General features: G+C 36.8%; 60 protein-coding genes (1 of these 60 running past the window's edge). 58 read left to right on the top strand and 2 right to left on the bottom strand.

Annotated features, from left to right (window positions below):
• From B5G32_RS02165 to B5G32_RS01910, 52 genes are all read left to right on the top strand, one after another.
• A protein-coding gene (locus B5G32_RS02165; RefSeq protein WP_087935707.1) for an ABC transporter ATP-binding protein crosses the window boundary here: on the top strand, positions 1 to 1,059 show its 3' portion. The gene continues 744 nt to the left of window position 1, outside the view; the window shows 1,059 of its 1,803 coding nt (coding positions 745–1,803); the start codon falls outside the window, past its left edge; it ends in the stop codon at positions 1,057 to 1,059.
• Positions 1,060 to 2,808, top strand: a complete 1,749-nt coding sequence (locus B5G32_RS02160) for an ABC transporter ATP-binding protein (protein WP_087935706.1) — start codon at positions 1,060 to 1,062, stop codon at positions 2,806 to 2,808.
• 660 nt (positions 2,809 to 3,468) lie between these two features.
• Positions 3,469 to 3,822, top strand: coding sequence for a sigma-70 RNA polymerase sigma factor region 4 domain-containing protein (locus tag B5G32_RS02155; RefSeq protein WP_087935705.1), 354 nt, complete (start codon positions 3,469 to 3,471; stop codon positions 3,820 to 3,822).
• A gap of 3 nt (positions 3,823 to 3,825) precedes the next feature.
• Entirely contained in the window at positions 3,826 to 4,320 is a 495-nt protein-coding gene (locus B5G32_RS02150) for a hypothetical protein (protein WP_141682740.1), read from the top strand.
• On the top strand, positions 4,301 to 4,930 hold the full coding sequence (locus B5G32_RS13655) for a hypothetical protein (protein WP_143746569.1): 630 nt from the start codon (positions 4,301 to 4,303) through the stop codon (positions 4,928 to 4,930). The genes B5G32_RS02150 and B5G32_RS13655 overlap by 20 nt, the downstream gene beginning before the upstream one ends.
• A complete protein-coding gene (locus B5G32_RS02140) occupies positions 4,920 to 5,282 on the top strand; it encodes a hypothetical protein (RefSeq protein ID WP_087935702.1) in 363 nt (120 codons plus the stop codon). The genes B5G32_RS13655 and B5G32_RS02140 overlap by 11 nt, the downstream gene beginning before the upstream one ends.
• A gap of 14 nt (positions 5,283 to 5,296) precedes the next feature.
• Entirely contained in the window at positions 5,297 to 6,568 is a 1,272-nt protein-coding gene (gene dcm / locus B5G32_RS02135) for a DNA (cytosine-5-)-methyltransferase (RefSeq protein ID WP_143746567.1), read from the top strand.
• Between the two features lie 14 nt (positions 6,569 to 6,582).
• A complete protein-coding gene (dnaG, locus tag B5G32_RS02130; RefSeq protein WP_087935700.1) occupies positions 6,583 to 7,971 on the top strand; it encodes a DNA primase in 1,389 nt (462 codons plus the stop codon).
• Positions 7,961 to 8,632, top strand: a complete 672-nt coding sequence (locus tag B5G32_RS02125; RefSeq protein WP_087935699.1) for a helix-turn-helix domain-containing protein — start codon at positions 7,961 to 7,963, stop codon at positions 8,630 to 8,632. Before dnaG ends, B5G32_RS02125 begins: the two co-directional genes overlap by 11 nt.
• On the top strand, positions 8,625 to 9,407 hold the full coding sequence (locus tag B5G32_RS02120) for a hypothetical protein (protein ID WP_087935698.1): 783 nt from the start codon (positions 8,625 to 8,627) through the stop codon (positions 9,405 to 9,407). The genes B5G32_RS02125 and B5G32_RS02120 overlap by 8 nt, the downstream gene beginning before the upstream one ends.
• 70 nt (positions 9,408 to 9,477) lie before the next feature.
• Positions 9,478 to 10,869: a hypothetical protein gene (locus tag B5G32_RS02115; protein ID WP_158093951.1), complete on the top strand. Its 1,392-nt coding sequence runs from the start codon at positions 9,478 to 9,480 to the stop codon at positions 10,867 to 10,869.
• The gene (locus tag B5G32_RS02110; protein WP_087935696.1) at positions 10,866 to 11,534 is read left to right on the top strand and encodes a hypothetical protein; all 669 of its coding nucleotides are present in this window, start codon (positions 10,866 to 10,868) and stop codon (positions 11,532 to 11,534) included. Before B5G32_RS02115 ends, B5G32_RS02110 begins: the two co-directional genes overlap by 4 nt.
• Before the next feature lie 34 nt (positions 11,535 to 11,568).
• Positions 11,569 to 12,240 (top strand): hypothetical protein, encoded by a 672-nt coding sequence (locus tag B5G32_RS02105; RefSeq protein ID WP_087935695.1) that lies wholly within the window; start codon positions 11,569 to 11,571, stop codon positions 12,238 to 12,240.
• Positions 12,241 to 12,313: 73 nt separating this feature from the next.
• Positions 12,314 to 13,150, top strand: coding sequence for a CAP domain-containing protein (locus B5G32_RS02100; protein WP_087935694.1), 837 nt, complete (start codon positions 12,314 to 12,316; stop codon positions 13,148 to 13,150).
• A 20-nt stretch (positions 13,151 to 13,170) separates the two neighbouring features.
• Positions 13,171 to 13,296 carry a hypothetical protein gene (locus B5G32_RS14265; RefSeq protein ID WP_255374734.1) on the top strand — a complete coding sequence of 42 codons (126 nt, stop codon included), beginning with the start codon at positions 13,171 to 13,173 and terminating at the stop codon, positions 13,294 to 13,296.
• 49 nt (positions 13,297 to 13,345) lie between these two features.
• Positions 13,346 to 13,693: a DUF3848 domain-containing protein gene (locus B5G32_RS02095; RefSeq protein WP_158093950.1), complete on the top strand. Its 348-nt coding sequence runs from the start codon at positions 13,346 to 13,348 to the stop codon at positions 13,691 to 13,693.
• Positions 13,694 to 13,697: 4 nt separating this feature from the next.
• Entirely contained in the window at positions 13,698 to 14,000 is a 303-nt protein-coding gene (locus B5G32_RS02090) for a hypothetical protein (RefSeq protein ID WP_087935692.1), read from the top strand.
• A 108-nt stretch (positions 14,001 to 14,108) separates the two neighbouring features.
• Positions 14,109 to 18,593, top strand: coding sequence for a SpaA isopeptide-forming pilin-related protein (locus tag B5G32_RS02085; RefSeq protein WP_158093949.1), 4,485 nt, complete (start codon positions 14,109 to 14,111; stop codon positions 18,591 to 18,593).
• Entirely contained in the window at positions 18,577 to 19,449 is an 873-nt protein-coding gene (locus tag B5G32_RS02080; RefSeq protein ID WP_087935690.1) for a hypothetical protein, read from the top strand. Before B5G32_RS02085 ends, B5G32_RS02080 begins: the two co-directional genes overlap by 17 nt.
• A gap of 14 nt (positions 19,450 to 19,463) precedes the next feature.
• The gene (locus B5G32_RS02075; RefSeq protein WP_087935689.1) at positions 19,464 to 19,856 is read left to right on the top strand and encodes a hypothetical protein; all 393 of its coding nucleotides are present in this window, start codon (positions 19,464 to 19,466) and stop codon (positions 19,854 to 19,856) included.
• A complete protein-coding gene (locus B5G32_RS02070) occupies positions 19,853 to 20,473 on the top strand; it encodes a hypothetical protein (protein WP_087935688.1) in 621 nt (206 codons plus the stop codon). Before B5G32_RS02075 ends, B5G32_RS02070 begins: the two co-directional genes overlap by 4 nt.
• Before the next feature lie 21 nt (positions 20,474 to 20,494).
• Positions 20,495 to 20,728, top strand: a complete 234-nt coding sequence (locus B5G32_RS02065) for a hypothetical protein (RefSeq protein ID WP_087935687.1) — start codon at positions 20,495 to 20,497, stop codon at positions 20,726 to 20,728.
• Positions 20,729 to 20,735: 7 nt separating this feature from the next.
• On the top strand, positions 20,736 to 22,289 hold the full coding sequence (locus tag B5G32_RS02060; protein WP_087935686.1) for a conjugal transfer protein TrbL family protein: 1,554 nt from the start codon (positions 20,736 to 20,738) through the stop codon (positions 22,287 to 22,289).
• An 86-nt stretch (positions 22,290 to 22,375) separates the two neighbouring features.
• Entirely contained in the window at positions 22,376 to 22,606 is a 231-nt protein-coding gene (locus B5G32_RS02055; RefSeq protein ID WP_087935685.1) for a hypothetical protein, read from the top strand.
• Complete coding sequence (locus B5G32_RS02050; RefSeq protein WP_087935684.1) at positions 22,606 to 23,019, top strand: hypothetical protein; 414 nt, start codon at positions 22,606 to 22,608, stop codon at positions 23,017 to 23,019. Before B5G32_RS02055 ends, B5G32_RS02050 begins: the two co-directional genes overlap by 1 nt.
• A 79-nt stretch (positions 23,020 to 23,098) precedes the next feature.
• Positions 23,099 to 25,462, top strand: a complete 2,364-nt coding sequence (locus tag B5G32_RS02045) for a VirB4 family type IV secretion system protein (RefSeq protein WP_087935683.1) — start codon at positions 23,099 to 23,101, stop codon at positions 25,460 to 25,462.
• 3 nt (positions 25,463 to 25,465) lie between these two features.
• The gene (locus B5G32_RS02040; RefSeq protein WP_087935682.1) at positions 25,466 to 26,404 is read left to right on the top strand and encodes a M23 family metallopeptidase; all 939 of its coding nucleotides are present in this window, start codon (positions 25,466 to 25,468) and stop codon (positions 26,402 to 26,404) included.
• Positions 26,405 to 26,453: 49 nt separating this feature from the next.
• Positions 26,454 to 26,780 (top strand): hypothetical protein, encoded by a 327-nt coding sequence (locus tag B5G32_RS02035; RefSeq protein ID WP_087935681.1) that lies wholly within the window; start codon positions 26,454 to 26,456, stop codon positions 26,778 to 26,780.
• On the top strand, positions 26,777 to 27,034 hold the full coding sequence (locus tag B5G32_RS02030; RefSeq protein WP_087935680.1) for a hypothetical protein: 258 nt from the start codon (positions 26,777 to 26,779) through the stop codon (positions 27,032 to 27,034). Before B5G32_RS02035 ends, B5G32_RS02030 begins: the two co-directional genes overlap by 4 nt.
• A 502-nt stretch (positions 27,035 to 27,536) precedes the next feature.
• Positions 27,537 to 29,186, top strand: a complete 1,650-nt coding sequence (locus B5G32_RS02025) for an AAA family ATPase (protein WP_087935679.1) — start codon at positions 27,537 to 27,539, stop codon at positions 29,184 to 29,186.
• 166 nt (positions 29,187 to 29,352) lie between these two features.
• Complete coding sequence (locus tag B5G32_RS02020; protein WP_087935678.1) at positions 29,353 to 31,002, top strand: AAA family ATPase; 1,650 nt, start codon at positions 29,353 to 29,355, stop codon at positions 31,000 to 31,002.
• Positions 31,003 to 31,105: 103 nt separating this feature from the next.
• A complete protein-coding gene (locus B5G32_RS02015) occupies positions 31,106 to 31,711 on the top strand; it encodes a helix-turn-helix domain-containing protein (protein ID WP_087935677.1) in 606 nt (201 codons plus the stop codon).
• 46 nt (positions 31,712 to 31,757) lie between these two features.
• Positions 31,758 to 32,708: a DUF3846 domain-containing protein gene (locus tag B5G32_RS02010; protein ID WP_087935676.1), complete on the top strand. Its 951-nt coding sequence runs from the start codon at positions 31,758 to 31,760 to the stop codon at positions 32,706 to 32,708.
• Between the two features lie 12 nt (positions 32,709 to 32,720).
• Positions 32,721 to 33,980, top strand: coding sequence for a MobP3 family relaxase (gene mobP3, locus B5G32_RS02005; protein WP_087935675.1), 1,260 nt, complete (start codon positions 32,721 to 32,723; stop codon positions 33,978 to 33,980).
• Complete coding sequence (locus B5G32_RS02000; RefSeq protein WP_087935674.1) at positions 33,955 to 34,365, top strand: hypothetical protein; 411 nt, start codon at positions 33,955 to 33,957, stop codon at positions 34,363 to 34,365. The genes mobP3 and B5G32_RS02000 overlap by 26 nt, the downstream gene beginning before the upstream one ends.
• A complete protein-coding gene (locus B5G32_RS01995; RefSeq protein ID WP_087935673.1) occupies positions 34,366 to 35,787 on the top strand; it encodes a hypothetical protein in 1,422 nt (473 codons plus the stop codon). It begins immediately after the preceding gene.
• Positions 35,784 to 37,931: a VirD4-like conjugal transfer protein, CD1115 family gene (locus tag B5G32_RS01990; RefSeq protein WP_087935672.1), complete on the top strand. Its 2,148-nt coding sequence runs from the start codon at positions 35,784 to 35,786 to the stop codon at positions 37,929 to 37,931. The genes B5G32_RS01995 and B5G32_RS01990 overlap by 4 nt, the downstream gene beginning before the upstream one ends.
• Positions 37,932 to 37,944: 13 nt before the next feature.
• Entirely contained in the window at positions 37,945 to 38,508 is a 564-nt protein-coding gene (locus B5G32_RS01985) for a hypothetical protein (RefSeq protein ID WP_087935671.1), read from the top strand.
• A complete protein-coding gene (locus B5G32_RS01980) occupies positions 38,492 to 39,238 on the top strand; it encodes a hypothetical protein (RefSeq protein ID WP_087935670.1) in 747 nt (248 codons plus the stop codon). Before B5G32_RS01985 ends, B5G32_RS01980 begins: the two co-directional genes overlap by 17 nt.
• A gap of 1 nt (position 39,239) precedes the next feature.
• Complete coding sequence (locus tag B5G32_RS01975) at positions 39,240 to 39,746, top strand: hypothetical protein (RefSeq protein WP_087935669.1); 507 nt, start codon at positions 39,240 to 39,242, stop codon at positions 39,744 to 39,746.
• A gap of 9 nt (positions 39,747 to 39,755) precedes the next feature.
• Complete coding sequence (locus tag B5G32_RS01970) at positions 39,756 to 40,733, top strand: hypothetical protein (protein WP_087935668.1); 978 nt, start codon at positions 39,756 to 39,758, stop codon at positions 40,731 to 40,733.
• A 16-nt stretch (positions 40,734 to 40,749) separates the two neighbouring features.
• On the top strand, positions 40,750 to 41,853 hold the full coding sequence (dnaN, locus tag B5G32_RS01965; protein WP_087935667.1) for a DNA polymerase III subunit beta: 1,104 nt from the start codon (positions 40,750 to 40,752) through the stop codon (positions 41,851 to 41,853).
• Positions 41,854 to 41,865: 12 nt separating this feature from the next.
• On the top strand, positions 41,866 to 42,960 hold the full coding sequence (locus tag B5G32_RS01960) for a hypothetical protein (RefSeq protein WP_143746559.1): 1,095 nt from the start codon (positions 41,866 to 41,868) through the stop codon (positions 42,958 to 42,960).
• Between the two features lie 35 nt (positions 42,961 to 42,995).
• Positions 42,996 to 43,667 carry a hypothetical protein gene (locus B5G32_RS01955; RefSeq protein ID WP_087935665.1) on the top strand — a complete coding sequence of 224 codons (672 nt, stop codon included), beginning with the start codon at positions 42,996 to 42,998 and terminating at the stop codon, positions 43,665 to 43,667.
• Positions 43,664 to 43,945 (top strand): hypothetical protein, encoded by a 282-nt coding sequence (locus B5G32_RS01950; RefSeq protein ID WP_087935664.1) that lies wholly within the window; start codon positions 43,664 to 43,666, stop codon positions 43,943 to 43,945. Before B5G32_RS01955 ends, B5G32_RS01950 begins: the two co-directional genes overlap by 4 nt.
• Before the next feature lie 2 nt (positions 43,946 to 43,947).
• The gene (locus B5G32_RS01945) at positions 43,948 to 44,406 is read left to right on the top strand and encodes an N-6 DNA methylase (protein ID WP_087935663.1); all 459 of its coding nucleotides are present in this window, start codon (positions 43,948 to 43,950) and stop codon (positions 44,404 to 44,406) included.
• Positions 44,407 to 44,411: 5 nt separating this feature from the next.
• Complete coding sequence (locus tag B5G32_RS01940; RefSeq protein WP_087935662.1) at positions 44,412 to 44,807, top strand: hypothetical protein; 396 nt, start codon at positions 44,412 to 44,414, stop codon at positions 44,805 to 44,807.
• 71 nt (positions 44,808 to 44,878) lie between these two features.
• The gene (locus tag B5G32_RS01935; RefSeq protein WP_087935661.1) at positions 44,879 to 45,163 is read left to right on the top strand and encodes an HU family DNA-binding protein; all 285 of its coding nucleotides are present in this window, start codon (positions 44,879 to 44,881) and stop codon (positions 45,161 to 45,163) included.
• Between the two features lie 50 nt (positions 45,164 to 45,213).
• The gene (locus tag B5G32_RS01930; RefSeq protein WP_204209583.1) at positions 45,214 to 45,969 is read left to right on the top strand and encodes a DNA methyltransferase; all 756 of its coding nucleotides are present in this window, start codon (positions 45,214 to 45,216) and stop codon (positions 45,967 to 45,969) included.
• A 178-nt stretch (positions 45,970 to 46,147) separates the two neighbouring features.
• On the top strand, positions 46,148 to 46,582 hold the full coding sequence (locus tag B5G32_RS01925) for a hypothetical protein (RefSeq protein WP_087935660.1): 435 nt from the start codon (positions 46,148 to 46,150) through the stop codon (positions 46,580 to 46,582).
• Positions 46,583 to 46,642: 60 nt separating this feature from the next.
• On the top strand, positions 46,643 to 47,815 hold the full coding sequence (locus B5G32_RS01920; protein ID WP_087935659.1) for a tyrosine-type recombinase/integrase: 1,173 nt from the start codon (positions 46,643 to 46,645) through the stop codon (positions 47,813 to 47,815).
• A gap of 197 nt (positions 47,816 to 48,012) precedes the next feature.
• The gene (locus B5G32_RS01910) at positions 48,013 to 49,071 is read left to right on the top strand and encodes a tyrosine-type recombinase/integrase (RefSeq protein ID WP_087935657.1); all 1,059 of its coding nucleotides are present in this window, start codon (positions 48,013 to 48,015) and stop codon (positions 49,069 to 49,071) included.
• Between the two features lie 175 nt (positions 49,072 to 49,246).
• Here the strand turns inward: B5G32_RS01910 and B5G32_RS01905 are convergent, their stop codons facing one another.
• Positions 49,247 to 49,561, bottom strand: coding sequence for a YolD-like family protein (locus B5G32_RS01905; protein WP_087935656.1), 315 nt, complete (start codon positions 49,559 to 49,561; stop codon positions 49,247 to 49,249).
• Entirely contained in the window at positions 49,554 to 50,810 is a 1,257-nt protein-coding gene (locus B5G32_RS01900) for a Y-family DNA polymerase (RefSeq protein WP_087935655.1), read from the bottom strand. The genes B5G32_RS01905 and B5G32_RS01900 overlap by 8 nt, the downstream gene beginning before the upstream one ends.
• Before the next feature lie 128 nt (positions 50,811 to 50,938).
• Here B5G32_RS01900 and B5G32_RS01895 point away from each other — a divergent pair, with 128 nt between their 5' ends.
• From B5G32_RS01895 to B5G32_RS14305, 6 genes are all read left to right on the top strand, one after another.
• Positions 50,939 to 51,529, top strand: a complete 591-nt coding sequence (locus B5G32_RS01895) for a LexA family protein (RefSeq protein WP_087935654.1) — start codon at positions 50,939 to 50,941, stop codon at positions 51,527 to 51,529.
• A 468-nt stretch (positions 51,530 to 51,997) separates the two neighbouring features.
• Positions 51,998 to 52,855 carry a DUF3990 domain-containing protein gene (locus B5G32_RS01890; RefSeq protein WP_087245418.1) on the top strand — a complete coding sequence of 286 codons (858 nt, stop codon included), beginning with the start codon at positions 51,998 to 52,000 and terminating at the stop codon, positions 52,853 to 52,855.
• A complete protein-coding gene (locus B5G32_RS01885) occupies positions 52,852 to 53,349 on the top strand; it encodes an antitoxin (protein ID WP_087245420.1) in 498 nt (165 codons plus the stop codon). The genes B5G32_RS01890 and B5G32_RS01885 overlap by 4 nt, the downstream gene beginning before the upstream one ends.
• Positions 53,350 to 54,238: 889 nt before the next feature.
• Positions 54,239 to 54,487, top strand: a complete 249-nt coding sequence (locus tag B5G32_RS01880) for a DapH/DapD/GlmU-related protein (protein ID WP_239386172.1) — start codon at positions 54,239 to 54,241, stop codon at positions 54,485 to 54,487.
• A gap of 321 nt (positions 54,488 to 54,808) precedes the next feature.
• Positions 54,809 to 55,381: a TetR/AcrR family transcriptional regulator gene (locus B5G32_RS01875; RefSeq protein WP_204209581.1), complete on the top strand. Its 573-nt coding sequence runs from the start codon at positions 54,809 to 54,811 to the stop codon at positions 55,379 to 55,381.
• Positions 55,378 to 57,671 (top strand): Ig-like domain-containing protein (locus B5G32_RS14305; RefSeq protein ID WP_143746557.1); only part of this gene is annotated, 2,294 nt, incomplete at its 3' end. The genes B5G32_RS01875 and B5G32_RS14305, both read left to right, overlap by 4 nt.

The following is a 57,671-nucleotide window of genomic DNA, read 5'->3' as shown; positions in this document are numbered from 1 at the left end:
GTCTGCCAAGTTCCTCAAACTGTCAACTTGACTTTTACAGAAGGTGCATTTATTTTTCTGGTACCCGTTGCCCTGTTTTTAGCACCTAGTGCTTTAGCAAACGGACAGTTTGCAGAGTTTGTCACTGATTTTGTTTTCTATGCTGTTTTTTCAGCTATCATTTCTACGGCTCTTGCGAAAATCATGTTTGCTTCTTCAGGAATGATGTTGGCGGGTACAGCATTGGATCGTATTCGTCAGGTCATAGAAGCACCAACTCTCAAGAAACCAGATCATCCACAAATGCCTCAAAATAATAAAGTGGAATTTAAGGATGTCAGTTTTACTTATAGTGGAGCCACAAAACCAGCACTTTCACATGTATCCTTTATAGCAGAATCAGGACAGACAATAGCGTTGGTTGGACCTTCTGGTGGAGGTAAAACAACAGCGGCGAGTCTAATTCCAAGATTTTGGGATGTCAGTTCAGGTGCCGTAGAAGTTGGCGGTGTGAATGTTACACAAATGGATTCTCATGTTCTTATGGATCAAGTCGCTTTTGTTTTTCAAAACAACCGTTTATTCAAAGCGTCTATTTTAGAAAATGTACGCGCTGCACGTCCACAGGCATCAAGAGAACAAGTCATGGAAGCGTTAATGGCAGCTCAGTGCAAAGATATTATTGATAAGTTACCCGATGGTATTGATACACAGATTGGAACTGAAGGAACTTATCTTTCTGGTGGTGAGCAACAGCGTATTGCACTAGCTAGAGCGATTTTGAAAGATGCACCTATTGTTGTATTGGATGAAGCAACAGCTTTTGCTGATCCAGAAAATGAAGCGCTCATTCAAAAAGCATTTGCTACACTTACAAAGGGACGTACTGTCATTATGATTGCCCATCGTCTTTCTACTGTTGTAGGTGCCGATAAAATTATCGTATTAGAAAAAGGAAAGCTTGTTGAACAGGGTACGCATGAAGAATTGGTAAATGCAAATGGTCTGTATGCTAGAATGTGGCAAGATTATAACAAAGCTGTTCAATGGAAAATTACAAGTGATAAGGAGGCAAAGTAAATGTTTGGAGAAAAATTTAAACGCAAGTATGCTCTCACAGATCAAGGTGTACAGAATATAAAAAAAGGAACGTTTTGGACAGTTGCTGTTAACTTGGTCGTTATGATGGGGATGAGTATTCTCTACTTGATGATGGCTGATTTTATGGATGTTCTTATTGATGGAAGTCCGTTATCTCATACCGTGCTTATTCTTACTTTACTTGTCGTATTTGTGTTCTTGTCTTTTATAACACATTTACAGCAATATAAAGCCACTTATGGACTCGTGTATAATGAAGTGAAAGCAACGCGTTTGAGTCTTGCTGAACGACTTCGCAAGCTTCCACTTGGATATTTTGGCAAGCGTGATTTAGCTGATTTAACAGAAACGATTATGGGAGATGTCAATCGTATGGAACATGTCTGGTCACATGTCTTAGGCTATCTCTATGGTGCTTATATTTCTACGACAGTTATCGCAGTTTGTTTATTTATATATGATTGGCGACTTGCTGTGGCTTGTCTATGGGGTGTTCCGGTAGCTTTTGCTTTATTGTTTGGATCAAGAACATTGACTGCTCAAGCATCTCAAAGAACAAAAAGTTATGCTATTCGTGTTTCTGATGGTATTCAGGAAACATTAGAAAATATTAGAGAAATCCGTGCCACTAATCAAGAAGAACGATATTTGGAAGAATTGTATCAAAAAATTGATGATCATGAACGTGTCATGATTCAGGGAGAACTGGGAACCGGACTTTTTGTCAATGCAGCGAGTGTTATTATGCGTCTTGGTGTCGCAACAACAATGCTTGTAGGAACTCACCTCATTTTATCTGGAAGTATTGACTTTATGCTTTTGTTCTTATTTTTGATGGTTATTACACGTATTTATGCTCCTTTCGATCAAAGTCTGGCTTTGATTGCGGAAATGTTTGTTTCACAAATATCAGCTAATCGCATGAATAAAATCTATGAAACATCTTTGGCAGGTGGTATAGAAAAATTTGAACCTCAAGGACATGATATTGTATTTGAACATGTCAGATTTGCTTATGATCAAAATGAAGTTTTACATGATATTAGCTTTACTGCCAAAGAGGGAGAAGTGACAGCACTGGTTGGTCCATCAGGTTCAGGAAAGAGTACTTGTGCAAGATTGGCAGCCAGATTATGGGATATTTCTAAAGGTACAATCAAGGTAGGAGGTGTGGATATTTCCACAGTTGATCCAGAGATATTGTTAAGTGACTATTCAATGGTATTTCAAGATGTTGTTTTATTTGATGATACTGTTATGGAAAATATTCGTCTTGGTAAGCGAGGAGCAACAGATGAAGAAGTACTGGCAGCTGCCAAAGCAGCAAACTGTGATGAATTTGTAGATGTATTACCTCAAGGATATAATACATTTATTGGTGAAAATGGAGCTAAGCTTTCTGGTGGCGAAAGACAACGTATATCCATTGCCAGAGCTTTGTTGAAAGATGCACCAATCATTTTATTGGATGAAGCCACTGCAAGTCTTGATGTGGAAAATGAAACGAAAGTTCAAGAGGCTTTATCAAGACTCCTGAAAAATAAAACAGTATTGGTTATTGCACATCGCATGCGTACTGTTCAATCAGCTGATAAGATTGTTGTACTGGAAAATGGACGTGTCAAAGAGCAGGGGACACCGGCACAATTATATGCTAAAAAAGGACTATATCATCATATGGTTGAATTACAAAATGAAAGTTCTCATTGGCAGCTTGACAATGAATAGAAAAAAGAGTAACGGTAGGTAATAACTTATCGTCATTCTTTTTTTGATGTGAAACAGTTTTTAAGCTTTATTCTAATGTTTTTTACAACCATCTCTATATTTTTGGGACACACTGCTTAGAATAAATGAAAATGTGAAAACGTTGAACCAAATATGAATATAGAGAATAAATGTAAGTATCACTTATATGAATAGATTAATGAAGAAGATGTTTTGAATTAGCTAGAATTTATTTTTAATAAGAAGTTGTCTAAATTAGTAGAATGAGTAATGTAACTGATGATTATGAAATAAATAGAAAACTATCAATTAGATATGAAAAAATCAATGAAAAAAAGGATTTTCTATAGATCTATCAATACTTGTAAGGAAGTTATAAGGATATTCCCGTCTTTAAAATGAGTAAAAAGATTATTTTCCTGATATATATTGAATTATATCAAATTATAAATGTAAAGATAAAAAAATTTTTTTGCACTGCGAAAATAAGTACATTCTAGTGATAACATGATATTGATGATAAGTGAATATTAATGATGATTTTGTGCAAAGAGCTGTTGTTGACAGCTCTTTTTGCATTACAGGGAGTATAATGATTTCTTTAATGATTCATTAGAGTATCTTATTATCTGACAGTTTGAAGGCGGGTGTTACTGATTGATGAGATATACGAAAAAAGATGAAAGAAGACGTGCAATTTTAAGGGAACTGAAAAATTATAAGGGAAATAAGGAACTGATGAAATATTATCAGGAAATCATTGATAACCCACATGATTCAATTCCTCAGGTATATATAGAAAGATGCAAAAAAGATCTAATCAGAGTCAAAGGAAATATGCAGTATGTATTGGAGCTCATTCAAAGACTTCCTGAAAAAGATCAGGAAATGCTGATGGATGTATTTGTATTGGATATGAATAGAAAGGAATTGCTGTCAAAATATAATATGTCAGGAAATCTCTTATATTATCACTACAACCAGATTGCTCGAAAGCTTGCTGATATGGATTAGAGATTGGTTAAAACAGGGACTGTTCACACTGAAATCTTAAAGAGTCTTGTCAATGAATTTTTAAGCTACTCATACTGGCAGAGACAAAAAAGCGAGCTAGAAGAGGATCTGGCAATATTAGAGGAACGTATGTACGAATTGAGTGGTATTTCCTATGATGGTATTCCACAGAAAAATCGTAAACAGAATCAGGAAAGCAGACTTATTCAATTGATTACAGATAAAGAAAAAATAGAAGAACGTCTGCGTTTTATTCAAAGCAAAGAGGATTTTGTAAAAGAGATGATGGATATAATGTCTGAAAATGATCAGGAATTTATCATGAAATCTCTGATATATCGCAGTGCTTATGATACAAATGACAGCATTGGGATGAAAAGCAGCATTACAGAATCTGGTGTCAGATATAAGATAAATACTATCATCAGTAGAACTTTTGAAGAGTATTTGACAAAAGAAACTAAGAAAGGAGGCAAGGTTGAACAAACTGCAGGATGAAACCTTTGACAGCTTGTCACATGATGAATGGATTGTGATGAGCGAATTGCAGAAAACATTAAAGGAAAAGTTCAACCGAAATTACAAGCCCAGAAGACTAAGGGAGCTTATCCGAGAGTGCAGGCTTCTATATAAGGAAAACTGTACAGATATGCTGATCATCAAGTCAAACAGAGGCTATAAGCTTAGCAATGATATGGATGAAATATTTAGGTTTACGCGTGAGCTGATTGAGTGTGGAGAAAGCATGACCAGAGAAGGCCATGAAATCTATCAGGCAGCCTTATCTAGAAATCATCAGATGCCAAAATATCAGAAATATGAAGATTATTGCAGAGATTCCATTAAAAGAATGATGGAGGAAAATCAATTTTCTCACTTGCAGGTATTTGAAATTTCCAAAGGTTTGTCAACCGGGTTATCATACAGTCAGCTTTTTTTATTTGCTAAAGCAGAATATCATCCATATCTGATGCGACTGGCAAGAACAGCATTATCAAATGGTGCTGATCAGGAACAGGTATTATCTATACTGATGGATAATCCAATTCCGGAAATTGCCATAGAAAGATTCAAGAAAATAGAAGAAAAGAGGAATATTGAAAGTTAAACGATTGACTGCGGAAAAGCCAAATGGTGAAATCGTTCTAGTCAAAAAGGAAGTGGATTTTGATATGCTTTCTCCTGTCATTGCAAAAGTGTTGACAGAGGCTATCGAACAGCTTGCTCAATACGAACGCAGTCTAACCAGTGATGAACTGATTGAAATACCTTATCCTATCAAGAGCAGAATGAAACTGCAGGTTGAGGGACGTTTAATGGAAGTAGTCGTTGCTGGCTATGAGCTAAGCAGCAAAGAGATGATTGTCGTTCTGGAAAATAAAGAAGGCATCACGCTTCACATTCCATATAGGGAAGCGTTCAACAGGCTTCAGAAGATTGGCAGCGTGAATGCTGTTTAGGAAATCAGGTGCATTTGAACCTGTATGAGCTATTGCTTCCTACATTCAAATGGCCGAAAGAAAAAACAATCAGAGTCTTTGAAACCTTTGCAGGTATTGGTGCTCAGGCAAAGGGATTTGAAAATCTTCAAATAAATCATGTGGTCACAGGAATAAGTGAAATCGATAAGGATGCCATATTGGCATATGCTGCTATTCACTGTGACCTTAATAGAATCATGCAAAGCTATTCATTTCCTGAAAAGGAAGAAATGGTAGCTTATCTGCAAAAGCTGGATGTCGGATATGACTTCAAAAATCAAAGGCATACGATTACAGAAAAAACAGGTATAGATAAAGTCAAAAGATATTATCTGGCAAATGTCTTATCCAAGAACTATGGAAATATTTCAAAGATACACATGAGTGATCTTCCTGAAATTGATTTTCTGACTTATTCATTTCCATGCCAGGATCTAAGCAGAGCCGGAGCCATGAGAGGAATGGATAAGGAATCTCATACACGTTCTGGACTTCTCTGGGAAATTGAACGAATTCTAGAGGAAGGATATGCAATGAATCGACTTCCTATGATTCTTATGATGGAGAATGTTCCGGAAGTCATAGGAACAAGGAATTTGAAGAATTTCAGAAAATGGTATGCGAAACTGGAGGAACTTGGATATCAGTCATATTATAAGATTCTGGATGCTTCGGACTTTGGAGTACCTCAGCATAGAGAAAGATGCTTCATGATATCGATCTATGGAGCCTATCATTATGATTTTCCTATGCCAGTTCCTTTGACGATTTCACTTCAGGATGTGATGGAAAATAAGGCAGATAAATCTGATTTTATCAGTCATAAGGATATGTTGAAGATGATTTCCGTACATGATGAAACAATGAAGCTGCCCGATTGTTATGTTCCGCAGAATATAGAACATCAAAGATTTAATTTCATGAAATGCATCAATGGAAAGAATATTCATGGAAAAAGAGTGTCACAGACCAATCGCATTTTTGACAGCAGAGGAATCTCTGCAACCCTGACATGCGGTTATACAGGTTATTATCTGGTAGATTCATCTCAATATCCTGATGAAGATATTGGGGATAGGGCAAGAATAGGATATAAGCTAGTCAGAAGGCTGACTGTCAAGGAAGCCTATCGACTGATGGGATTTGCGGATGAAGATGTAGAAAAGGTCATATCAGCTGGTGTCAGCAGACATCAGATGTATCGTCAGGCGGGAAATTCCATTGTTGTCAATGTACTGATGGCTTTATTTAATCAGCTGTTCTAAACAAAGGAGGAAGATTGGAAGAAAATGTCATTAAGATAGTTGTTGATCAGGTCGATATCGTTGATGTCATTTCAAATTATATAGATCTGAAAAAATCAGGAAGAAACTATGTGGGTATATGTCCCTTTCATGATGACACGAATCCTTCACTAACCGTTAACAGAGAAAAGAAGCTGTTCAAATGCTTTGTCTGCGGGGCAGGAGGAAATGTCATCACATTTGTGATGAAGATAGAAAACTGTGGCTTTAAGGAAGCCTTTAATAAGGTGGTTGAGCTTGGAGGACTAAGCAATGATCTGAAGATGAAGATAACACAGGAATTCACCTATAATCCTTATAATGAGAAACAGCGACGTCAGATCAAGATGAATGAAATCATACAGGAATACTTATCCTACAATATCAAGACTGCAAATGCTGAAGGCAGCTATGAGTATCTGACCAATCGTGGAATCAGTGATGAAGCTCAGAAGAGATTCGGACTGGGCTATATGCACGATGTTCATCTCGTTATTCGCTTTCTTCAGCAGAAATGCGGGTTTACAAGGGAGGAGATTGCTGAAAATGATTTCTTTCGCATAAATGACTTTGGGATTTACAGTCCCTATGAACATAGAATTACGATTCCTATATATGATCGTTTCCATTATCTGATAGGATTTGCCGGAAGAAAAGGACAGTATGAAACAAAACTGGATGCAAAATACATCAACCCTTCTACCACTGATTTATTCCATAAAGGCAGGATTCTTTTTAATCACTACAATGCGGTACATGAATCGAAGAGCAAAAAAGAAATCTATGTAGTGGAAGGCTATATGGATGCCATTGCAATGGATGCAAATGGGTATCCAAATACTGTGGCTATCATGGGAACAGCAATGACTCATGAACAGATTGAATATCTCAAGCAGATCAAAAGTGAAGTTGTTATTGTTCTTGACGGTGATGGTGCCGGACAGAGAGCGATGTTTTCTATATACAGACAATGCGTCAAGGAAGGACTGGATGCTTCTTTTGCGGTTCTACCTGATGGGAAAGATCCCGATGACATGCTAAGAACGCAGAAAGCAGAAATGGATAGGATTCTCGCCAATTATATGTATGGCTACGAATTTGCTGCATCTTACTGTTATGATCCTGCCATGAGCTTTCGCCGACAGAAAGAACTGATCATGGAAATGATGGATGATTTTATTCATCAGGAAAGAGATGTTCTGGACAGATCTCATTTCTTTCATCTGATTCAGGAAAGCTATGGATTAGATGTGGAAAGTATCAGGGAAACCTACCAGCTATGCCAGCAGAAGATTCAGACAAAAAAAGCAGCAGACAGAAAAATGGCTGACCGTACCTTTACGCCTGAAATTCCAATGAAAAAAGGAAGAGTCAATGAAGGATAAGAAACGTACATATTCCATCTTTGCAGATATCGTTCGATACGATAATGAGCTATCATCAAGCTGCCGACTTTTATTTTCTGAAATTGCAGCATTATCTAAGCAGAAGGGGTATTGCTATGCCAATAATCAGTATTTTGCTCAAACATTTGAAGTTTCTATAAGCAGCGTATCCAAATGGATACATCAGCTTGAGGAAAAAGGATATGTTGATGTTGAATATATCCGAAGAGGAAGTCATGTCAAATGCAGAAAGATTTATCTTAATCTGGAACTCTGCGATGGATACAGATATCTAAAAAAGAAGATGGACCATTCCAATTCAAACGAACTGGAAAGCAGTCAGAACGAAGAAACTCTTCCAGCGGACACGAAGTATAAAAATAGTCTATCTAAAAATAAGGGAGATGAACGCTTCGGTGTTTATGGAAATCTGAAGAATGTCTATCTAAGTGGAGATGAATACGAAAGCATCATAAAGAAATGCGGATTCAGGGATGGTATGATTCTGATCAATGATTTGTCTTATCATCTAGGTTCTACCGGTCGTAAATATAAATCACATTATAATACGATCATATCGTGGTATCGCCGTAAGGCATCTGAAAAAATCAGACGACCTTCACGATGGTATATAGAGGATGGTGAAGAGATGGATGAATAATAGTCCTAAATATAGATTGAGCGAACAGACAATCATGGATATGGAACATGGTGTTGTTCTATACAGAATCGTAGCTGAAAGAACATTTGAGTCTATTGAACGCATTATAAAAAAAGGAACGGTTGGCGGATATGTCTGCGGCTATCATAATCTATCTCAGGATGACAGATGCTGGGTTGATGATAATGCAAAAATATTCGGACAGGCAAAGGTGCTGGAAAATGCTTTTGTCAAAGGGAGCAGCATGATTTCAGATGATGCTGAGATTAGCGGATACAGCAAGGTTATTGGCTGTGCGACTGTAAGAGAAAACGCTCTGATTGGTGGAGAGTCAGTAATTGAAGACAATGCTATCGTTGAAGGCAATGTAATCGTTCAGGATCATTGCAGGATCATAGAGAACGCAATTGTAACTGGTGATGTTCAGCTCTATGACAGGTGTATTATTGGCGGCAATGCTTATCTGTATGGCAAGGCAGAACTCAGGGGCAGATGTGAAATCAATGGTTCAGCTATCATAGGCGGTCATAGTCGTATAGAAGAATTTGTTACTGTCAGGGATAAGGCAATCATCAAGGAACATGCCTTTATTCATGGTCGTTGTCTGATCAATGGAAATGCGAAAATATTCGGTTATTCGGATATTAGTTATGATGTTGGTGGACTAAGCATTATCAATGTCAGCCTTTCTGAAAGGAAAGAGAATATCCCTTTTCTGAAAAAGAATTTTATTGAGTCGCTGGAGATTGAAAGAGGAGGAAATCATAGAAAATAATTTTTATTCTGATAAAGCAATCGAAAAGATAAAGTATTCCGGTCTTCCGGAAGACAAGCAGAAGCTATACATGGATTATCTGATGTCGGAAGATAAAATAATGCTTCTTGCAGAATTGTGGGAGCACTATGGACTTTATCCTCATTTTATGTTTGATGTTTTTGAATCTTATTCTGAGGAAGAGCTTAAAGATACCCAGTTCTGGATTAAAATGCAGATTGATGGTTATATGGAGTATGATGAACTTTTGCATAAGATTAATAATCTTTCAGAAAAACAGGGAAAGAAGTGGAATAATCTTAAATTATTAGAGGCTGCTGTCATTAGAAATCTGGACGATAAATTGTTGCCTTATCTACAATCTGTTCATTTTAGAGCGCTTGATGAAATGGACATTGAAAATGATAGGATATTCGTGTCATTTGATGCACCTATAAGATATGAAGAAATAATAGACTATATCCAAGATCTTCGTAATCAGGGACTGCCGTTTATTTCAGCTATGAGAGGATTCTGGATAGATTATCAATTCTGTGATGAGTATGGCAGCCATGAAAACAGTATTTGTGTAGATTTCAAATATCAGCAGATTATGTGCAAGGAGTCCAGAGAAAGCATAGAGAAGATATTGGAAAAGATAAATCAGGATTATATGCCCAAGGAAATGCTAAGGCATTATTATGAACAGATACAGGATATAAAGCTGAATATTATGCAAAATGAATCTGAAGGAATTTGTCAGATGGTTGAATTTATGGAGTCAGTGAAAATAAGAGATTTCAATGAACTAAGAAATGAGATATTGAATCAAGAGGAGCTTAATGAATACGCTCAGCATATTTCTAAAAATGGAGTAAGAGAACTCAAGATGTTTCTTGAAAACTATGATTCAGAACATGTTCATGATTTCTATTATCTTAACGAATCCAATCATCTGGAAAGATTGGATAAAGAGCTGGCTTTGATTTTAATGGATGATGCTGCTTCCTGCATTTCATTTGACAGAGTAATGGGATATGAACAGACGAAAGATTATCTAAGTGATCTTTTGCCTAATGAAGCAGAAGAGCTCATAAAGAAATGTCAGGAAAACCTATGGCTGAAAAAGGGTGGAATTCCATTTGAAGATGATGACTTGAGTGAAGAGGAGTATGACTATCATTTTCGCAGATGTGAAAGAAGAATGGATTTAATGAATGCTATCAGTGATGTCGGCTGGGCAATTCGAGATGGATTTGTGTATAAGAATATGGCTTTCATTCAGCAGGTCAATGGTGGTGATGAGTACTGGACATTGATTCATGATGGAGAAAAGTGGATTGATTATGAATCAGTAACTTTCCGTCCTTCAATTGAAAATGACAGATTTTATAGTCTACTTGATCAACTTGAAAAAGAAGGACAGAAGGCAATAGAAAGGGAAAGAAGCAGAAAAGACAGAAACAGGGGTGAAAGACTATGAGGATTCCTAAAAGGACAGTTCGATTGAATCATATCATGAGTGACAGACAGTTAAGTGAAGACCAGAAAGAAATCATTGAGTGTGGTATTGATGCGGGCATGAATGATGATGAATTGACACTGCTAGCGAATAAGGAGCTATCATGTGATCAGATCATGCAGGGATATTATGGAATCATGTGCGGACTATCAGTAGAGGAAGTTGCTACATATCTGAAACCTGAAAAGAGTCTTGATGTCATGCAGCAGATTCGTTTCATCTATTTCAAGCAGAGAGGAACAAAGATTCTTCCCCTTGTTTTAAATGACAATCTCACTAGCCAGCAGATTATAGAAATCCGAAAAGGTGCAGAACTCCCATTGCGTTATGTTAAGCTTTATGCTGATCCATGTTTCAGTGAAAAACAGATGGAGCAGATACGTATGGGTTTTGAAAAACATATCCCTTATAGCATCATGCAGTTTATATGTGATCCACGATTGTCGGTAGAGCAGATGCGCTGCTTAAGAGAGATTGCATCCTTTGGAATATCTCCTGAAGAAATGAGAGAATTAGCACAGCCTGATATTCCAGAGGAATCCATGCAGTTCTATTTGAAAAAACTGAAGATTCGATATAGAAATAATGAAAAAAGAAAGCATATGATATATAATCTAACTATATAAAGCATTTATTTTAAGAAAATTAAGGAGTATAACAATGAAAGAGAGCGTAAAAATAGAAGATTATGTCAAGAAAATTTCACAGATGATTGAAGAAGCCAAGGCTGAAGGAAAAGAGTATGTTGATATCAATGCAGGAGAACTTCATAAAATGATGTCTAAGAAGCCAACGCTTCCTAGCTGCTGTATGGCAATGAGGAAAATGAAGCAGAGTAATGATCAGGTCATTTCTGAAGCTAACACTAAAAGCGGGTATGGGGTTGTCTTGACTATCCGTTATTTTGTGGCAGAAAGAGATGAAGCTGAGGTCATGGAGAAACGTAGAGGACGTCCAAAAGGTTCCAAGAATTCTGTGGAAAAGATCAAGGAAAAAAAGAAAACAGTAAATGTTGAAAAGTCTGTTGAAGAGTATCTCAGTGAATCCGGCATTGCATATGAGAAAAAAGACAATATGATCTTAGCTGACGGTGCCTATGGAAAGTGGCTGATTCTGCTGGGCGAACACAAGAGAGGGCCAAAAGCAAGTTTTTCTTCTAAGGTAATGAAGTTATTGTCATATTATGATGATTCTATTGAAAAATATTCACTTGCATTAAAGACGGATGTAAATATGGATAGTAGCTGGAAGGAGATATCTGATATAGCAAAAAAACGTCTGAATATGACCTTGCTTAAGATAACACCCGCCGGAAATATCAAAGAAATCTGAAATTAGAAATATATGAATATATTTTGCTGACAATATAGAACGAACATGACAAGATAGTCATGAGGTGATAACTATGTGGAAAACTTTATGGAAAGAACACAAAAAAACAATTACAGGTATTATGGTTATTTCAGTTGGTTTTGCATGTCTTCTGATGTATGTTTTGTTTTCTCATCAGGAAACAGATGACATTCGAGTTGTCTTCAATTCTGATATACAGGTTGAAGAAGGAACTGTTTTAACGGAAAAAATGCTGATAAAGGAAACAAATGCAGATAAGATTGACATTCCTGAAGATAAAGCAGAGAATGTGGGAACGCAGACAGTTAAGATTATTGCAATGCTTAAGGATGAACAAAAGGAATTCTCCACAAGTATAACTGTTCTAGAGAAGAAAACTGAAGAACCACAGGAACAGCAGGAAACCGAGGAGAAATCATCTAAACAAGAGGATGAAGCAGACAATGATCAGACTGCTGACGATAGCAGAACCCAAGAGAAGATAACTGAAGTTACTGAAAGCAAAGCTTCCAGTCAGTCATCACAAAATATTGCAAAGAATGAAAACACTCAGAGTTCATCACAAAACAGCAATGACAGCCAGACACAAAAAGAAGAGAGTTCATCTGATTCACAGCAAGAACAGATGCCTTCACAGTCACAGATTTCAGAAACGGAATTTGCCAATCAGTTATTTGCTCTTGTGAATAACTATCGAACAGCTAACGGGCTTTCTGCACTGGGAACTAATGCTGTGATCCAAAGTCTGGCAAATCAGCGTGCACAGGATATGGCCGATATGGGCTATGCCAGTCATACACGTCCTGATGGTAAAACAGCAGATTTTTATGGGTGGAGAATACATACGGTATTATCTCAGGCGGTGAGAATGTTTTTGGAGGTACGCTAGGCTGGTCTCCGCAGGCGGTCTTGGATAGTTTTTTAGCTTCATCTGGACATAAAGAATCAATAGTGGCTGATTACAATCACTATTTTGCAATTGGTGTACGATATGCTGATGGACAGGTATTTGTATCAATGAATTTTCAACAATAAAATAAGATTCAAAAGACTCGTGATGAGTCTTTTTTGCTTGAAAAGGAGAATGAAAATAAAGAATAGCAAGGAACAACTGAAACTGAAACTAGATGAAAAGATCTCAAAAGAGTATGAGAATTACAAGAAAAATATTCTGAAAAAAGGACCTGATGAAGTTTTTAGAGAAGCGTATAAGATTTCTGCTTTATATGATATTGCTGAATATATCTATCAGACTTCATTTTCAGTACCAGAAATGCATCTGTTTTTAAAAGAAAAGTGTCTTTTGGAATCGCTATATCAGGAATGGCTGGAAATGGATGATTCCAGAATGGAAGAAATAGGCAATATGGTCAATGAATATAAAGATTATCTGAAAAAGACAGAAAAACTAATATGGAGAAACGAGAGGTAGGTCCATGAAAATGGTCAGAGTCTGTTATCGATGTAAACGAAAGGTTTATCCATCCAAGACAGAAACATATCCTTTCCAGTGCTTTATTCATGATGAAGATTTATTTGGCATAGAAACAATTGAAGTTTCTGAAGAGGAATATATAAGTCTACTTACAAAACGTCTTCATTGTACAAAAGAGGAAGCGCAACAGATAGATGAAGCATATGATCGATATGTATATGACTGCATCGAAAGGGATTATCATCCTGTCAAAATGGAAAAATTTATTAAGTCTAGAGCTTTAGAACGAGAAGCAAGGAGGTAATGATTAATTATTATAAGGTAAGGTATACTTAGGGGCGTTTGCCCCTTTTTCAATGCATAAATTATTGATCACTATATGAAGGAAAACAAAAGAAAGGAAAGAGGAAAAATGAGAGATAAGATCAAACGATTATTGCTGGTAATGATCACTGTTCTGATGACTTTTGTCAATGCTGTACCTATGAATGTCATGGCAAAAGATCTTTCAAATCCGGACAGGGCTGCCATCATCAAAGAAGCTGAAAAGCATGAGGGCAAGCCGTATGTCTATGGAGGCAATGGACCAGATAGCTTTGACTGTTCGGGTTTTACAAAATATGTATTTCAGCACTCGATAGGCTTCACTCTTGAAAGAACAGCAGAAGCTCAGCGTCAGCAGCTGATTAAATCAGGCCAGCAACTGAGCAAGACAGATAAATCGCAATGGAAACCTGGAGATCTTGTTTTCTTTGGAAATCATGGAATCGCAGAGCATGTCGCCATTTATTATGGTGATGATGAATATATCCATGCCATAGGTGATAAGGTTCAGGTAACAGATGCAGATTATTTGATTGACAAAGATGGAGAAATTTATCAGGTTCTGACAGTTATTAAGATGGTAGAAGACCTAGGTGGATTTACAATCCTAAAAACTGATGAAGACGGAAATGCATTGTCAGGTGCAAAGTTTAAAATAACAATGCCTGATGGTTCATCAACGACAAGAACTACTGGAAAAAATGGGAAAATCATTTTAAAGGATGTTGCAAACGGACAATATAAAATTCAAGAAACCTACAGTCCGGAAGGCTTTCTTATTGACGATACAGTAAGAACGATTACTGTAAAAGCTGGCGATGATCCATCAGATCATGTGTACAGTTTTGTTAACAAGCAGCCGACAGGAGAAATTACGCTAACCAAGTACAATGAAGATAGATCTTCTACTATTCCTGGAACGAAATATCACGTAACGAGCGATACAGGATATGAGGCAGACCATACGACAGACAAGAACGGCCGCATTCATTTGACAGGATTGAAGTTAGGAACATATACATTTACTGAAGTTCAGGCGGCAAATGGCTTTCTTCTAAATAAGGAACCTGTAAGCATCACACTGTCATACAAAGATCAGCATACAAGTGTTATAGTCGGTTCCATCGAACAGACAAATAAAGAACCAAGCGGAAAGATTGTATTGACAAAATATAATGCTGATAAGAGTTCGGTCATTCCAGGAACGACTTATCGTGTAACAGGTCCAAATGGATTTGATGAAACTGTTAAAACCAATTCAGAAGGAAAGCTTGTTATTGATGGCCTAAAGCTTGGAACTTATACATTGACTGAAGTACAGGCAGCAGATGGCTATCTTCTTGATAGCAAGCCAATCACTGTTTCCTTAAGCTATAAGGATCAATACACAGAATTGATTACTGGTACAGCAGAACAGACAAATGCTGAACCGACAGCTACCATCAAACTGAAAAAGGAAGATAAGGAAACAGGTGCAACTGCACAGGGAGATGCAACCCTTGAAGGGGCTGTCTATGAGCTTGTTGCCGGTGAGGATATCTACAACAAGGCAAAGACTAAAAAATACTACACAAAAGGTGATATAGTCGCTACAAGAGAAACAGATGCCTCTGGTGCTATGGATGATATTACCGGACTTCCATTAGGAAATTATCAGTTGAGAGAAAAGACGCCTAGTTTGGGGTATCTGCTTGATGAAAATGTCTATGATATTCGCTGTACTTATGAAAATCAGACTGTTTCAGTGATTACCCGCTCTCAGGTATCTAAGGAACAGGTAAAGAAGCAGGCTTTCCAGATCATCAAGATTTCAACTGATGAAACAGGAGAAGCTTCAAAGGTACCGGAAGCAGAATTTACAGTCAAGCTGGCATCCGATGTTGAAAAGAACGGATGGGATAAAGCAAAAGTATATGATATTCTGACAACAGATGAGAATGGCTATGCTTTGTCTATTGAACTCCCATACGGACGCTATCAGGCAAGGGAAACAAAAGTTCCTGAAAATCTGATGCCTGTTGCTGATTTCTTTATCGATATTACGGAAGACAGCAGGGAACCGCAGGTATGGCGTATCATGAATGACGCTTCCTTCAAAGCCTTGATAAAAGCAGTCAAGGTTGATGAAGAAACAGGAAAAACAGTGTTGCTTTCAGATGCTTCATTCAGGATTCGCAATGTTGAAACAGGTGAATATGTAGGGCATTGGGTATGGTTTCCATTGCCTCATTATGTAGATACATATACAACAGATGAAACTGGTACTGTCATGACGGCAGATGTATTGGAAGCTGGCGAATATGAACTGGTAGAGATAGAAGCACCGTATGGATACATTCTTAATGATGAACCAGTGAAATTTACTGTTACCAACAGAACTGCTTATGAGATGGCTGAAGATGGAAAAACGCCGATTATTCGTGTTTCAATGAAGGATGTTTCCGCAAAAGGAAAGATTTCTGTAATCAAGACTGGAGAACACCTTACAGATGTAAGCAAGGATGATGATGGAAATATCCAGTTTATCTATGAAAACGGACCGATTGATGGAGCTTTTTTTACTGTAAAAGCAGCTGAAGATATTTTAAGTGCAGATCAGCAGGGCGACATCATATATGAAAAAGGTGAAACTGTTGCTGAACTGACAACTTCCAGTGGGGAAGCACAAACCATAGAACTTCCTCTAGGCAAATATACTGTTGAAGAATCTGCTGCAGGTGAAGGGTTTGTATTGAACAAGGAAATAAAGGAAATTGAATTAAAGTATGCCGATCAGTACACACCTGTTGTATTTGAAGAAACAGAATATATCAACGAACGCCAGAAAGCTGAAATCAGTGTCATCAAGAAAGACAAGGATACAGCACAGCTATTAAGCGGTGCTAAATTTGGATTATACGCTAAAGAAAATATATATGCTGCTGGAAGTGAAAAGCTTCTAGTAGAGGAAGGACAGCTGATTGAAACTGCATTGACAGACAAGGAAGGAAAAGCTGTTTTTAAGACAGACTTGCCATTATATAAATTTGAAATCAGGGAAATTCAACCACCAATTGGTTATGTTTCCACAGATGCGGTATATGAAGCAGACTGTACATATCAAGGTCAGGATGTTGAAGTAATAAAGCTTACTGCATACTTTGAAAATGAAATCACAAAGACGGAAATTTCCAAAAAAGATGCAACAACAGGAGAAGAACTTCCGGGAGCTCATCTGACATTAAAGGAAAAAGATGGAACTGTCTTTGAAACATGGATTTCTACAAATGAACCGCATATTGTTAAGGGGCTTGAACCTGGAAAAACCTATGAATTGATTGAAACAAGCTCTCCTTATGGTTTTGCAATCAGCCAGACAGTTGAATTTACTGTAACGGATACTGGTGTTGTCCAGAAAGTTGAAATGATTGATGAAATGGTCATGGGAAAACTGAAATGGCTAAAGACAGGCGAAGTCTTTACAGGTACTGAAGAAGTGGAAACTGAATTTGGTATAGCGAAAAAACCTGTATTTGGAAAGAAAATCATCTCCAATGCTGAAATTGATATCTATGCAGATGAAGAAATTAAGCTAGCCAATGATATCGTCTACTATGAAAAGGATGAACTGATTGAATCATTAAAGAGTGGGGATGAGCCTGTTGAAAGCAAGGAACTTCCTGTAGGCAAATATTATTATATTGAACGCGTTGTGCCTGAACCATTTGTACAGGATATGGAAAGGCATTATTTTGAGATTGAGGATAATCAGAAAAACGAACTTCAGATTATTGAAAGCGAACTTGAAAATACAAGAGCCAAGGTCAATCTGGAACTTCAGAAAATCATGGAAGAACATCCATATTATGTGGATGATTATAAGGAAGCCTATAAGAAAGTTGCTTTTGGAATCTATGCATCAGAAGATATCATGAATTATGCTGATGAAACAGGAATTGCTGAAAATACACTGATTGCAGTATGTGGTATTGATGAAAATGGCCATCTCATGGATGTACCTGAACTTCCAATTGGTTCATATCATATCGTCGAAATGGCAACGGATGATAATTACATTGTTAGTGAAGAAAGCTTTGATTTTGAAATCACATATGAAGGCAAGGATGTTCCTGAATTGAATATCGCAATCAATGAAGGAAAGGAAATTGTCAATATGCTCAAGAGAACGGATATCGTCATCAGCAAGATTGACAAGATTTCCAAAGATCCATTGCCGGATGTCGAATTTACTCTCTTCGATCGAGATATGAATGTGATTGCTACAGCAGTCAGTGATAAAGATGGAATTGCTCGCTTTGAAGATATGCCTAATGGAATTTATTTCTGCAAGGAAACAAAAGCGTTAGAAGGCTATGCATTAAGCGAAGAAGTCATCAGAATAGAGCTGACTGGAGATTCAAAGGATAATGAATATCATGTAACAATGACGAATGTCCTGCTTCCGGCAAAAGGTGAGTCTGTACAGACCGGAGATACAAGCAATATTATTCTATGGATAAGTGCTGCGGCTGTATCGGGTGTCATTGTACTGGCTACATTGAAGATCAGAAAAAGAAATGGTCGAAAGAAATAAGCTGATTATTGTATCTGTTTTGATGCTGCTGACTGGATGTGCATCAGGAGATGAAGAAATAGAATTTGTAGAGGATTTAGCCATTCCTGCAGGTTCTATCTTCAATTCTGCCGAACTTGTTAAAACCGTTAATGGTCAGAAGATAACTCAGTTTAATCTGGACGGTGACCGTATCATCTCAGGTGAGGATACGCTCATCTGTCCTCTTATTGATACATCAAGGCTAGGTTCAAAGACAATACAGTATATTTTCAATGACCATGAAATTGAACTGACAGTTGAAATTGTTGATGCTTCACCTCCTGTCTTTCAGGAAGAAAAGAATGAACTGACAGTTCAGGCAGGCATCTCTAAGGATGATCTGATTGAAATGATGAAAGTTAAGGATGAGTACAGTTCCTTTTCAGTGATACTGGAAGGAGATATGAATCTATCTAAGAGCGGAACATATCATGTTGCAGCAATCGCAAAGGATGAAGTGGGCAATGAAGCTAGAAAGGAATACACAATTATCGTTAGAGAGGAATCAAGGCAACAGGATAAGATAACGTCTGAAACTGAATCAGTTTCCAGACCAGCCCAAAGCAGTCCTGAGCAGTCTGATGATAACAGTAGTTCTTCTCATAACGGTCAAAATAAACAGGAGAATTCTGAACCGACAAATACAGAAATACATCTGACAGCAGAGAACAGAAGATTTCTTTTCAGTGACGGGTATGACTATGAGAGCTGCTATCAGGCAGCTGTTACTTATGCCCAGCAGATGATAAAGGAACATAAAGCAAATGGATACAACTGCAATCCAATCAGAAATGATCGACAGGAGTATGTTGGATATGAAGTTGTATTCTATTAAGAAAGTAGGTGAACATGAAAGTTGAGTTATCTGTCGATAACAACTATCTCAATTTATGTAAAGTGAACGTCATAGTAAATAGAAATGGTAAAAAGAAAATTGATAGAGAATGGGAAAAGGTGGAGCGATTTATTGCCAACAGTAATTTTGCCGGGAAGAACAATCTGATTGTGAGTCTAAGCATTGACGATAAAACTATCTTCCAGCAGACAAAGGTCAAACATAAGGCAGAATGCTATCAAAGTGTTTTCCATATGCTGGAGAGTTTTCTGATGGATAAGCTTCATTTTTATCACAAGCTGACACCTGAAGAAAGAACCAATGAACTGGATGCTGAATATAGGCGAAACAGACAGTCTTTGCTGCTTTTAAAAAAGGTTGACAGAAAGATGAGGAGGCTGATGTGAAGCACAGTGAGATTCAAAGAAATGAAAGGGAAGAAATACGTAATGAGATTATAAAGCTCCTGAAAATAAATCCTTCCTATATGGATGAAAAGGAGGCAGCAAGTCTTGAAGGTCATATTGATCGTATTCTTCTTGAACCTTATTCATCTGTGAGCAGGCAGATAGAATCCTATATGAACCGACATCATGAAGATATGATGATCGATATTATGGATGCTTCAGCTGCATCTTTTCTTGACGAAGAAATTGAAGCTTTGAGAAAGAATGCAGGAACATTGGATAAGGAACTATCGATGATGCTTGAGTTTGATGCCATGAAATATAGAAAAGGTACAAAAGATGAGAAGAATCAAATGCTCTCTCATGTGTTTGAGAAACTTATGATTGCGGGCATGATACTTCGTGATTATAGTGAGGTCATCAGCTATCTAAAAGCCAACCAGGATAATGCAGAAGCACTCAAGGATATCGGACGAGAGATTAAAAAGGAACAGTACCGCATCGATAGAAAGTATTACAGCATTGAAGCTGTCATCAATAAAAAGCAGATTACTGTCCTGCAGTTTTCCCTTAGAGAGGGAATTATTCATCAAAGAACACAGGACAGGCAGATATAAGAGCAAAAGGAGGAGGAATGCTTGGAAAGAGTTGTTAGTGTCATTACCAATATTGTCAATGCGTTGCTGGGATATGCTCAGCAGCTGGCATTGCCCATTGCAATATGTATGATTGTTGGCTATCTGGTTATTTCACAGGTCAGCGATGAACAGAATCAGCAGAAATATTTAAGAAGGATCAGAATGATTGGTGCCATTCTTCTTGCAGTCTATCTCGCACCGGATGTCATCAACTGGCTGAAATCATTCGTCTAGTTGATATATGTTTGATGGAATTATACAGACAATCAGCGATACGATTCGATCTATTCTTTTCGGACCGCTGGGTGCGATTCTAGGCTGGATCATTGATATCGTAGATATCATTCTGACGGAAATATCAGGTTTTTCATTCATTGACCTGAGTTTTGTGACGAGCTGCTATTCAACCTGTATGACAATTGCGCTCGTCATACTTCCGCTGAAGCTTGTCTATGAATGGATATGGCTGGTTATATCGAATGATATTGAAAAGTGGGGACATAAGATCTTTGCGGTCTTTCAGATTGTTGTCATCCTTCTTGCCACGCCTCCACTATTAACGACCATAGGAGATGGTGTAACGCAGATCAACAAGGCTATACTTGCCGGGGATGTGATTTCAGGAGAATCATCAGCCAGTGGAGAGGATGCCGGAGAAGGATTTGCAGTGACAATGCTAGTGGCAACGACGGGAATGGAAGAGGAGGAGGCTCAGACATTCATTGATGATTTTACAGGAGAAGACTTTGATATCAATGTAAGAGACGATGAAGAAAACTACATCTATGAATTTGACTTTATCATGCCGATGTTTGTTGGGCTGGTCATGTGGATAATCATTTTCTTTATTGGACTGCAGATGGCAAGTCGTCAGGTATCGCTTGCCTTCTTTAAAATCATAACGCCACTTTGCGCGTTATCGCTGACCAATAAAGAGAATTCATCAGCGTTTACTGTTTGGAAAAATAACATCATTGGACCGTTTCTGATGAATACAGTACAGATATTCCTGTTTCTATTCATGTTCAAACTGATTGCTGAACTAGGAACAGAGGCATCCGGACTCGCAAAGCTGCTGTTTACGATTGCACTTCTTCTTGTAATCATAGCTATTCCAAATAAGGTCGCAGCAATGATAGGCGGATATAATGCTGGTATCATGGAAGGTTTGTCAAGTCTTCAGTCCTCTTTGATCATGACCAGCAGTGCAATCTCAACAGCAAAAGTAGTAGCTGGAGGAGCAGCCGCTATTGGAAACATGGCGAAAAGCGGTGTTTCCATGCTGACTCATGCTCCGAATAACATTGCTCGAATGAGTGGAACAGCTGTTTCTCATGCAGGTGGAATGAAAGATTCCATCAACCGAAGTGCTTCCCATGTCAAAGAGGCTATGAAGTATGGCGGAGGCATTGGCGGAGCAGCGACTATTCTGGGCAGTGATGCCTATCATGCTGTAAAGGATAAGGTTTCCAGAGGAACTGGAGGATTGGGTTCTCAGTTTAGGCAAAGCAAGAAGGAAGCAGATCTGAAAGCAGCGTTTTCTAAAGATAGTCCGTTAACTTCAAAGGATGTTTCTTCTCGTGAACGCACGATACATTCATCAGGACAGAAAATGCAAGATACCGATTATTCATCGGAATCTAAGGAAGGCATGAGTGAAAGAATGACTGGACAGACGGGTTCATTCTCCAGAGATGGGAAAGAGAGCAGAAGCTCTGAAAATGGTTTTGGAAAGATCAATACAACCGGAAGGCTGAACAAAAGCAGAAACAGCAAGGAAAGGAGGTTCAAATAGAGGAAAAGGAAATATATTTTATTCCTAAGAAGAAAATGATCAAGGATAATTTTCTTCTTGGATTTTCATTAAAGGAAGTATTATTCATGGCTGTCGTCGGTGCAGTCTTTTTTTATACAATACAGCTTTATGATAAAGGACTTGCTTATCAATGGACGGTTTCAGCCATTATATTTATAGGTGCACTTCTTCTCGAAGTGCCAACAACGCAGCAGAGATTTCTTGATATTCTGGTCAAAGCAGTAAGGTATATTTTTGTACAGAAGCTTTATTTTCAGGATACAAGAAATAAAGAAAAAGGGAAGGTGAAGAAATGATGGAAATGCTTGTACAGATACTCTCTCTTGCAGTCATGACAGCAGTAATAGTCTGCATGTATCTGCAGAGAAAACCGAAAAAAAGAAGGAATGGAGAACCGCCTCTGATCGTTGATGTTGAGCTGGCTGAAGAAGATGTCACGCCAACATTGATTCAGCAGCTTATGGCATGCAATCTGGCAATGAAGAGAAGACTGATTGCTGTTGCTGAAACAGGAAATACAGATGAATGCGAGGAGCTTCAGCGAAGAATCATGCAGAATAATCAGTTCATTATTGATTTATTTCAATACGATGGAAAGCTAAAGGATATGATGAAGAGCAATCAGGAACCGGAACATAAAAAAGCTGATAAGGACAATATTCCTGAACTGAAAAAAGTCATCGGCAGACAGCAGAGATTGGATGTGTAGATTGAAGAATAAATTGAAGATACCTGAAATCAGGATCAAAACCAAGAGGAGAAAACGAAATGAAACCAGCAGGGATTTCATGAACCTGCTGATAGATGAAGAAAATGAGACCATACAGCTGGCTGATACTAAGGAATATATAGGAGCTATAGCTGTCAGTCCTTTAAACATCTTTGGAGTCAGGGAAAAGGAACAGACAAAATATATCAATGTTCTGGAAACATTCGTAAATAACAGAAAGTTTACCAACTATCAGATATTCAGTTCAGAAACAGGATCAGATATCAATACCTATCTCCATCAGCTTTCTGATTTACAGAAGAAAATGGAATTAAGCAATGATAGTGATCGTCTTCGCTTTGAACTGATAGAAGATGAAAAGAAATATATTCAGATGCAGACAGGAAATCGCGATCTTGTTGACAAGTATTTTTATATCATCTTCCGTCATGAAGATAAGGAGGAGCTGGAACGTCTGAAGCATGATGCCATGTATCTGTTCAAGTCCATGTTTTCTGCAAGAGATGTGGATTTCTATGAGCATCTGCTGACAATCTATCGCTATTTCAATCCCTTTCGCAGTCTTTACGAAAGAAAGAATATTCATCATCTGAAGGATCTGGAAATCTGCGATTATATCAGTCCAATTGGCATCAAGGCAGATAAGGATAAGCTCTCGCAGTATATCTATATTGATGGTGTCTACTGTAAAACATTTCATGTTTATTCATATCCGGATTTTCCTTTTTTTGCATGGCTTTCCTATCTGACAGGATTTAAGGGTGTAGATTTTTCTCTACATGTTGAAGACTGTGATTCTGCCAGATTGATGAAGACCTATGACAAGCAGTACAATAATCTGTGCAAGAATTATGACAAGGCAACCAAGCGTTCAGAACAGGAAAAGCTAAAAAACGATATGGAATCAGTAGAACTGATGATTGAGAGCCTTTCAAGAGGAACAAAGAAGGCAGTGAGCTTTGTCGTAACGCTTCGCTTAGAGGCAAGTTCTCTTGAAGAATTAGTTGAATTAGAGAATCTTTTAGTCCAGGAAACAAGCAATCTAGACATGCTGATCAGACAGGGATTTTTTGATCAGAGGGAGCTTTTCTATTCATCTGCACCATTATGCTGTAACAGAATCAAGGAATATACCAAAGATGTCGTATGCAATGTCATCAGCTGGGGGTTTCCATTTGTATATGAATCACTGATCGATGATAATCTTCCAATCCTGATTGGACGTTCAAGAAGCATGGGTGGAGCAATCTTCTATAATCACCTTGTCAAGTCCAAATCAAGAACCAATTCCAATGAAGTTGTCTTTGGATGTACTGGATCAGGAAAGACATATTTTCTCATGTATCTGATACTTCACAGATATTCCAGAGGAATGAAGCAGATCATAGTCGATGTTGAAGGAAAGCAGATGAACAAGCTGACAAAGCATCTGAATGGTGAAGTCATCAACTGTTCAAACGGAGTACTTGGCATCATCAATCCGCTTCAGATCAGAATCACGATAGACGATGATGACTCAGGAGATAAGACTCCACTGCATCGTATCTTTCCGCTTGCTTCTCATATTCAGTTTTTGAGAACATTCTTTGGCATGTATTTTACAGGTCTGGATCGTGTTCTTCTATCTGAGGTTGAGGATGCTATGGAAGAACTTTATAAAAAATGGGGCTATTCATTTGAAACAACAGCAGAAGAAATTGTCAAAAAGAAACCTGAAGACTTTCCGGTTATGAAGGATCTTTATGACATCATGGAAGAACGTTTTGAGAAGGCAGACAGGAATAATCTGGACAAGAAAAATCGTATGGAAATTGCAAAGAATTTCATTAAAAGAATGGCCGTAGGTGCTGACAGTCCGATGTTCAATGGACATACAAATATATCTCTTGATAACGATACAATCTGCTTTAATCTGGCTGGACTTCAGAACAAGGATACGACAGTGCTTCGTACGCAGTATTACAATATATTGAGCTATGTTCTTACGGAAGTCATCTCAGGGAGATTTTCAAAATGGATACAGATCTACGAGGATGAATGCCATGTTCTGATGAACAAGAATATGCCTGAAGTCATGCAGTTCCAGAAGCTTCTGATCAAAGTGATTAGAAAATACAACGGAGGCCTTACAACATCTACACAGGAAATTTCTGATATGCTGAATGAGTCTGTGAAGGAATTTGGAACTGCACTGATTGGAAACAGCAATTATAAGTTTTTCTTCAAGCAGGAAGCAGAAAGCATCCAGTATCTGAAATCAAATAAGATCATCTCAGATAAGGATGCTGAATATCTTCAGTATGCAGAAATCGGTCAGTGTCATATGAGTCTGGGAGCCAACGCTTTACAGATTGAAGTCGTCCTTCCGGATAAATGCAAGGAACTTTTTGACAGCTTTATTCTGAATGAGCAGAGGTCATAATCTATGCAGGAACTTGGCTTAAACGAACTCAAAAAAGTCATGCTGCTGCCTGTGATTGTATTTGTTTTTACAGTCTTTATTTTCATTCTGGCAATGAGTTCCTTTGGAGCATCATCCTCAGAAGAGCTTACATCAGTAAAGGGGCTTTTAACGACTGAGGAAGGACAAAGACTTTATGAAGAAGTGTGGAAAAAGCCAATACAGGAGGTCTACGAAGAAACCCATATCAGTGTTCATATCGCATGGGTTATCGTGCCTTCCTGTATGATTGACGATCCTTTCATGATCAGTCATGACAGAGCGAAAGAAATCGTTATGCTGGCAATGGACAGCGAAGGTGAAGAGTATGTAGAAACATCTCTAGTGAGCTTTGTTGAAAGACTCATAAGCCAGCCAGAATTTAGCGAACTGGATAAGGAAAAGATTATTGAAATCATAGAAGCAAATGAGGAAAGTGCGGATATTACGACAATAGGAAACATTCCGGAAGAGCTGGGAGAATATATGAAACTGAATCTTTCTTTGCCGGTGAAAAAAGGAAGTTGGTCAGGCATAGGGGATGTTGGAATGTACAATCCATTTGGAGAATGGAGAATGCATTATGGAATGGATATTGCTGTGCCGACCGGCACTCCTCTCTATGCTGCTGCTGATGCGACTGTTGAAGTGGTTTATCATTCGGAAACAGGCGGAAATACAATCATGATGCGTAATGGAACGCTCATTATTATTTATTGTCATATGAGAGAACTGTCATTTTTAAAATCCGGTGATACAGTAAAAGCTGGGGATCTTGTAGGATATAGCGGAGCTACCGGACGTGTAACAGGACCTCATCTTCATTTTGAAACTTGGTCATCTGATGTTGCAGATGTAAGAGAAGGCTACAGCTATAAGGATAGTATTTTCTTTAATCCTCGACTGCTTTGGAATTTTGATTGATTATTGCAATGTGTTAAATAAATCACCAATTTGAAAAAGGAGAAGCGATTTGAAAAAAGAATATTTGAATGTTTATGAATGCAGATTTCGTCAGCCCATTTCTGATTATCCAGTCCAGAGAATTGAAGCAGATCCGAAGAATATTGCTGCTTTTATAGTGATGGCAGATTATGAAAAGGACTATGCATTATATGATCAGGATGGGAAATTCCTATTAACAACAATGGGTAAATATGCAGATAGAATTCCTGATGAAAACTTAAGAAAAGATATTCTTGAATATCTGATTCCTATGCAGACGGGAGAAGAGAAAATCCCAAAGGTCAGATATGTTTTGGAAGACAGGAAGCAAAAGGAAATGTTAAGAGACAGATGATTAAGATTGTTAACTTTTATGCATTGAATTCTAAAGGAGAGAAGATTAAAAGGATTGCGGCTATAGATACAGAAACGCAGGAACTGACAGCGATAGACTATCAGGAAGATGAGAAGATCAATCTTTCAGACTATCTTAGCAAGAGAATTGAGATGAATGATGGAAGCGTATATTCTATCAGAAATGATGGCAAGATAGGCAGACAGATACGCAAAGGCAGAAGGAAGCTTTGTGAACATAAAAGAGGAAGGTAAATTTGTATCATGTTTTTTATTATGAATGGTATTAGCAGACAGATGTTCATATGTCGTGAGAATGGTACTGCACACAACGAAAGGATGCATCAGCGGTACAGGCTGTTTTGTATCATGATGGGATGACTTGCATCATACGGCAGCTTCCATTCAAATGCACGATAGAAAAAGCATATACGCATGAGATGCACTCCAAAATAAGGATAAACACGATACCTGCGATACATGATACATATTTCACTAAACCCTTTATTTAAAAGGCAAAACTCACTTCTAGTGAGTTGTTCAAGTCGGGAATTGGTGCATCATTGCGCCACATTCCCTTATCCTGCTAAAAAATCATGAAGTGATTTTTTTAAGAATTATAGTTAGATATTTATTCTTTTTCAAAGCTTATCTATGTCGAAAAAAAATCAATATGATTGGCAAGATATAAGACAAATAGTTACTGAAACCCATTAATGATTATGTTATAATGAAACTAGAAAAGTGAGGTGGCTATATGAAAAAAAGAGTTCCATTAGGTCAAAAAAGTTATGAAAAATTAAAAACCGGAAATTATTATGTAGTCGATAAATCTTTGATGATTAAGGACTACTTGGATAAAGGAAATGAAGTCACTTTAATCACACGACCAAGACGATTTGGAAAGACAATCAATATGTCCATGATGGCAGAATTCTTTGATATTACAAAGGATTCAAAGGAGCTTTTTAAGGATACTGAAATCATGAAAACAGAATATGCCTCTGAAATGAACCAATATCCAACCATTTTTCTTTCCTTTGCAAATGCTAAAGGAAAATTAACAGAAATGGTTAAGTATATTAAACTAGCTTTGCGACAGGAATATAGTCGCTATACATTTATATTTAATCAGTTATCATTTTTTGATCAGGATGATTATGACCGTATTGTTCAAGGACTATTAGATGTCAATAATGGCAAGCTAGCTGATGTCAGTGAATGTTTAGCTTACTTGATGCGTATCTTAGAAGAACATTATGGAAAAAAAGTCATGCTGTTTATTGATGAATACGATACACCTTTTATTGAAGCTCATGTCAATGGATTTTATAAAGATATACGCCAGGATCTTTCGACTTTGCTTCATACTGCTTTAAAATCATCTGATAATTTACAGTATGCTATGCTGACAGGAATTCAAAGAGTTGCGAAAGAAAATCTATTCAGTGATTTGAATAATCTTGTGGTATGTACAGTTGCTGATAAAAACTATTCTCAGTATTTTGGTTTTACGGAATTTGAAGTCAAAGAATTGCTAGAATATTATGATTTGGAGTTAAATGATAGAGTTAAATCAATGTATAATGGCTATCGCTTTGGGGAGCTTCAGATTTACAATCCATGGTCAATATTAGGATATGTTTCAGAAGGAGAACTGAAATCATATTGGGTCAATACAAGCGGCAATTCAATGATTAAGCAGGCCATGAAAAGAGCAGATGAAGTCTTTAATGAAGGATATGAAAACCTTGTTGAAAATGGAGAACTGGAAACACGAGTTCGTATGGAAACCAGCTTTTTTGAAGTCAATACGACAGCAAGTCTATGGGGACTGCTGATTAATGCAGGATATCTTACCATTGATAAAACAATTTCTTTTGATCAGAATAAATATGTTCTTCGCATACCAAATCACGAAGTTCAAAAGGAATTTCAGGAATTGACTTCCTATTATCTAAAGGTGTCTGATACAGAGTTAAGCGATCTATTCGATGCGTTGATTGATGAAGAACAGAAATCATTTGAAATCCGATATCAGAAACTATTGATGACATTGCCTTCTTATCACGATTTAAAGGATGAGAACAGCTATCATGTCCTTTTTCTAGGGATGTGTGCATGGTTAAGTAAAGATTATAAAATCATCAGCAATCGTGAAGAGGGCAAGGGAAGATGCGATATCATTCTTCAGGCGAAAAATGAAAACAAGACATCCTTTGTACTTGAGTTCAAATATATTGGCTTGGATAATGAAGCCAGTCAGGAAAGATTGCAGACAGCTGCAAAACATGCTGTTGATCAGATCAGAGATAGGCAATATGATATTGCGTTAAAAGGTAAAGCTGTTTATATAGGGCTTGCACATCATGGCAAGGATGCGGCAATAGAGTGGCAGGAAAGATAAGGGAATAACTAACTAAAACAGGGAGCAATCTCTGTTTTTGTCAATTATGGTCGACATTAGAAAAGAGTAATTATTATGAATGATTCCTATGTCATAGAAAGACAAATAGTTACTGAAACTGGTTAATGATTATGTTATAATGAAACTAGAAAAGTGAGGTGGCTATATGAAAAAAAGAGTTCCATTAGGTCAAAAAAGTTATAAAAAATTAAAAACTGGAAATTATTATGTAGTCGATAAATCTTTGATGATTAAGGACTACTTAGATAAAGGAAATGAAGTCACTTTAATTACAAGACCAAGACGATTTGGAAAGACCATCAATATGTCCATGATGGCAGAGTTCTTTGATATTACAAAGGATTCAAAAGAACTTTTTAAGGATACTAAGATTATGGAAACAGAATATGCTTCTGAGATGAATCAGTACCCGATTATTTTTCTTTCTTTTTCGGATGTTAAGGGTAATAAACAAATGATGATTAACAATATTCAGCAGATTCTTGCGGAACTGTATCAGAAAAACAATGATATATTCAAAAATTTAGATGAATATGATTTACCTTTTTTTGAACACATCAAAAGAAATTTTTCTATACCTGATAAAACAGATTTGAATGGTCTGGATAATGCACTGTCTTTTTTAATGAAGCAAATGGAAAGATACTATAGGAAAAAAGTTATGATATTTATCGACGAATATGATACGCCGTTTATTGAAGCCCATATCAATGGATTCTATAATGAGATAAGAGAAAATCTATCCTCTATGCTTCATCAAGCCTTAAAATCATCGAACAGTTTACAGTATGCCATGCTGACAGGAATTCAAAGAGTAGCGAAAGAAAATCTATTCAGTGATTTGAATAATCTTGTAGTATGTACAGTTGCTGATAAAAACTATTCTCAGTATTTTGGTTTTACGGAATTTGAAGTCAAAGAATTGCTAGAATATTATGATTTGGAATTAAATGATAGAGTTAAATCAATGTATAATGGCTATCGCTTTGGGAATCTTCAGATTTACAATCCATGGTCAATATTAGGCTATGTTTCAGAAGGAGAACTGAAATCATATTGGGTCAATACAAGCAGCAATTCAATGATTAAGCAGGCTATGAAAAGAGCAGATGAAGTCTTTAATGACGGATATGAAAAACTTGTTAAAAATGGAGAATTGGAAACACGAGTTCGTATGGAAACCAGCTTTTTTGAAGTTAATACGACTGCCAGTTTATGGGGATTATTAATCAATGCAGGATATCTTACCATTGATAAAATAATTTCTTTTGATCAGAATAAATATGTTCTTCGTATACCAAATCACGAAGTTCAAAAGGAATTTCAGGAATTGACATCCTATTATCTAAAGGTGTCTGATACAGAGTTAAGTGATCTATTCAATGCGTTGATTGATGAAGAACAGAAAGCTTTTGCAAACAGATATCAAAAACTGCTGATGACATTGCCATCATATCATGATTTAAAGGATGAAAACAGTTATCACGTTCTGTTTCTGGGCATGTGTGCATGGTTAAGCAGAGATTATAAAATCATCAGCAATCGAGAAGAAGGCAAAGGCAGATGTGATATCATCCTTCAGGCGAAAGATAGAAGCAAAACATCCTTTGTACTTGAGTTCAAATATATAGGTTTGGATAATGAAGCCGGTCAGGAAAGATTGCAGACAGCTGCAAAACAGGCAGTTGATCAGATCAGAGATAGGCAATATGATATCGAAATAGATGGAAAAGTTGTTTATATCGGGCTTGCACATCATGGCAAGGATGCAGCAATAGAGTGGCAGGAAAAGTGAATTGAATGAACATGAAACAGGGAGCAATCTCTGTTTTTATTTTCTTCGATGTTAAGATAGAAGAATTAAAAAGGTGAAATGACTTTACCTTTAAATTTAAGGATTGGAGGATAAAATTAAAGAGGAAAGTTTTAAAATTGGGGATGTAATACATGCACTTAGAACCAGAAATAAACTGAAACAGGAAGAACTTGCAATCATGACCGGACTTCCCAGATCAGTTATTTCTGCACATGAAACAGGACGCAGAACACCGACGAAATATCATATTCAAAAATACAATGAAGCTTTTGGATATGATATTACGGAATTTGCTCCTTTGGAAAAGAAGATGCCAATGACATCCAGATCCATTCGATTGCCTGAACAGTTATACTCTGAAATTAAAAGGGAAGCAGAAAAAAATGAAATGGATGTTTCCCAATACATTCGCATGATTCTGGAAAAAGGAATCCATGAAGAGTACATAACCAAATCAATGGATACAATCATTGTGATGATACAGGAAGCAGTTAGTCGAGCCATGAAAAAAGATATACAGCATAATCGTGAAATTCCAATTCAGATGCTTGAATGTATTTATATGGTCAAATATCTCATGAGAGAATCCTTGCATCTAAGCAGCATTGAAATTGATACATTAGTTGAAGATATCAGACACATGGCTAGGGAAGATTTTTATAGAAGAAAAGGAAAGGGTGATTCATGAAACAATATAAGTTTCGAAGTGAAGAAATAGAAAGTGGTGTGGATATATGAAAGTTCTGATAGTAGAGCCGGACAAGCTTCCATACCTTAAGGATATCAGGCAGGATTTAAGCACATATAGAGAAATAGTGGGCGGAAGTATTCAATGTACCTATCCATTTGAGGATATGGTTGGTCTTGTATGCAATGATGAAGGAAAACTGGAGGGTCTTCCTTTGAATCGTGCACTTAGAACACGTGATGGAAATATCTATGATATTGTAGCTGGAACGTTTTTTATCTGTGGCTTATCAGAAGAGGATTTTACTGATCTCAGTGATTATCAGGCAGCAAAATTCTATGAAAGATTTAAGAGCCCTGAAGTTCATTTTTATGGTCTGAATGGTCTGGAAACAAAAAAATATATGAAAAGAAATATTGAAAAAGAACTGTTTGAACCGGATGAAAATGAAACTGTTGATTCAATTCTGGAAAGAAGCGGTTTTAAATTATTGAATTCCAAGCCTGTACATGAATGCACTGAAGCTGAAGAAAAGATTCACAATAAAGAAATAATTGGAATGCTGGAAAATTTATCTGATATTTCGGAATTTGAAAAATCAGTTATCGCAAAGATAGAGCGATATGATATCGCCAAGCGTCATGAAACAAGCTATTTTGCTTTTGCTGATGTTCATGCCATGCAGGATTTTATTATGAATCAGTATGATATAAAAAATGGCATGGATATAGGAATCAGTCCAGATGGAGGACTGGCTATGGCAGCTTATGGCTCTGGATATGAAATCAATCATTATTATGATTTGATCAAGCACCGTATGACATTTCATCCGCTTGATTTTACCGTAGATGAATCTATAGGATTTTCGGACTGGCTTGTATATGAGAATACACAGAAAATAGACATAGAACACGAACTAAAGGAAATCGGCAGTCGTGCAAGAAATGCAGTTCAGCGCAGTTCTAAAAACAAAGCTAAAGAAGAAAGAAACCGTTAGCGAGGTGCCTTAATGAGTACCTTGTTTTTTAATACGAAATATAAGAAGATTTCCGGAATTACAGATTTTGATAAATGCATTGGATATTATGATCGTGATGATCGTGCCGATAAGAACCAGCTTTCAATGATGAAAGATGATGAAGCAAATGACATGTTCTCATATTATTTCTATCGTAAAGGAAGTAGCGGCTGTTTTGATTTTCAGGGGGATAAATCCTATGAAGATATCATGGAGGAATATCAAAAGCATAAGCCGACATATATCTGGCAGAGTGTCATTTCCTTTACTAAAGAAGATGCTGCTGATTTTGGATTGAAGGATAAACGTGATTTTGCAGCACTGACAAGGAAAGTGGTTGTGAAGATGGCGCAGGAGAAAAATATTCCATTGAAGGATGTCGCATGGGGTGGATTCTATCATGTCAATACGGATCATCCTCATGTGCATTTCTACTTTTATGATAAAAGAAATCCGATTGACAATACACTGTTTTCTTCAAGAAGCATCAGCAGGATACGAGCTGCCATTGCCAGAGAAGCTGTTGACAGAAGTATGTTGCTGAAAGGAAAGGAAGATGCTTCCAGACAGGTGCTTCTTCATATGAGAGAAATCATCAATGATGACAAGCTTTTAAAAGAGCTTCAGTCATATCGAACGTTTAGGACAATAGAAGTGCAGAGATATGTAAATCCAAAATTTCATCTGACAAAGGAATTCTTTGACCAGTTTCAGAAACTGGATGAAATACTGCCAAAAACTGGACGACTGTCATATAATGCCCATGCTTTGGAACCATATCTGGGAGAAATTGACCATATGATTGAAATCATGCTGAAGCAAAAGGGACTAGCTGATGATTATCGTACTTACGACAATATGCTGAAGGAAGTCTACCGCTCCAATGAAGAACTATATGGCAGCGGAGAACGACAATTGCAGTATCTAGATGATCAGAAAAAAAGATTATATGCCAGTCTGGGAAATTCCATACTGAAAATGCTGAAAGTGTATCGTCAGAGTGTCAGTGAACAACCTGTTATGCGATTTTCAAGGTATCTAACTGCAAAAGATATACGCAGAGAAACCAAAAACCTTGTGAGATGTCATGGATATGATCTGATGCGTTTTTCTTTCTACTCTATGAAACATGAACTGTCGCAGCTTCGTCAGATGCAGCGAATTCGAGAGAGAAACCAGAGAATGATGATAAGAGAAACGGAAAAGGAACGTGAGGAGAGAGAATATGAAGAGGAACATAGAAATACATGATGTCAGATACATGATGACCTTAAAAGATATGCGAAAGAACATCTGTTTTCGTGTATATGATTATTTTGGGCTGGACTGTATGGAAATGATAAATAACAGACTGATGAACAGTGAATATAATCTTGACAGTACGTTTCTCTCTTATCTGAATGACCCATCCATCCGCATTGTATCTATGAGGATGGAGTGCATTGATGTACTGATGTTCAATCTTCTGATTGAAATCAAATCAGGAATGATTACACCTGATTTCATTGGCTATAACAGCAGAGGAATTGCTAAACTTCTTTCATATTGCGGGAGGCATCGTGAAACCAGAAGAAAAAAACTGAATCGTTATGTTATCCATTATCTTAATCATAGAATGCCAAAAAGAGGAGGATAAATGAAATTGAGAAGGATAGAAGAAAACAGAATGTATATCGATCTGATTCATGGTCGTAAATTCAACAAGGGACAGCGAGAATCTATCAGAAATGCTATTGCATCCGGGTTAAATATGACGGTGCTTAAACAGCTTGTTTCAGAAAATTACAGCAGTCAGCATATAGATGAATTTGTACGTTTTTTTAAGAATGCTACGTATAAGGATAACAAAACTCTGTATGCAATGTTTCGTAATCCTGATACGAAAGTCGCAGTTCTGAATGAAATCAACAAAGGTCTTGAAGATGGAATGGATGAATCATCCATACTCCTGTACGCTCAGCCTGAGGTATATAGAGCGGATCAGATGGAAGAACTTCGACTTTTTCTGAAACAGGACTCCTACACTGATGAATACTATGGCTATATATTCGATAGGGAAAAGCCGGCAGAATCAATGAAAGCTATACGCAGTGCCTGCATGATGGAGATTCCTTTTGATGAAATCAGTTCTTTTGATTGTTATTCAAAGCTTTATCCTGCAATGATACATGCACTGACAGAGGGAATTCTTCCAAATGAAGTTCATATGATACTTGAAGTAACGGATAAGCCTGATGAATTCAATACTATCGTCAAAGGTATTTCTTTGGGATTAGACGATGAAGAAATCAAAACGTTTCTGACACCGGACATGAAGCATCTGGAATTTCATCTTGATTTGATGGGCGAAGTCCATGATACTGGCTTTGTGAAAAAGGTAGTGAATATCAGTGAGCTTGACAGAAGAGAGCTTGTAGAAGGATTTGAAAGTGAAAAAAACTTTGAAGACTATCTGCTGCATCTTTATGGATTTTCAAAAATGGATAAGGATGAACAGATTGATGTTTTTTTGAGCGAAGCAGGAAAAATAAAAGAGAGCCGTCTGCTAGAATCAGGTTATCTGGAATCGTATATTGATGATGCACTTCGTGATGAGAAACGATTAAGAAAACTGGCATTGAATGGATATCTGTTAGAAGCTGTATCTGAAGCATACCATATAGATCAGTTTCATCTTGATAGAGTTTCATTTCATCGAATTTTGGAGGACGTCTGCATGGAAAAATATGCAACATTGATTTCACAGAGAGAAACAATGACCTATTTCTTGAATCATTCCTTTAATATTCTGGAACTGATGAATGAGAATCTGCAAACCATCACGAAAGGCGATGGAATTTTGACCTTTGATATAAATGAGAACTTTAAGGTATTTCTTAAGGAGTACAAGGACTTTTATGACATTGAGAAAGTTGCAGTAATGTATGGGAAGGATAATGGACAGATATGTGAAGTATCAGCTTCTCAGCTGGAGAAGATGGCAAAGGAATCCAGAAAAATCCGACTTGATAGGGATGCTGAAATATCAAACAGATTGAAGGAAGGACGTGGAATTTGAAAAGATATGCTGGAACAGCATTATCGCTAGCTGTACTGCTTTTATTCATTGGACCTATGATAACGGTCTATCTTTTTGACTGTTTTACTTTTTCCATACATCCATTCTATGATTATCTGAATCCGTTATATCTGTATGTCAAATTATTTTCAGAAACAAAATATCTAGTTGTATGTTTTTGTCTGGATGCAATGATCTTTATGCTGATGACCAGAAGACTAGGGTTTTTGCAGAACAGGGATGAGCATGGAAGTGCCAAATGGGCATCTGATCATGAAATCAGCAGAATATTCAATAAGAGATCGCTTTATCGTCTGGGGATGCGAGGCGGAAAGAAAAGTCCGGGAGGTATGGTTGTAAAGAAGGTCGGACAGACAATTTGGTATGAAATGCAGTGTATTCATTCCATCATCATCGGAACGACGTCATCGGGAAAGACAAGGAAGACTCTTATTCCATCAATCATGATAGCTTCGCAGGCAGTCTCCAGTGAAGTAAAGGTGCTAAGAATTAAAGTGCTTTCCAGTCGAAAATATGCAAAGCATCTCGAAAGGATGCAAATCATTGAAACGTTCCGGATTGGAAACTTTGATGTTCTGTATTGTCTGATGCAGTGGAAACAGAGAAAACTAAAGAAGTTATATAAGATTTTTCATCTGGCTTATCCTAAGAAAATCGTAATTGAAAAAGGGAAGCAGATAGATCTGAAAAGCTATTTTGACATACGAGATCTTGAGGATATTAACGTCAGATATTCCTTCGATGGAAATGCTCAGCTGATGGATGAAAGCATTTTGTGCTGTTCATCAGAAGGAAAGATAAGAGTCAGATTAAAGCTTGATATCAACAAGGAGTCATTCTTCGTCAATGATCCTAAAAAGGAATTATACAAGATGATGAGAAACTATCTGGTAAAGCAGGGATATGATGTCTATCTTCTTGATCTCAGAAAGCAGTGGACCGGTGATCAGTGGAATCCAATGACTTCTGTTGTTCGATGCCTTAAGGAAAATAAAACCGATGAAGCAGATATGTATGCGAAAGATATCGCAGCAGCACTCTGCCCGGAGTCAAAAATGTCAGAAAAATTATGGACAGATGGCGAGAGGGCAATCATTGCAGCACTTATACTTGCAGTTGCAGGTGCAGACTGTGATGACAGCCAGAAGAATCTATATACCTGCTATCAGATTCTGAACACACTAGGACAGCCGGATGAAGATGATCATGTAGCGTTGAATGATTTCTTCAATAATCTTCCAGTGGGCAATGTTGCAAGGACAGCTTTTGGACCGGCGGCATTAGCTACGGACAGAACTCGAATGAGCTTTTATGTATCAGCTTCAGCTACTCTTGGTATGTTTTCATCCTCACTGGTTGCTAAACAGACCTCACGATCTTCATTTGACATTACAAAGTTTTCTTCCAGACCGACTGCTATCTTCTTGATTAATCCAGATGAGAAATCAAGCATGGATTCATTGGCACGACTTTTTATAGATGAAATCTATCGTGTGCTGTCATTTGAAGCCAATAAAACAGGTGGAAGGCTTCCTAGAAAATTTCATTATTTCTGGGATGAAACAGCTTCAACGGGTAAGCTGAATGACCTTCCCAAGAAGCTTTCCATCTCTCGTGGACGAAATCAGCAGTGGCATCTTTACCTTCAGGATTTTGGGCAGCTGGAAGAAATTTATGGCAAAGAGGTAACACAGACAATCAAGGCAAACTGCAATCTTATGATTTATATCTCTACTCAGAATCTTGAAACAGCTAAGGAAATTTCAGATAAGATTGGAAGCAGGACGATTGAAACGGAAAGCGTGAGCGAACAGACCGGGGAGTTGGTATTCATCATGCCACATGGAAATGTTAGCCGTTCCCTTATGGCAAGACCGCTTCTAAATGCCAATGAACTGATGAAGCTGGAGGATGGAAAAGCTGTCGTTATACGCATGCGCATGAATCCTATGCTGACAACACTGCCGGACTGCAGCGAGTATGATTTCTATGATCTTTTGGATTATTATCTGGAAGAACCGGAAAGACATGATGAAGCACTTATACCATATATTCCTGATATCAGGAATGAATTTGAAATTCCTAAACCGCTGCTGAACATACGAATGAATAAGAAGATATAGAAGGTGATGAAAAATGGATAATGTTAAATTCAATAAGATAAATACCATGCTTGAGAAAAAAAGACTGATTGTTGATACGATCCTGCCAAACGGAAACATCTTTCAGGTTTATGGCAGAAAAGTTCCTCTTGAACTGGGCAAAGATGAAATCCTTATATTCAAAAGAGGAATGGATCAAAAAGAAACGCTTTTCTATCAGGGATTATATACAAAAGAAGTGAAAAGAGTACTTGATGAAATGCTTACAATTGGCGGCATAACAGGTATAGACAGATATGGTGAACCGATTTATGAACGAGGAACAACTGAGCAGGGTTTTGTCTATAAGAATATGTGGGCATATCTGAATCATTCTGATGAAGTCTGCTATATTCCCGAATTGAGCGATGATCCGTATTGTTATCGTGACTTTATGAATATTTGTGGGTATGAAAAGGTTGCTGATGAAGTGTTCAGTACTGTGGACTGGCAGAGTCCGGAAGCCTATTTTAATGAACTGCAGGAAGATGAGGATTATTATAATCAATTGATAAAAGATAGCAGGAAGGAGATAACTGTGGATGAAAGAAGCAGATAGAACGGATATAGATTACTGCAGAGAAATCGCAAAGCATTTTCTGTATATGGATGTTGAAACGAATCATCCGCTTGGAAGACCGTTTATCTATCATCCATATGCTAAATCAGAATTTATTATTGATGAAAATGGAAATTTGAACAGCATTGTAGATGATGCAGATACGTTGGATTATTTTCGTCAGACTATTCTCAAAAGAATAGATAATACTGATAGCTATACAGGATTCATGTCCGTTTTATGCGATACCTACTTTATGGCTTTTCTGAGATTTACAAAAGATCATGTATCAAAAAAAGATCTATCTCTTTATCTGCATCAGGCATGGATAAGCTGTGAATTTCCCAATGCTGATGCAAATCTGAAGAAAAGCCAGTTACTGAAACTGTTCAAAAAGGCTGATCCTCGATATTTAATGAGTGAAGAGGATCTTGAGATGTATGGTTCATTTCAGGATATCCTTACTGTATATAGAGGAACAGGACAAAAAGATAATCAGCATGAAGCTCTTTCATGGACACTTGACAAAAAGACAGCTGAATGGTTTGCAACCCGATTCAGTGAACATGGATACGTATATCAGGCGAAGATACATAAAGAAGATGTCTTTGCCTTTTTTTACGACCGAAACGAACAGGAGATTGTGCTGGATTACAGAAATCTGCGAGATATATGCAGAAAAAAGGTAAAAAGAAAGGAGAGAAAAAGAAGCCTTGAGCTTCAGAAATGATATGGCAAAAATAGGAAAAATTGAACTTATGAATTTAAAGGAAACCGATAAGGAACTGGAAGCAGATCTAATGCTGAATCATGTCTATGTCGGAATGATAGTGATGAAACAGATGAATGATCATTGCAGCGGTATGGAGATAACAGTTGGTAAGGAATATATATCTGCTGTCGAAAAGGAGGCTGAGAAATGCGTGAAAGCAGTAGGCTTTAAGAATTTTTCCAAAGGAAGAGCATTGTCCCTGCTGGCAAAATATATGCTTGGCATGGCGATACAGGAAAGAAGATATCAGGAAATCCAGTTATCATACGGTCTTGATTACTATCTGGAAGTCATATACAAAAATGATGGTCTAGCAATCCTGCCAGGGAGTGATAAGAATGTACTGGATTTTATAGCAGTGATGCTGGATGCTGATGACTCCGTTGATTCAGTGAAGGTTGTTGGAGAAGATACCTTTACAATTGATGTCGAAGAAAAGCACACTGATGAAAGATATTTTAATTAGAGAAAAGGAGTGATTGAGATAGCGGTTGATAAAACTAAAATTGACGAGCTTCTGAGAAAGAGAGATACAAAGAAAGATATCTATACAGCACATTCTGAAAAAGAAAATGAATATGAGCAAATGATACAGCCTGTGAGTAAGATTGATGAACCACTGACAATCATTATATGCAGTGAGGAAAAAGAAAATCAGTATACAGAAATCAGAGGTACCTTAGAAAATGTGCTGACTTGCAGTGATATCAGATATCTGAACAGTGTCAATCATCTGGATAATGTCAGAAGCCTGATTCTTGATTATTCTTCTTTTACAGATGCCAATGAAGTTGCCTTTCTGATAAAGGTTTTTGAACTGCTGCACAGGAAAGCTGACATTGTTATAGCATATGAGGAGTATACAGAAATTTCAAAGCTACAAAAACTGATCAGGGATGAAAAAGCAGGGAATCGTGCATATGTTATTCTCTATAAAAATCTGAAATCAGATTATGAAAGGCATATGATCATGCTTTCTGAAGCCAAAATACCTAAACAGAAAAGAAAACTCCATCTTTCAGGCAGAATGAAAAAGTTTCTGATCATTCTTATGATAGGTATTCTGACACTCCTGTTGTTGGCAGGTGGAATTTACTTTTATATGCAGCATAATGTCAGGCAGACCATTCATAACAGGAATCTGAATGTTCAGCTCGATATGGGAACAAGTACAATCCTGCCTATAGACAAGATATATGCAGATGATCAGGGATGCCATATCATCGTTGAAGAAATTATCGAAGGAGAAGAAACGGTGCAAATAGGATTGTACGATCAGGATCAAACAAAGATAGCTGCCGATGTACAGAAAACAGCGTGTCCTGAGGAAAAGTGCAACAGTCACTATGAATTGATTTTCAGCAGAAATGAAGAAGTGAAGTATTATATTCTACAGCTGAGCAATTCCCAGACAACAAGAAATATAGAAATAGATCAGCTCTATTTCGAGTAAAGACGAGGAGGAATAATTGAATTTCAAAATTACGAAGAAACAGATCAATACAGTAATGGGGCATATATCGAAACTGTTTTCCGTAACAGTCATTCTGCCCATATATCATTCCATCTTACTGGAAGTCAAAGAGAATGGAATCATAGTAACGGTAACAGATGGTACAGTCAGCATGAGAGAGTTCATTCAAGATGAGGTTACCGTCTATGAAACAGGAAGCTGTGCCATTGATGGAAGGCTTTTTTATGATATTGTCAAAAAGGCGAATGATACAGTCATATGGATACGTCAGGAAAATCATCTGCTGAAACTCAAAAGCGGCAAGGCGGAGATGAAGCTTGTCACAATTGATAGTAAGGAATTTCCACATATCAGCTTTGATTATCCCAAGACAAGATTCCAGATGTATTCCAGAATGCTGACAGAAGCAATAAATAAGACAATTTTTTCAGCCAATGACCAGCAGACGCGACCTGTCCTTGGCGGACTGAACTTCAAGGTTAATCAAGATAAGTGCATCATAACTGGAACAGATTCTTATCGATTGTCTCAGGTTGCCAGACCAGTTATCAGCAGCAACGAGATATGCATTACGATTCCAAAGAAAATGCTGGGTATGCAGACAGCTTTGTTTGATGAAGACGAGGAATTGTATATCTATTTTGATGAGCACAAGGCATTGATGGCAAGCGACGATATCATCATTCAAAGTGTTCTATTGGATGGCGTATTTCCTGATACGGAACTTCTGATACCAAAGCATTTTGATACAGAAATATATTTCAATCGCATGGCACTTCTGGAAGCTTTGGATAGAACATCCTTTTGTCGTGATGATGGCATTACGATTGTTACCTTTGACCTTCTTAATGATGAGATTGTTCTGACAACAGAATCCAAAGAAATAGGTTCATCTATAGAATCTGTTTCCTATGAGAATGTATCAGGAAGTAGAAAAGTCCATTTTTCATGCAATCAGCAGTATATGATAGAAGCATTAAAGGCTTTTGATACACAAGTATGTGTTCTTCATTTCAATGAGGATTTGAAGCCGTTCATTCTTACGGACAGTCAGGATGAAAGCCATATTCAATTGCTTCTGCCTACCAGAAGACATTAGGGGTGATTGATGTTGGAAAATACAATTGATTATAGAAATGTTTTTGGCAATCGTGAAGAGCAGCTGCTTCATTTTATGATGGATGACTTTACATATGGAATCATTCGCAACAGATATTCCAGACAGCAATCGGACTATCTGATGAAAAGATATATTGATGACCGCTTCTATACCCTGCATATATTTGAAAATAGCGGGCTCATGCTAAGAAAAGAGAAGGAATTTGTCGGACTGGTAGATATGAAAGAAAATGTTTTATACTGCAACTATTATGGGATGCATAACTATAAGAGGATTCAAGAGGAGTTTACATTGAAGGCAAATGGTATTGAAGGCATAGAAGCAGATATTGAAAAAAGGGTCAATGAACAATTGAAGAATCTGATTTTTGATAGACGCCATGATCTTGCTAGTCATCGTATCGAAAATGAGGACTATGAACATATGAATACGATTGCCAGAAGAAAAGCATTGCGTATGTTTATGAAAGAGCCTGATTTCCATAGCAAAATGGATGAAAAGACATTGCTTGATTACATGCATGACGAAGATGATTATTTCTTTGATCTTGTGAAATCTGAACTGACCTTAAATGATGATGATATTATTTCTTCATTTTATGATATGAATAAAATCGTTGCTGAAAAGGCGGAAGAGGCTTTTCATAATGATAAAATTTTTAAATATCTTTCAAGAAAAGTATATAGAGCATTTAGGACATTGGACGTAATGGATGAAATTATACAGAACCGAAACCATGAATATGATCAGTTCTATAAAAGACGAAAAATGATCATGTCGCTGTCAAATATAAATGCTAAAAATGTATCTGTTACAATTGAATACGATAATGATAGAATGACATTCAAATATGATAGAGAAAAGCTGATTCGGGAAATGTCTGATCCTACACTTATGGACAGTTTCAATTTTGGAAAGGCATTTGAACCTGTCAGGGAGTTTGTCGAAAATCATAGAAGCGGATACAGAAGTGATTTTGAGTTTTCACATATAGAAAGCATGTCATTCAAAGGAAAGACATTTTATGACAGTAAAGGAACACTTAAGATGAAGAAAAGGATGACAGAATTAGAAAGAGAAAGATGATGTTCAAATTTGAACATCTAACAGAGGAGGAATGAATGGGTCAATATTATATTGTTGCAAATATTGATAAAAAGGAATATATGATTAGTCCTGATTTTGTGAAACTTATGGAATGGTCATATAACTATAACGATCTGATACTGGAAATGGAAAATCACATGGCTATGGACTGGAAGGGTGATCATGTCTATGTGATAGGTGATTATGCAGGCAGCGGTGCAGACTGCAGATATACTGAACTGTTAAAAGAAATAGAAGATAAGTTGAACATTGATACAGAAAGAGATTCTATCTTTGACAGAGTTTATAGTGAATTCAAGAAATTGCCAGTTCGCGAAGGTCTGAAAAAATATCGATATATTGTGAATCATGCAGCTAAGGAATATATCGATAATGATCATTGCCCTTACAGGGAAAACATGGGAAGCTGGGAAGAAAATGGTAAGATTTTATCGGCAACGATAGCACCTCTCTCTTTGATGCTGGCGTTAGGCAATGGACAGGGCGGAGGAGATTATTATGCTCATAATCATGAATTGGTTGGTTCCTGGGCAAAGGATAGTTCTTCTCTGGAAATTACAGATGTTAAACCCAAATCGGATTATAAAGAATTGCAGCCTGAATTTCATGAAGGAAAGTATATTCCTTATAAGAAAAGACCTGATATAATTTCAAAATTAAAGAACAGAGAAAGCAGACAGCGATGATGGATAATCAGCAAAAAGAATTTCTGTCCATGATAAACAAACACTCCATGAATGTCGTACGAAGAGAGACATGTGAAGGATTTATTGCCTATGCTCTTTCTATCTTGAATCCAGCATGTTCATTAAAGACTGATAAGGAAAGAGCGAAACAGATTGACATGAAGATTAAGAATTCACGCATGAATAATGATGAACTGAAGCATATGCTGAATCTTATGACTGAATCTTTGGAACTGAATAGAAATCAGGACTTTTTGCAGAGATATATGCTGATTTAGGAATGTTTGATAAGAATTTTGGCCAGTTCATGACTCCATATCATGTAAGTCATATGATGGCAGAAATAAATCTTAGTGATTTGTCATTAGATAGAAAGAGAGGAAATAATCCAATATCCATCTGTGATCCATGCTGTGGAACAGGCGGCATGATGATAGCAGCAGGCAATGTCATAAAGGATAAAAACCTGAATATGAAGGATTTCTTTTTTTATGCTCAGGATATTGACTGGATGATGGCAATGTCAGCATATGTGCAGATGTCGCTTCATGGACAGGTAGGGCTGGTGATTGTTGGGAATAGTCTTGACTTAAACAGTCATTCGCGTGAGTTCCTGGATGCCGGAAATTCTTGGATCACCTCACCCGCTTATATCTACTATCCGGAATTGCTGGAAAGACTTCATGTCAGAACACAGATGAAAAAGAATGGCAGAGTTCATGAGGAAAGGGAATTTTAATAACAATGATGGATTATAACAGATGGCTGAATTATGAGTTTTCGAGTGGTTCTGAAACAGGCAATGACTATCTTCAGTTTCAAAGGCAGATGAGGAATGATCTGAAAAGAATGTGCAGAAAGAACAATTTGGAACTGTACAGCTTCAATAAAAATCATTATGAATTTTCTGCTGTATTAAATTCAGGCAATGAGTATATTTACATTTCAATATCAGATGTTCGCTTCTTTAGAAATGAATGGTATGATCATGTTCTTATAAGAACCATGAAGCATCTTATGGACTGGCAAGGTGGACAAAATCAGTATGTAAAATGGGAAGATACAGTGAAAACAGCGAGAAAACTGATAGATAGGAAAAGAAGATTGAAATCAATAAGCAATGAAGAAAGAATCATCTAAAAAATACGAAAATAAACCGTTGTGAATATAATGAAAGCACGTTATATTATTAGTGAAGGAGGATAATTGAAATGATAAGTCATATTACAAAGAAAGATCTAACTATATTGGTGGCAGAAAAACATGGCATGCTGAAACGTGAAGCAGATGAGATAGTGGATACTATTTTTGATACAATCAGAGAGTGTGTAGAAAATGGTGGCATTGTAAGCATTAGTGGATTTGGTAAATTTGAAGTAAAAGAAAGACCTGAAAGAAATGGTATCAATCCTGCAACGGGTGAGAGAATCATTATATCTCCAAAAAGAAAACCAATATTTAAACCTACAGGAAAATTTAAAGAAGCAGTAAAATAACGTGACCGGCTGAATAGTCGGTCTTGTTTGTTTAGGAAGAAAGGATTGTGATGGTACAGAAAGAACAAGGAATTCAGTTGAGCCTATATGATTATTTTTCTGATTCAGAGGATTTTACACTGAAGGAAGCTGAGGATGCAGTTCTAAACCTCATGAAAAAGGAAGTAAAGCTGCCAAGCATTAGAGCACGCATTTATGAGGGTATTGATAAAGGACTCTTTCAGCGTTTTTCAAAAGGTGTATATAGTGTTACAAGGGATCAGTCAACATGTCTTCTGATTGAAGGAAATGGACGTGATTTATCATATATTGCCAATAACTCAATAGACTTCATCATTACAGATCATCCTTATGATCTTAAAAGCAATAAAGGCGGAAATAGAAACTTTGCCGAATATAAATGCTTTAGATATGATGTCAAAGATTTTCAAGAAAAGAAGAGAGTTCTTAAACCGGGATGCTTTCTGGTAGAGTTCCTGCCTGATAAAAATGAGGAAAATAGGGTGTATCTGAATCAGATTGAAGAAATGGCAATATCAGCAGGATTCCGATTTTATGCACAGGTGCCATGGATAAAGGGTGCAGGAAGGAATACAGGAAGAAAGGTTAAGGATAGAGAGAATATTGTATTCTTCAGCAAAGGAAAGGCAAGAGAGCTTAGACGTGATGCCAAGAAGGAAAAATCAGATCCATCTAAAGAATATAGAATGAGCGGTGCAAAGAGAATGCTGCCTTCCTCTTTTGAATATCCTGCACCCAGCAAAAAGGAGAGTATTCATCAAGCTGAGAAACCTCTTGATCTTTAAAAAAAAATCATAGATCTGATATCTGTTGAACATGAATTAGGTCTTGATCAGTTTGCAGGTTCAGGAGTTGCCGGTGAAGCTTCACTGGAATCTAATCGAGATATGATTCTCATTGAGGAAGATAAGGAAACATTCAATAAAATGAAGGAAAGAATCAGCAGAAAGGGGAAAGTGAAGGATGAAAAGATACTTTAATGGTTCTATAATGACATATGCAGGAGAAAGGGAATCATCAGTAATAGACTGGCAAAAACAGATGTTGTATTCATATATGAATACAGGAAAAGTGTTTTACAAAAAAAGCAGAATCATACAAAGAGAACCAAATCATAAGGTATTTGATGATCTCGATAAGAATAATCTAAAAAAGCTGTTCAATTTAGTTCATCCAGGAGATATTGTCAGTCTGACAGACTCAGCAGATAGAAATATGCAAAAATATATAAATGATCTCTTCTATGTTGAAAGAGTATCTTTTGATGGAAAGATTTTCGGTAAGTTTCAAAACGCTGATGTATATATGGAACTTCTGCCGCAGATGGATGTTCTCATCAATGGTAACAGAAAAATCAACATGATCAGTTATCATAAGGAAAGAGGCAGAGATAGATAAAAAACAGATACTGACATTTATGAAAATGCACGACATAATGTTTATGAGGAGATGTATGCCGTGAGAAGAGAAAAAGGGAAAGGGACAGTTTCCAAAATGTCAGGAAACAGGAATATGCCTTATATGGTAAGAGTCAGGGATGGCACAAGAAAGAATGAAAAAACAGGAAAGAAGGAAGCCTGCTATAAGATTATAGGTTATACGAAAACAAAAAAGGAAGGCATCATCATGCTGAATAAATACATAACGGAAGGCAAATTTTATTCAGGAATGACTTTTGAAATGGTCTATCAGGAATTCAGGAAGTTTAAGTTTCCGACTATTTCAGATTCATTTCAAAATTCACACGAAAATGCTTATAAAATATGCAAGCCACTTCATCATGAGATTTTTGCAAATATTGATCTGGCAATGCTGCAAGAACTGATTGATCACAGCGGCAAGAATTATCCGACTTTAAGAAAGGTCAAGCTCTTGCTGACACAGATGTATGATTATGCCATCAAGAATGATCTTTGTCTAAAGAACTATGCAAAGGGAATCAGCATCAGACAGTACGCGGCAAAGAGAATTCCAAGCTACAAAAGAGAAAAGATCAGCAAGAAAGATATCAAGATATTCTGGATGAAAAGCTCACTTCCCTATTATCAGATGATTCTTTTCATGATTTATACAGGCGTAAGAGTGAGTGAGATGCTGAATATAAAAAAAGAAGATGTTAATCTGGATGGACAGTATATTGATATTGTTGAGGGAAAGAATGATAATAGCATTCGTAGAATTCCTGTTGCGGATGTTATATTTCCTTTTGTATATGAATGGTACTATCGTTATGAGATGTCTGAATACCTGTTCAGTACGGAAGGTGGAAAGAAGTTCCAATACAGAAACTATTACGACAGTTACTTTAAGCCTTTGGTAGAAGATCTGGAACAGATCTATACACCGCACTGGTGCAGACATACATTTGTTTCTCTTATGAGTGAAGCAGAAGTAGATCCTGTCATGATCAAGAAAATAGTAGGTCATAGTACAAACATGGCTGTTACAGAACGCATCTATACACATTATGAAGTAGAAGCAATGCTAAGAGAAGTCAATAAGCTGGAAGAATGGAGTGAACTTGAATCAGAAGAAAGACAAGGCAAAGGAAGAACTTCCACAATTTACAGGAAGGAATGTTCCTATCAGCGAAATAGCAAAAGCAATGCACAAAGACCCGAAATTCATTAGATTTGGGATTCAAATGGGTGTACTTAAATTTGGTGTAGCAATGAAAATAGAAGGAAAGTGCAATTACAGTTACTACTGTTCAGATAGGAAAGTATGGGAAGAAATTGGCTATTTTAATCCAATTCCTGATGAAAAGAGCACTGACAAATAACCTGAAGCACGACATAATAAGCATAGAACAGAAAGGGTGAAATATTATGAAGTTTCCAAACGGTTATGGCTCTATTTCAAAATCTAAAAAGAAAGTACGTAAAAAATATAATGTTAGAGCACCGGAGGTCCTGATATATGATAAGAAACAGAACAGGGTAAGAGTTTCCCGCCCATCTCTTGGCTACTATGAAACGTATGGAGAAGCATTAGCAGCATTGGAAGAATACAATTCAAAGAAGGAATTCTATAAGAACCAGAACATTACCTTTGCTGAGTTATATGAGAGATGGTCCAGTGGGAAATTTCAATATGTAGGACAGAGATCAGTAGAAACATATGAGTATGCCTTTAAGCTTTCCGCACCATTGCATAAAAAGAAAATTTCAAAAATACATCTAAGTGATTTGCAGAATGTTGTTGATAGCTGTGGGAAAAACTATCCAACCTTAAAGATTTTGAAAGTTTTATATAAGCAGATGTTTGAATTTGCATATATGCATGATATTGTGGATAAAAATTTTGCAGTCTGGGTAGATATATTAAGGTATAAGAAAAGAAATCCAAACAAGATGAAGCGAGAGCGTTTCAGTAAGGAAAAAGTGGCAGAAGCATGGGAAAAAGTTGAAAATAAAGGAGATATGACTGTTCTTATGCTTCTTTATACAGGTGTGCGTGTCGGCGAATTATTAAACCTTAAAAAGGAACATGTACATATAGACGAAAACTATTTTGAGGTTGTGCAGAGCAAGACTGAAAATGGAATCAGAGAGGTTCCAATTTGTGATAAAATCATGCCTTTCTTTAAGGAATGGTATTATGATGAAAGCAACAGGTCAGAATATTTAATATTCGATCAAAGAGGTCAGCATATCAAGTATATGGAATATCGTTGTATTTATTATAATCCGTTCATCACAAAATTGGATATAGATTTGACGCCTCACTGTTGCAGGCATACGTTTATTTCGATGATGGCTGAAAAGAATATATCACAGACGATTATAAAAAAGATTGTTGGGCATTCAGGTGCTATGACCTTGACGGAAAGAGTATATACGCATTTTAATGTTCAGGAATTATTGGATGCAGTCAATCAGTTATAAAAGGATAAATATAGCTTACAAGAAAATGACACTAGAATTTATAAGAGGATTCTTATGGATTTTAGTGTTTTTTATTTTTTTATAGCAAAAGGAAATGATATATTGAAAATCAAATACAATATTGTCATTTCCTTTACTTTTTATGTGATGATATTTTTATGATTAAATGACTATTTCACTTAAAGTGAATTTCAATAACATTTCTTAAATCTAATTTTGTTTTTACAATCTGGATCATTTTTGTATCTAGATTAAACTTAGCTACTTTTCCTTCTAGTTGAACATATTGTCCTTTATCATAGTAAACGACGTTAATAATCATTCCAGCTTTTATCTGATGGACTTTATAATCTAGTTCAGCCAAGTCATCTTCAGAAAGGATTTTCTTTGGGACAACTATTCTTTCCTGTTCCTTTAATATTTCTCTGAATCCTTTTAGTGCATCGAAACTTTGAAATATTTGTGCTCTCTGTGCTCTTGTTCTAGGCATTATGTCCACCTACTAAACCGTTGCGTTTTCTTTGTGTTGCTTTGTCATAGAAGTTCATTCCTTTTAATACAGCATTTTTTCCATACTTAGAACGAATATCTACAAGTGCTTTCTGCACACTTTTTTCCTTTTCAATATCATTATAATCTGCAAATAAATCATATTGTTCATATATTTCATCTATAACATTGCCAAATGAAATTGCTATTTGTCGGATGGGATAATTAGGATTTACGACCTTTTTATATAGCAATTTAAATTCCTCTAGTAAGATACGATAGGAATTTGTAGTATTCGTTATTTTTCGACTTCCCCTTGTTGGCTTTATAATATTTTTAGAATAACCAATATATAATGCGATATGACTTGTTACTAAATGCTTTTCAGTTAGTTGTAATACATTAGTTTCTACCATTTCTTTCATGATCAAGTAAGCATCTTTGTAACTATAGTCTTCAAACAGTATTTGAGAGTTGGAAATAGAATTGGACGAAGGCTTATATGCTTTTATATCGCTTATTTCCGTTTGTTCCTTTCCCCATGCATGATCGATCAAGTACTCTGCATTAACTCCGAATATCTTATATAGTATCTTCTCATCATAATGAGCGACTCCATATAAATCTTTGATACCTAATGATGCAAGACGATTTGCTGTACCAGGACCAATCATCCATACATCAGTGATTGGTGTATGATGCCATATGAGTTGCTTAAATAAATCTTCATCTAAATAACCCATAAAATCTTTAGCGTGTTTTGCAGTAATATCTAATGCAACTTTTGCAAGAAATAAATTTGTTCCAATACCAACAGTTGCAGTGATTCCAGTAACATTATAGATTTCATCAATAATGGTTTTCGCAAGCTGTTTTGCATTCATTTTATATAATGATAAATATGATGTAATATCTAAAAAGGATTCATCAATAGAATATACATGAATATCTTCACTGGAAATAAATTTTAAAAATATACTATAAATCTTAGCAGAATACTTCATATATAAGGTCATTCTTGGCGTAGCTGTAATGTATTCTATATCTTTTGGTATTTCATATATCCTGCCACGACTTGGTACACCCAATTGTTTAATAGCTGGAGTTGCTGCTAGAGTGATTGCACCACCTCCTCGTGTAGGATCAGCAACAACTAAATTGATTTTGAAAGGGTCTAATCCTCTTTCAACACATTCTACGCTTGCATAGAAACTTTTTAAATCGATACATAAATAAACTTTATTATTCATTAAAATCCCTCCTTGTGATTTCATATTATAGTCTTTTGTATTCCTAAAACAATATAGATTTGGGAATTTTATATAAACTATTCCCAAAAAGTAATATTTTTGGTAAACTGTAATTGAGGTGGATTTATATGACTTTAAAAGAATTGTTGATTCAATATGAAATACAAAACGATAAATCTCATGCTGAAGTTGCTGAAGAAATAGGAGTTTCATTATCAACATATTATAGATGGCTGAGTGGAGAGAGCACCCATATTAAAAAGACAAAAATAAAAAAATTGTCAGAAGTATTACATTGTGATGTGGAACAAGTCATAGAAGATATGAATAGGGTCAAACCTATTCTTGGCAGAGTCAAAGCAGGTTATGATTTATGGGCTGATCAGGATGTTGAGGGCTATGTAGAAGTAGGGCATGGTGATGCTCAAAATGGTGATTACTTTTTAAGAGTAACAGGAGATTCTATGATTGATTCACATATCTATGAGGGTGATTTAGTATATGTTCAACAATGCAATAATGTGGAATCAGGAAAGATTACTGTAGTGATGATTGGGGATGAAGTAACCATTAAGATTGTCAAATTTTTATCAGATGGTATTTTATTGGAGGCATCAAATCCAAAATATGACAATAGAAAGTTTACATTCAGTCAAGTTGAAGAACTGCCAGTAAGAATTATAGGTAAAGTAAGGTTTGTTCGAAGGGATTTTATATAAAATCATACTGACTTAAAAATGATTGAATTCTTAAGAATAAGTTGCTAAAATTTACACGTATAATTTAAAGATGTCAGACTAAGTTTGTTAAGAAAAGATAGTTCTTATTGCTCAAAATTATAGATAATTACTTGAAAGATTACATGTGATTTGCATTTCCTATAAACGTGCTAAGATGTCCTAAGTGTGTAAAAAAAGCTGTGGGGTGAACGCCGGTCGACGGAATTTTTTTGAAAATTTCCTTTAAATAAAGGATTTGAAGAACACCAAAACGTTAGTAATAATTGTTGTGAGAAGATTAGAGAAGTATTTAGACACAGTGAGTGTTTAGATACTTCTTTTTCTTTTTAAAAATGCAGAGCGTAAAGAGTATAAAAAAACTTTTTACTAGCGTATGATAATAAAAAGTTTATATTTAACTTCTTACTAGCGTATGCTATAATAAAGTGGTGAGGTGATATTGAATCTATGGTGAATTATAGAATAGATGAGGATGTTAAATTAATTAGAGAAATACTTAATTTATCTCAAAAACAATTTGCTGAAAAAATAGATGTTGATGCGATTACGGTAGCAAGATGGGAAACTGGCAAAATGGATACAAATGAAAATAATATCGAAAAAATATATACTTTTGCATTAAATAATAATATCTTTATAAATGAGATTAAAGCACAACTTTATTATGAAGATTTAGCAAATGAGAATAAATTAGTATTATACCATGGCGCCAAGAACATTATAGAGGGTAATATTGATATTGAGCATTCAAAAAACAATAATGATTTTGGTAAAGGATTTTACTGCGGTGAAAGTTTTGAGCAGTCATCATTATTTGTAAGTGGATTTGATACATCTAGCGTTTATATATTAAGTTTTAATCCACAAAACCTTTCTAGCATTGAATATAAAGTCAATCAAGAATGGATGCTGACAATAGCATATTTTAGAGGAAGGCTAAGTGGCTATGAAGATCATCCGATTATCAAAAAGTTAATTAACAAATTAGAAGACATAGATTATTTAGTAGCACCAATCGCTGATAACAGGATGTTTAGAATTATAGATAGTTTTATTGAAGGTGAAATTACTGATGAACAATGTATACATTGTTTGGCAGCTACTAATTTAGGATTTCAATATGTTTTTAAAACAGAGAGAGCGTTGAGTCAGGTAAAAATTGTTGAAAGATGCTATTTATGTAGTAAAGAAAAAGAAAAGTATCAAATCAAAAGATTAGAGGATAGTAAAGTTGGAGATACTAAAATTAAAATGGCTCGAAGACAGTATAGGGGGCGAGGTCAATATATTGACGAAATATTATGAAAAGAGAAATGGATCAAGTAGGTTTGTTACTATGTGATATACAAGGTAAAATTTTTGAACAATCTGTTACTAGAGAAGAATGTAGTTCAAATATATTTATCCGCCGATTTATGAATTCTAAATTTGTTTCTAGAATGGATAATTTAACCTTTATAAACGAAAGCATGACAATTGAAGAAATTTTTGAAGAACTTGATATAGAATATGGTAAAACCAATTATGGAAAAATAAAGTTTTCAATTAATGAGATGTATTGGATAGGGTATATTTATAGATATCTATCATATGTTTATCAAATTGATAGTAAAAATGCTTATAAGATTATAAAAGGTACAGAGCTTAGGCATTTATTCTTTGCATATCATTCCCTAGATCCAATGAATGCAATAGATAGGATCTTAGAAGCAAAATCATTAGTATTAGATAAAGATAGTGACCAATTGACTAAAGAGGGGGTAAAAATACTCAGAAGAATAAAAAGATTGAAGAATTAAGTGTTGTATAAATTATTTTGATAACTATTTGAGTTGTTCTGAAAAGTTTTGGCAATGCAACACGTATGCAACAAAACCACTCTAAAATGCCTATTTTATCGTACCTAGGAGTTCTCAAAACGTTAGTAAATTGTTTGAGGAAAACTTTAGAAAATCCCCATTTTATGGGGTTTTCTTTTTTTTATTTCGGTAATCTAAAATAACATGGGGTTTTGGGGTTTTAGATTCTAAATTAATACGGGAAGAAATACCTTCCCGTTTTTTAATATCTATAGTCGAGAATTTAGCATGTTTAATATTCTGTTTTTAATGTGTACTGTTGATTATGAAATTGTAGGATTTCCTACCTGATAGTACGTTTGACAGGTCACTAAGACCAGATAGCATGAAATGTCAATCGTGAAATAATAATTCCTTTTTATTTTGACATTTTAAACATAGTTGAAAAGTATATATACACCATATAAAAATGAAATAAATAACGTATCAGCAAATAAATTAATAGTTGATCTTATGAGATATTATACACAGTCTATAATAAGCGTAGCTATTAATAATAGCTGCCAAATAAATGGATTTAAAGTAATCATTAATATATATATTTATTACCTTTATAACTAAATCATATAACATTAAATAGAAGAAAACAAAGAAATGTTTGAACAATCTTTAAACTTTTTTATATGAGCTATATGATCAACAAGCTATTGAATCTCCCGTGATTTTGGAACATAGATTGTGAAAATAGAAAAAGAGATTTCCCGTAAAACTTATTCGTTTTGGAAAACCCCGTGACTTCTTAGACTATCGAAAATATCGAAAAAATGTAATGTTTAATTATGGTTGCGTTATTTTAGATGTATGTCCTGTTAGAATTGGAGAACATACTATGATTGGTCCAAATACACATATATATACGGCTTGCCATTCGTTAGATTCAAATGAACGATTATTGGATGTTGAATTTGGTAAACCAGTAACAATTGGTAAAAATGTTTGGATTGGCGGAAATTGTACTATTTTGCCTGGGGTTACAATTAGAGACAATGCAGTCATAGGGGCAGGAAGTGTAGTAACAAAGGATATTCCTAATGATTCCATAGCAATTGGAAATCCTGCAAGAATAAAGCAAAAATAGGAATATACACTGAGTTTTATATAATATTAATGATGATATATATTTTACACATCTTATTCGAAGGATTGTATAATTAAAATTATTTAATATATTTTGGTGATAAATTTAGTAAATTCAATAGGATGATAGATAGAAGCGAATTGACTGAGCGTATAGGGAACTGTATGCCGGTCTTTTTTATTCGCTTTATCTTAGGCTTTATCTATGTAAAAATAAAATATTTAATCGAACATAAAATAATACTTCTACTGTTAAACGAAGTTTGATATAATTAAGATAGAATTAAATAAATGGTCAGTTATAAAAAAGGAGGTGCATATTTTGGGTAGAAAAGGAGCAGATATATCGAAGATATTAGAAGCTTGTTTTGATACATTTTGTGAATACGGATTAGAAAATACAGGTATGTTGAAATTATCTGAAGCTAGTGGTATCACAAATGGTGGGTTGATCTATCATTTTGGTTCAAAAGATAATTTGATCATTCAAGCTACTGCTTATTGTATGGCCAAGGTAGAAGAAGATTTCATGGCAAAAGCTCCTACGAGTTTTGAAGATATCGAACGTTTCTTAAATGAAATGCCACATCTTACAGCAAAACTTCATGGAAAGAAATATCGATTCATGTATCAGGTCTATTCTAGTCCTAAATATCGAGAACAAGGAAAAGAATTCTTTAAAGGCGTCAATGTACGTTATAAAGAATATGCCGATGAACTTTCAAACAAATTAGGAATGCCAGCTGATTATATTCAAGGCATGACCTATATCTTTGTTAGAGCATGTGTACATTATGCTTTATTTGAAGATGAAGAATATTTAAATCTTCAGTTAAATGCGATACGTTCGTCTTTAAAAGCATACATAAAAGATAAAAAGGAGGAGAGAAAATGAAGAAACGAATATGGAGCAAAGCAGTATCCATTTTTACAGCAATCCTATTAGTAGTAGGAATCGTGCCTAACACTACTATCACGGCGCTGGCGGCGGGAGAAGATGCGCCTAATACTCTTTATGTGGGAAATGAGAGACTTTCTCTCGGTAAAGATTCCTACTGGACCACAAATCAGGACCCGGGTGCACTGACACCGTGCACAGGTAGCGGAGACGATTGGAATGTCAAATACGAGTCAAGCTCCAACACTCTGACCTTAAGAGGAGCGTCCATCCAGGGAGGGTCTAATGCCGTATCAGCGCCTTATGGCTCCGGGATCTATGCTCTGAGCCATAGCGGGCAGCCGGTTTCCCTGACCATCGAACTGATTGGCGAAAATACCATCACAGGCAACTATGGGATTTTTTTGAATGCAGAGATAAGCGCGTACAGCTATGGTACAAACGCCACCCTGACTATTACGGGTGAAAATAATGGCAGCCTGGGAGTATCTGGTTCTGATCACGGAATATATGTCAAAAGCGGAAGTGGCGACGCCTCCCTGAACATTAAGAATGTCGCTGTCACAAGCAGCACCAATGGCAATTATGCCGCCGGCGTCTATGTGATGTCCAGCCCATTCGCCACCGACTCCCCGAATATCTCTCTTTCCGTCGACGGCGGCAGCCTGACCACCAGCGCCAGCGAGGGCAATGATGGGATACAGTTTTATGTGGGAGCATCTGAGGCTACCAGCGCTACCACCAGTCTGACCGTCAGCGATAATGCCATTGTAGACGCTAGAAATGGCGGGATCAGTGCATTAAGAATTTCGGAAACGCTTCCTACGCCGACACCAACGGGTGATAATAGAAGCGGTATCGTCTTTGACGGCAGTACCGGCACTGTGTACGGCGATGTCACCCTAGACGAGAGCCTCACCATTAACCAGGGCGAAACCCTGACCATCCCGGAGGGGTCTACCCTCAACAGCAATGGCAACCTGACCAACAAAGGCACGATCCTCGCCAGCGGCGGCACACTGGAAGGTACACTAAGCAACGGCACGAGGCCCACGACGCCAAACATCACCGAGCAGCCGTATGACTACACTGTGACCGAGGGCGAAGACGCCACCTTTACTGTGGAGGCCAGTGCATGGAGTGAAACCCTGACCTACCAGTGGCAGCAGAGCACGGACAACGGCAGCAGCTGGACAAATATCGAAAGCGAAACCAACGCCAGCTATACCATAAACAGCACCAATACCAGTATGAACGGCTACCAATATCGCTGTGTTGTGACGGGCAGTGGCGGCGTCAGCGTGATCAGCCAAACCGCCACCCTGACGGTGCAGGCGAAGCCCGCCTCGGTTCCCGTCACCGGCGTGAAGCTGAACAAGGACAGCCTGACCTTACAGGAAAAAGGCAGCGATACTTTGTCTGCTACAGTAGTGCCTGCCGATGCCACCAATCAAGATGTGATCTGGAAAAGCAGCGATACCAGCATTGCCACGGTAAGCGCAGACGGAACAGTGACCGCCATAAGCGCAGGCACCGCCACGATTACCGCCACCGCTAAGGATGGAAGTGGAGTCAGCGCCTCTTGCACATTGACAGTGACGCATGGCAAGATGGTACAGACGCCAAAGAAAGATGCCACCTGCACAGTGGATGGAACTGAGGAATACTGGACGTGCGAAATCTGCGGGAAGCATTTCGAAGATGAAAGCGGTACAATTCTAACGACCCCTGAAGAAAATAAAATTCAGGCCACCGGTCACAGCTATGGCGAACCGGTCTGGAACTGGTCAGAGGATGGAAAGACCTGCACCGTGACATTTACCTGTGAAAAGGATGAAACCCATAAGGAAACTCCGAAAGTAACTGTAACATCGGCAGAAAAGGCCCCTGCCACCTGCACGGAAGCAGGAGTAACCACTTATACAGCAACTGTCGAATTTAACGGCAAGACATACACGGATACGAAAGATGTGGCAGACATCCCGGCCACCGGCCACAGCTATGGCGAACCTGTTTGGAGCTGGGCAGAGGATGGAAAGACCTGCAAGGTGACTTTTACCTGTGAAAAGGATGAAAACCATAAGAAAACTCCGGAGGTAAAGGTTACATCAGCAGTAAAGACGCCTGCCACCTGCACGGAAAAAGGCGTAACTACTTATACGGCTACCGTTGAATTTAACGGCAAGACCTACACAGATACGAAGGATCTGACAGATATTCCGGCCACCGGTCACAGCTATGGCGAACCTGTTTGGAACTGGTCAGAGGACGGGAAAACCTGCACCGT

Origin of the sequence: Massilimicrobiota sp. An80, assembly GCF_002159255.1 — a bacterium.
Lineage (GTDB): Bacteria > Bacillota_I > Bacilli_A > Erysipelotrichales > Coprobacillaceae > Allocoprobacillus > Allocoprobacillus merdigallinarum.
This window is presented reverse-complemented; position numbering and strand designations above follow the sequence as displayed.

Coding starts and splice junctions, on each gene's coding strand:
- B5G32_RS02160 (WP_087935706.1), top strand. CDS start 1,060: ATGTTTGGAGAAAAATTTAAACGCAAGTATGCTCTCACAGATCAAGGT.
- B5G32_RS02155 (WP_087935705.1), top strand. CDS start 3,469: ATGAGATATACGAAAAAAGATGAAAGAAGACGTGCAATTTTAAGGGAA.
- B5G32_RS02125 (WP_087935699.1), top strand. CDS start 7,961: ATGAAGGATAAGAAACGTACATATTCCATCTTTGCAGATATCGTTCGA.
- B5G32_RS02120 (WP_087935698.1), top strand. CDS start 8,625: ATGAATAATAGTCCTAAATATAGATTGAGCGAACAGACAATCATGGAT.
- B5G32_RS02115 (WP_158093951.1), top strand. CDS start 9,478: ATGGATTATCTGATGTCGGAAGATAAAATAATGCTTCTTGCAGAATTG.
- B5G32_RS02110 (WP_087935696.1), top strand. CDS start 10,866: ATGAGGATTCCTAAAAGGACAGTTCGATTGAATCATATCATGAGTGAC.
- B5G32_RS02105 (WP_087935695.1), top strand. CDS start 11,569: ATGAAAGAGAGCGTAAAAATAGAAGATTATGTCAAGAAAATTTCACAG.
- B5G32_RS02100 (WP_087935694.1), top strand. CDS start 12,314: ATGTGGAAAACTTTATGGAAAGAACACAAAAAAACAATTACAGGTATT.
- B5G32_RS02095 (WP_158093950.1), top strand. CDS start 13,346: ATGAAAATAAAGAATAGCAAGGAACAACTGAAACTGAAACTAGATGAA.
- B5G32_RS02090 (WP_087935692.1), top strand. CDS start 13,698: ATGAAAATGGTCAGAGTCTGTTATCGATGTAAACGAAAGGTTTATCCA.
- B5G32_RS02085 (WP_158093949.1), top strand. CDS start 14,109: ATGAGAGATAAGATCAAACGATTATTGCTGGTAATGATCACTGTTCTG.
- B5G32_RS02080 (WP_087935690.1), top strand. CDS start 18,577: ATGGTCGAAAGAAATAAGCTGATTATTGTATCTGTTTTGATGCTGCTG.
- B5G32_RS02075 (WP_087935689.1), top strand. CDS start 19,464: ATGAAAGTTGAGTTATCTGTCGATAACAACTATCTCAATTTATGTAAA.
- B5G32_RS02060 (WP_087935686.1), top strand. CDS start 20,736: ATGTTTGATGGAATTATACAGACAATCAGCGATACGATTCGATCTATT.
- B5G32_RS02055 (WP_087935685.1), top strand. CDS start 22,376: ATGGCTGTCGTCGGTGCAGTCTTTTTTTATACAATACAGCTTTATGAT.
- B5G32_RS02050 (WP_087935684.1), top strand. CDS start 22,606: ATGGAAATGCTTGTACAGATACTCTCTCTTGCAGTCATGACAGCAGTA.
- B5G32_RS02045 (WP_087935683.1), top strand. CDS start 23,099: ATGAACCTGCTGATAGATGAAGAAAATGAGACCATACAGCTGGCTGAT.
- B5G32_RS02040 (WP_087935682.1), top strand. CDS start 25,466: ATGCAGGAACTTGGCTTAAACGAACTCAAAAAAGTCATGCTGCTGCCT.
- B5G32_RS02030 (WP_087935680.1), top strand. CDS start 26,777: ATGATTAAGATTGTTAACTTTTATGCATTGAATTCTAAAGGAGAGAAG.
- B5G32_RS02025 (WP_087935679.1), top strand. CDS start 27,537: ATGAAAAAAAGAGTTCCATTAGGTCAAAAAAGTTATGAAAAATTAAAA.
- B5G32_RS02020 (WP_087935678.1), top strand. CDS start 29,353: ATGAAAAAAAGAGTTCCATTAGGTCAAAAAAGTTATAAAAAATTAAAA.
- B5G32_RS02010 (WP_087935676.1), top strand. CDS start 31,758: ATGAAAGTTCTGATAGTAGAGCCGGACAAGCTTCCATACCTTAAGGAT.
- mobP3 (WP_087935675.1), top strand. CDS start 32,721: ATGAGTACCTTGTTTTTTAATACGAAATATAAGAAGATTTCCGGAATT.
- B5G32_RS02000 (WP_087935674.1), top strand. CDS start 33,955: ATGAAGAGGAACATAGAAATACATGATGTCAGATACATGATGACCTTA.
- B5G32_RS01995 (WP_087935673.1), top strand. CDS start 34,366: ATGAAATTGAGAAGGATAGAAGAAAACAGAATGTATATCGATCTGATT.
- B5G32_RS01985 (WP_087935671.1), top strand. CDS start 37,945: ATGGATAATGTTAAATTCAATAAGATAAATACCATGCTTGAGAAAAAA.
- B5G32_RS01980 (WP_087935670.1), top strand. CDS start 38,492: ATGAAAGAAGCAGATAGAACGGATATAGATTACTGCAGAGAAATCGCA.
- B5G32_RS01975 (WP_087935669.1), top strand. CDS start 39,240: ATGGCAAAAATAGGAAAAATTGAACTTATGAATTTAAAGGAAACCGAT.
- B5G32_RS01955 (WP_087935665.1), top strand. CDS start 42,996: ATGGGTCAATATTATATTGTTGCAAATATTGATAAAAAGGAATATATG.
- B5G32_RS01950 (WP_087935664.1), top strand. CDS start 43,664: ATGATGGATAATCAGCAAAAAGAATTTCTGTCCATGATAAACAAACAC.
- B5G32_RS01945 (WP_087935663.1), top strand. CDS start 43,948: ATGTTTGATAAGAATTTTGGCCAGTTCATGACTCCATATCATGTAAGT.
- B5G32_RS01940 (WP_087935662.1), top strand. CDS start 44,412: ATGATGGATTATAACAGATGGCTGAATTATGAGTTTTCGAGTGGTTCT.
- B5G32_RS01935 (WP_087935661.1), top strand. CDS start 44,879: ATGATAAGTCATATTACAAAGAAAGATCTAACTATATTGGTGGCAGAA.
- B5G32_RS01930 (WP_204209583.1), top strand. CDS start 45,214: ATGGTACAGAAAGAACAAGGAATTCAGTTGAGCCTATATGATTATTTT.
- B5G32_RS01925 (WP_087935660.1), top strand. CDS start 46,148: ATGAAAAGATACTTTAATGGTTCTATAATGACATATGCAGGAGAAAGG.
- B5G32_RS01910 (WP_087935657.1), top strand. CDS start 48,013: ATGAAGTTTCCAAACGGTTATGGCTCTATTTCAAAATCTAAAAAGAAA.
- B5G32_RS01905 (WP_087935656.1), bottom strand. CDS start 49,561: ATGCCTAGAACAAGAGCACAGAGAGCACAAATATTTCAAAGTTTCGAT.
- B5G32_RS01900 (WP_087935655.1), bottom strand. CDS start 50,810: ATGAATAATAAAGTTTATTTATGTATCGATTTAAAAAGTTTCTATGCA.
- B5G32_RS01895 (WP_087935654.1), top strand. CDS start 50,939: ATGACTTTAAAAGAATTGTTGATTCAATATGAAATACAAAACGATAAA.
- B5G32_RS01890 (WP_087245418.1), top strand. CDS start 51,998: ATGGTGAATTATAGAATAGATGAGGATGTTAAATTAATTAGAGAAATA.
- B5G32_RS01885 (WP_087245420.1), top strand. CDS start 52,852: ATGAAAAGAGAAATGGATCAAGTAGGTTTGTTACTATGTGATATACAA.
- B5G32_RS01880 (WP_239386172.1), top strand. CDS start 54,239: ATGATTGGTCCAAATACACATATATATACGGCTTGCCATTCGTTAGAT.